50 protein-coding genes and 3 pseudogenes (2 of these 53 only partly in view) are annotated in these 57,671 nt (G+C 41.5%); 27 read left to right on the top strand and 26 right to left on the bottom strand.

The window, feature by feature from the left end; all coding sequences use genetic code 11:
• Positions 1 to 55, bottom strand: the beginning of a protein-coding gene (locus tag AC1DM9_RS04815) for a carbohydrate ABC transporter permease (protein WP_076267726.1). Its footprint begins 836 nt before the window's first position; the window shows 55 of its 891 coding nt (coding positions 1–55); the start codon lies at positions 53 to 55; its stop codon lies off the left edge, out of view.
• A gap of 37 nt (positions 56 to 92) precedes the next feature.
• Positions 93 to 1,022 carry an ABC transporter permease gene (locus AC1DM9_RS04810; RefSeq protein WP_445253854.1) on the bottom strand — a complete coding sequence of 310 codons (930 nt, stop codon included), beginning with the start codon at positions 1,020 to 1,022 and terminating at the stop codon, positions 93 to 95.
• Positions 1,023 to 1,297: 275 nt separating this feature from the next.
• On the opposite strand from AC1DM9_RS04810, the gene AC1DM9_RS04805 reads away from it, so the two are divergent.
• The 3 genes and pseudogenes from AC1DM9_RS04805 to AC1DM9_RS04795 all read left to right on the top strand — a co-directional run.
• Positions 1,298 to 2,200, top strand: coding sequence for an alkaline phosphatase family protein (locus tag AC1DM9_RS04805; RefSeq protein WP_477578825.1), 903 nt, complete (start codon positions 1,298 to 1,300; stop codon positions 2,198 to 2,200).
• Complete coding sequence (locus AC1DM9_RS04800) at positions 2,193 to 3,161, top strand: metallophosphoesterase family protein (protein ID WP_477578823.1); 969 nt, start codon at positions 2,193 to 2,195, stop codon at positions 3,159 to 3,161. Before AC1DM9_RS04805 ends, AC1DM9_RS04800 begins: the two co-directional genes overlap by 8 nt.
• A gap of 52 nt (positions 3,162 to 3,213) precedes the next feature.
• Positions 3,214 to 3,393, top strand: a pseudogene (locus AC1DM9_RS04795) (SpoVR family protein); the annotation flags it as partial.
• Between the two features lie 75 nt (positions 3,394 to 3,468).
• Here the strand turns inward: AC1DM9_RS04795 and AC1DM9_RS04790 are convergent.
• Positions 3,469 to 4,032, bottom strand: coding sequence for a Uma2 family endonuclease (locus AC1DM9_RS04790; RefSeq protein WP_477578821.1), 564 nt, complete (start codon positions 4,030 to 4,032; stop codon positions 3,469 to 3,471).
• Positions 4,033 to 4,194: 162 nt separating this feature from the next.
• On the opposite strand from AC1DM9_RS04790, the gene AC1DM9_RS04785 reads away from it, so the two are divergent.
• Complete coding sequence (locus AC1DM9_RS04785; RefSeq protein ID WP_477578819.1) at positions 4,195 to 5,625, top strand: SpoVR family protein; 1,431 nt, start codon at positions 4,195 to 4,197, stop codon at positions 5,623 to 5,625.
• Positions 5,626 to 5,699: 74 nt separating this feature from the next.
• Here AC1DM9_RS04785 and AC1DM9_RS04780 read toward each other — a convergent pair whose 3' ends face one another.
• The 6 genes from AC1DM9_RS04780 to AC1DM9_RS04755 form a co-directional block, all read right to left on the bottom strand.
• Positions 5,700 to 7,112, bottom strand: coding sequence for a restriction endonuclease subunit S (locus AC1DM9_RS04780; protein WP_477578817.1), 1,413 nt, complete (start codon positions 7,110 to 7,112; stop codon positions 5,700 to 5,702).
• Positions 7,105 to 8,592, bottom strand: coding sequence for a class I SAM-dependent DNA methyltransferase (locus AC1DM9_RS04775; protein WP_477578815.1), 1,488 nt, complete (start codon positions 8,590 to 8,592; stop codon positions 7,105 to 7,107). The genes AC1DM9_RS04780 and AC1DM9_RS04775 overlap by 8 nt, the downstream gene beginning before the upstream one ends.
• Positions 8,593 to 11,841, bottom strand: a complete 3,249-nt coding sequence (gene hsdR, locus AC1DM9_RS04770; RefSeq protein ID WP_477578898.1) for a type I restriction-modification system endonuclease — start codon at positions 11,839 to 11,841, stop codon at positions 8,593 to 8,595.
• Between the two features lie 339 nt (positions 11,842 to 12,180).
• Positions 12,181 to 13,284, bottom strand: coding sequence for a hypothetical protein (locus AC1DM9_RS04765; RefSeq protein ID WP_477578813.1), 1,104 nt, complete (start codon positions 13,282 to 13,284; stop codon positions 12,181 to 12,183).
• A 2-nt stretch (positions 13,285 to 13,286) separates the two neighbouring features.
• Positions 13,287 to 14,942 (bottom strand): DEAD/DEAH box helicase, encoded by a 1,656-nt coding sequence (locus AC1DM9_RS04760; protein WP_477578811.1) that lies wholly within the window; start codon positions 14,940 to 14,942, stop codon positions 13,287 to 13,289.
• Positions 14,943 to 15,020: 78 nt separating this feature from the next.
• Positions 15,021 to 15,713, bottom strand: coding sequence for a restriction endonuclease (locus AC1DM9_RS04755; protein ID WP_477578809.1), 693 nt, complete (start codon positions 15,711 to 15,713; stop codon positions 15,021 to 15,023).
• A 275-nt stretch (positions 15,714 to 15,988) separates the two neighbouring features.
• Here AC1DM9_RS04755 and AC1DM9_RS04750 point away from each other — a divergent pair, with 275 nt between their 5' ends.
• On the top strand, positions 15,989 to 16,897 hold the full coding sequence (locus tag AC1DM9_RS04750) for a hypothetical protein (RefSeq protein WP_477578807.1): 909 nt from the start codon (positions 15,989 to 15,991) through the stop codon (positions 16,895 to 16,897).
• Positions 16,898 to 16,981: 84 nt separating this feature from the next.
• Here the strand turns inward: AC1DM9_RS04750 and AC1DM9_RS04745 are convergent, their stop codons facing one another.
• Both AC1DM9_RS04745 and AC1DM9_RS04740 read right to left on the bottom strand, forming a co-directional pair.
• Entirely contained in the window at positions 16,982 to 18,460 is a 1,479-nt protein-coding gene (locus AC1DM9_RS04745; protein ID WP_477578805.1) for a recombinase family protein, read from the bottom strand.
• 467 nt (positions 18,461 to 18,927) lie between these two features.
• Entirely contained in the window at positions 18,928 to 19,272 is a 345-nt protein-coding gene (locus AC1DM9_RS04740) for a helix-turn-helix domain-containing protein (protein ID WP_477578803.1), read from the bottom strand.
• 30 nt (positions 19,273 to 19,302) lie between these two features.
• On the opposite strand from AC1DM9_RS04740, the gene AC1DM9_RS04735 reads away from it, so the two are divergent.
• The 4 genes from AC1DM9_RS04735 (at position 19,303) to AC1DM9_RS04720 (ending at position 23,018) form a co-directional block, all read left to right on the top strand.
• Positions 19,303 to 19,461, top strand: coding sequence for a hypothetical protein (locus AC1DM9_RS04735; protein WP_477578801.1), 159 nt, complete (start codon positions 19,303 to 19,305; stop codon positions 19,459 to 19,461).
• A 7-nt stretch (positions 19,462 to 19,468) separates the two neighbouring features.
• Positions 19,469 to 20,920 (top strand): recombinase family protein, encoded by a 1,452-nt coding sequence (locus AC1DM9_RS04730; RefSeq protein ID WP_477578799.1) that lies wholly within the window; start codon positions 19,469 to 19,471, stop codon positions 20,918 to 20,920.
• On the top strand, positions 20,904 to 22,481 hold the full coding sequence (locus tag AC1DM9_RS04725) for a recombinase family protein (protein WP_477578797.1): 1,578 nt from the start codon (positions 20,904 to 20,906) through the stop codon (positions 22,479 to 22,481). Before AC1DM9_RS04730 ends, AC1DM9_RS04725 begins: the two co-directional genes overlap by 17 nt.
• A gap of 363 nt (positions 22,482 to 22,844) precedes the next feature.
• Positions 22,845 to 23,018 (top strand): hypothetical protein, encoded by a 174-nt coding sequence (locus AC1DM9_RS04720; RefSeq protein WP_477578795.1) that lies wholly within the window; start codon positions 22,845 to 22,847, stop codon positions 23,016 to 23,018.
• 5 nt (positions 23,019 to 23,023) lie between these two features.
• Here the strand turns inward: AC1DM9_RS04720 and AC1DM9_RS04715 are convergent, their stop codons facing one another.
• From AC1DM9_RS04715 to AC1DM9_RS04705, 3 genes are all read right to left on the bottom strand, one after another.
• Complete coding sequence (locus tag AC1DM9_RS04715; protein ID WP_477578793.1) at positions 23,024 to 25,906, bottom strand: TrlF family AAA-like ATPase; 2,883 nt, start codon at positions 25,904 to 25,906, stop codon at positions 23,024 to 23,026.
• Positions 25,907 to 26,555: 649 nt separating this feature from the next.
• On the bottom strand, positions 26,556 to 27,638 hold the full coding sequence (locus AC1DM9_RS04710) for a hypothetical protein (protein ID WP_477578792.1): 1,083 nt from the start codon (positions 27,636 to 27,638) through the stop codon (positions 26,556 to 26,558).
• A gap of 435 nt (positions 27,639 to 28,073) precedes the next feature.
• Complete coding sequence (locus tag AC1DM9_RS04705) at positions 28,074 to 28,382, bottom strand: hypothetical protein (RefSeq protein ID WP_477578790.1); 309 nt, start codon at positions 28,380 to 28,382, stop codon at positions 28,074 to 28,076.
• 99 nt (positions 28,383 to 28,481) lie between these two features.
• On the opposite strand from AC1DM9_RS04705, the pseudogene AC1DM9_RS04700 reads away from it, so the two are divergent.
• A pseudogene (locus AC1DM9_RS04700) lies at positions 28,482 to 28,751 on the top strand (SpoVR family protein); the annotation flags it as partial.
• A 693-nt stretch (positions 28,752 to 29,444) separates the two neighbouring features.
• Here AC1DM9_RS04700 and AC1DM9_RS04695 read toward each other — a convergent pair.
• Positions 29,445 to 29,726, bottom strand: coding sequence for a hypothetical protein (locus AC1DM9_RS04695; RefSeq protein ID WP_477512536.1), 282 nt, complete (start codon positions 29,724 to 29,726; stop codon positions 29,445 to 29,447).
• A 192-nt stretch (positions 29,727 to 29,918) separates the two neighbouring features.
• Here AC1DM9_RS04695 and AC1DM9_RS04690 point away from each other — a divergent pair, with 192 nt between their 5' ends.
• The 5 genes from AC1DM9_RS04690 to AC1DM9_RS04670 are packed head-to-tail and all read left to right on the top strand — an operon-like array spanning position 29,919 to position 32,232.
• Positions 29,919 to 30,161 (top strand): spore gernimation protein GerQ, encoded by a 243-nt coding sequence (locus tag AC1DM9_RS04690; RefSeq protein WP_339204144.1) that lies wholly within the window; start codon positions 29,919 to 29,921, stop codon positions 30,159 to 30,161.
• 12 nt (positions 30,162 to 30,173) lie between these two features.
• A complete protein-coding gene (locus tag AC1DM9_RS04685) occupies positions 30,174 to 30,560 on the top strand; it encodes a spore coat protein (RefSeq protein ID WP_053376866.1) in 387 nt (128 codons plus the stop codon).
• Complete coding sequence (locus AC1DM9_RS04680; RefSeq protein WP_477512534.1) at positions 30,557 to 31,693, top strand: zinc-dependent alcohol dehydrogenase; 1,137 nt, start codon at positions 30,557 to 30,559, stop codon at positions 31,691 to 31,693. Before AC1DM9_RS04685 ends, AC1DM9_RS04680 begins: the two co-directional genes overlap by 4 nt.
• Positions 31,694 to 31,724: 31 nt before the next feature.
• Positions 31,725 to 31,925, top strand: a complete 201-nt coding sequence (locus AC1DM9_RS04675; RefSeq protein ID WP_339204146.1) for a hypothetical protein — start codon at positions 31,725 to 31,727, stop codon at positions 31,923 to 31,925.
• A gap of 10 nt (positions 31,926 to 31,935) precedes the next feature.
• The gene (locus AC1DM9_RS04670; RefSeq protein ID WP_477550206.1) at positions 31,936 to 32,232 is read left to right on the top strand and encodes a spore coat protein; all 297 of its coding nucleotides are present in this window, start codon (positions 31,936 to 31,938) and stop codon (positions 32,230 to 32,232) included.
• Positions 32,233 to 32,693: 461 nt separating this feature from the next.
• Here AC1DM9_RS04670 and AC1DM9_RS04665 read toward each other — a convergent pair whose 3' ends face one another.
• Positions 32,694 to 33,791: an L-dopachrome tautomerase-related protein gene (locus AC1DM9_RS04665; protein ID WP_477578788.1), complete on the bottom strand. Its 1,098-nt coding sequence runs from the start codon at positions 33,789 to 33,791 to the stop codon at positions 32,694 to 32,696.
• Positions 33,792 to 34,147: 356 nt separating this feature from the next.
• Between AC1DM9_RS04665 and AC1DM9_RS04660 the strand changes: the two genes are divergently transcribed.
• The 3 genes from AC1DM9_RS04660 to AC1DM9_RS04650 all read left to right on the top strand — a co-directional run bounded on the left by AC1DM9_RS04660 (position 34,148) and on the right by AC1DM9_RS04650 (position 36,498).
• On the top strand, positions 34,148 to 34,495 hold the full coding sequence (locus AC1DM9_RS04660) for an AMP-dependent synthetase and ligase (protein ID WP_477512531.1): 348 nt from the start codon (positions 34,148 to 34,150) through the stop codon (positions 34,493 to 34,495).
• Positions 34,496 to 34,535: 40 nt separating this feature from the next.
• Positions 34,536 to 34,679 carry a manganese catalase family protein gene (locus AC1DM9_RS04655; protein ID WP_477512555.1) on the top strand — a complete coding sequence of 48 codons (144 nt, stop codon included), beginning with the start codon at positions 34,536 to 34,538 and terminating at the stop codon, positions 34,677 to 34,679.
• Positions 34,680 to 34,818: 139 nt separating this feature from the next.
• A complete protein-coding gene (locus AC1DM9_RS04650; RefSeq protein ID WP_477578786.1) occupies positions 34,819 to 36,498 on the top strand; it encodes a ribonuclease J in 1,680 nt (559 codons plus the stop codon).
• Positions 36,499 to 36,669: 171 nt separating this feature from the next.
• Here the strand turns inward: AC1DM9_RS04650 and AC1DM9_RS04645 are convergent, their stop codons facing one another.
• On the bottom strand, positions 36,670 to 36,858 hold the full coding sequence (locus AC1DM9_RS04645; protein ID WP_477512529.1) for a hypothetical protein: 189 nt from the start codon (positions 36,856 to 36,858) through the stop codon (positions 36,670 to 36,672).
• A 148-nt stretch (positions 36,859 to 37,006) separates the two neighbouring features.
• On the opposite strand from AC1DM9_RS04645, the gene AC1DM9_RS04640 reads away from it, so the two are divergent.
• The 6 genes and pseudogenes from AC1DM9_RS04640 to AC1DM9_RS04615 form a co-directional block, all read left to right on the top strand.
• On the top strand, positions 37,007 to 37,246 hold the full coding sequence (locus tag AC1DM9_RS04640; RefSeq protein WP_477512528.1) for a glycine zipper domain-containing protein: 240 nt from the start codon (positions 37,007 to 37,009) through the stop codon (positions 37,244 to 37,246).
• Positions 37,247 to 38,295: 1,049 nt separating this feature from the next.
• On the top strand, positions 38,296 to 38,955 hold the full coding sequence (locus AC1DM9_RS04635) for a DUF2238 domain-containing protein (RefSeq protein ID WP_477578784.1): 660 nt from the start codon (positions 38,296 to 38,298) through the stop codon (positions 38,953 to 38,955).
• Between the two features lie 789 nt (positions 38,956 to 39,744).
• Positions 39,745 to 40,449, top strand: coding sequence for a L,D-transpeptidase family protein (locus tag AC1DM9_RS04630; protein WP_477550204.1), 705 nt, complete (start codon positions 39,745 to 39,747; stop codon positions 40,447 to 40,449).
• A gap of 132 nt (positions 40,450 to 40,581) precedes the next feature.
• Positions 40,582 to 40,908 carry a WGxxGxxG family protein gene (locus AC1DM9_RS04625; protein WP_339204196.1) on the top strand — a complete coding sequence of 109 codons (327 nt, stop codon included), beginning with the start codon at positions 40,582 to 40,584 and terminating at the stop codon, positions 40,906 to 40,908.
• Positions 40,909 to 41,082: 174 nt separating this feature from the next.
• Positions 41,083 to 41,280, top strand: a complete 198-nt coding sequence (locus tag AC1DM9_RS04620; protein ID WP_477508856.1) for a hypothetical protein — start codon at positions 41,083 to 41,085, stop codon at positions 41,278 to 41,280.
• Positions 41,281 to 41,312: 32 nt separating this feature from the next.
• Positions 41,313 to 41,530 (top strand): annotated as a pseudogene (locus AC1DM9_RS04615) (manganese catalase family protein); the annotation flags it as partial.
• Positions 41,531 to 41,984: 454 nt separating this feature from the next.
• Here the strand turns inward: AC1DM9_RS04615 and AC1DM9_RS04610 are convergent.
• The 8 genes from AC1DM9_RS04610 to AC1DM9_RS04575 form a co-directional block, all read right to left on the bottom strand.
• Positions 41,985 to 42,482 (bottom strand): DUF1854 domain-containing protein, encoded by a 498-nt coding sequence (locus AC1DM9_RS04610; protein WP_477578782.1) that lies wholly within the window; start codon positions 42,480 to 42,482, stop codon positions 41,985 to 41,987.
• 1 nt (position 42,483) lies between these two features.
• Positions 42,484 to 44,718 (bottom strand): ABC transporter ATP-binding protein, encoded by a 2,235-nt coding sequence (locus AC1DM9_RS04605; protein WP_477578780.1) that lies wholly within the window; start codon positions 44,716 to 44,718, stop codon positions 42,484 to 42,486.
• 37 nt (positions 44,719 to 44,755) lie between these two features.
• The gene (locus AC1DM9_RS04600) at positions 44,756 to 45,199 is read right to left on the bottom strand and encodes a S24/S26 family peptidase (protein WP_477508858.1); all 444 of its coding nucleotides are present in this window, start codon (positions 45,197 to 45,199) and stop codon (positions 44,756 to 44,758) included.
• The gene (locus tag AC1DM9_RS04595; RefSeq protein ID WP_477508859.1) at positions 45,192 to 45,470 is read right to left on the bottom strand and encodes a PqqD family protein; all 279 of its coding nucleotides are present in this window, start codon (positions 45,468 to 45,470) and stop codon (positions 45,192 to 45,194) included. Before AC1DM9_RS04595 ends, AC1DM9_RS04600 begins: the two co-directional genes overlap by 8 nt.
• Positions 45,467 to 46,261, bottom strand: coding sequence for a hypothetical protein (locus tag AC1DM9_RS04590; RefSeq protein WP_477508860.1), 795 nt, complete (start codon positions 46,259 to 46,261; stop codon positions 45,467 to 45,469). The genes AC1DM9_RS04595 and AC1DM9_RS04590 overlap by 4 nt, the downstream gene beginning before the upstream one ends.
• A 101-nt stretch (positions 46,262 to 46,362) precedes the next feature.
• Positions 46,363 to 46,509 carry a hypothetical protein gene (locus AC1DM9_RS04585; RefSeq protein ID WP_157265932.1) on the bottom strand — a complete coding sequence of 49 codons (147 nt, stop codon included), beginning with the start codon at positions 46,507 to 46,509 and terminating at the stop codon, positions 46,363 to 46,365.
• A gap of 136 nt (positions 46,510 to 46,645) precedes the next feature.
• Complete coding sequence (locus tag AC1DM9_RS04580) at positions 46,646 to 47,803, bottom strand: nucleotidyltransferase domain-containing protein (protein WP_441880537.1); 1,158 nt, start codon at positions 47,801 to 47,803, stop codon at positions 46,646 to 46,648.
• A gap of 328 nt (positions 47,804 to 48,131) precedes the next feature.
• Positions 48,132 to 48,326 carry a hypothetical protein gene (locus AC1DM9_RS04575; RefSeq protein ID WP_477578778.1) on the bottom strand — a complete coding sequence of 65 codons (195 nt, stop codon included), beginning with the start codon at positions 48,324 to 48,326 and terminating at the stop codon, positions 48,132 to 48,134.
• A 116-nt stretch (positions 48,327 to 48,442) separates the two neighbouring features.
• On the opposite strand from AC1DM9_RS04575, the gene AC1DM9_RS04570 reads away from it, so the two are divergent.
• Both AC1DM9_RS04570 and AC1DM9_RS04565 read left to right on the top strand, forming a co-directional pair.
• Entirely contained in the window at positions 48,443 to 49,036 is a 594-nt protein-coding gene (locus tag AC1DM9_RS04570; protein WP_477578776.1) for a ferritin-like domain-containing protein, read from the top strand.
• 324 nt (positions 49,037 to 49,360) lie between these two features.
• Complete coding sequence (locus AC1DM9_RS04565; RefSeq protein WP_441880531.1) at positions 49,361 to 49,627, top strand: translation initiation factor 2; 267 nt, start codon at positions 49,361 to 49,363, stop codon at positions 49,625 to 49,627.
• 690 nt (positions 49,628 to 50,317) lie between these two features.
• Here the strand turns inward: AC1DM9_RS04565 and AC1DM9_RS04560 are convergent.
• Positions 50,318 to 57,397, bottom strand: coding sequence for an S-layer homology domain-containing protein (locus AC1DM9_RS04560; protein ID WP_477578774.1), 7,080 nt, complete (start codon positions 57,395 to 57,397; stop codon positions 50,318 to 50,320).
• 265 nt (positions 57,398 to 57,662) lie between these two features.
• Here AC1DM9_RS04560 and AC1DM9_RS04555 point away from each other — a divergent pair, with 265 nt between their 5' ends.
• Positions 57,663 to 57,671: the 5' portion of an AraC family transcriptional regulator gene (locus AC1DM9_RS04555; protein WP_477508864.1), read on the top strand. The gene runs 903 nt beyond the window's last position; only the first 9 of its 912 coding nucleotides appear in the window; its start codon is at positions 57,663 to 57,665; its stop codon lies beyond the right edge, outside the window.

Here is a 57,671-nt window from a genome sequence, read left to right as displayed (position 1 = left end):
AGAGCACAAAGAACAGATGGATAAGTGGAGATCGCAAACGTGATGTAACTGGCATCTGCTTGATGCCTCCTCTCTTTATGAATTTTTATCGATTAGAATAACGCGTCATCCTTGCTGATTCGGCGAACTGCGAAGTTTGCCCCTAAGATCAAGAAGAAGCAGACAACAGATTGATAAATACCAGCGGCAGTCGACATTCCAATGTCTCCACGCTCAATCATTGCTCGGTAGACAAATGTATCGATCGTATTAGTTGTAGGCATTAACGGACCTGAGTTCATCGGTACTTGATAGAATAGACCGAAGTCTGAACGCATAATCGAACTGATCGCTAGCAGCGTCATGATGATAATCATTGGCGAGATGAGTGGAATCGTAATCCGAGTCATCTGTTTCCATTTGTTAGCGCCGTCGATGGTTGCCGCTTCGTAAAATTCCTTATCAATACCGATAATGGCCGCAAAATAAATAATTGCCAAATAGCCGACATTTTTCCACGCATTCACAATAACCAAAATATATGGCCAATAATCCGGCTCATTGTACCAAGAGATCGACTCGGCGCTAAACCATTTGTCTAACTGTCTATTGATAAGCCCGCTATCGGTATTTAAAAAACTGTATACCAGATAAGCGACAACTACCATTGAAATGATATGTGGCAGCAAAAACGTGCTCTGGTAAAAACGGGTGATGACTTTATCTTTGATCTCGTTGACCAACAGTGCGGCAAGAAGCGCAAAAGTGGTATTCACAACGATGAAAAACACGTTATACATAATCGTATTTCTCGTTATCAGAAAAGCATCGGGAGAACTGAACAAAAACTTAAAGTTGTACATTCCAGCCCAAGGACTGCCCCAAATGCCATCTACATAGTTCAGTTCCTTGAAAGCTAAGATGACTCCGTACATAGGAATATAATTGTTTAAAATCAAGTACGCTAGCCCGGGGACCATCATAATGAGTAAAGCCCTGTATTTCTTTATATTTTTTTTGAATGTTCGCATTCGGCTACTCATAGTTGTGGATGTATCGTTTGATGCAAACGCCGTCATAAGGCTCACCCTTTCATGTTGTCGTTCTCTGTCTCTCATTATAGTGGGCTGTTAATCAAGTGAACTACTATAATAATGACATATCTTTATCACGCTAATGACTAGTTGTCTCAGAGCATGAATTAGGATATTGACGGTTATAACGGGTGCTCTTATGCTAAAAGCGTGAACTGGTCGTGCCGTTTCCTATTAATGGAATACACGTCCTTCACGAGAGATTTAATATGAGGGAGTGAAAGATGATGAAGCAAACTAAGGCTGTACAGCGGGTATTTATTCTTGGAATGGATGGTGCGGGTAATTTCGTACAGCAAGCAGACACACCGAATCTAGATGCTTGGCTTCCACGTGGAGCCTACACCTTTGATGCCAAGGCGGAAATGCCGACGATCAGTGCAGAATGTTGGGGATCTGTGCTTCATGGGGTACAGCCTGACAAGCATAAATTAAATAATGAGAAGGCGGCAACACTATCCTATCCGAGTGATTCTCCCTTTCCTTCCCTCTTTCGACTAGTAAGAGAACAACAGCCAGAGGCTAAGCTTGCTTCCTTTAGCAGCTGGAGTCCGATTAACTCCGGTATTATTGAAGATAATCTCGGCGTACATAAAGTTTCTTTGCCGGATGCGGAGCTTGTCTCTTCTCTTCTCGTATACATGGAAGAGAATCAGGACGTTCGTCTGTTATTTCTACAATTGGATGAACCGGATGGCTCTGGACACCGTTACGGCTACGGAGATGATTGTCCGGAGTATTTAGCTGCGATAACTACTTGTGACGAACTAATCGGCAGTGTCTTGAAGCGATTAGAGAAGTTAGGTCTTATGGAAGACAGCTTAGTTGTACTTCTCACTGACCATGGTGGAGGCGGTGATAACAAATACAGCCATGGCAGCGCCCATCCAATGGACCGTGACGTATTCTGGGGCTGTATCGGACCTGGGATTAATAGCGGTCTTCTAAAAGGACCTGTATCCATTACAGATACAGCTGCAATTGCTGCACTTGCGCTAGGATTAACCTTGACTCAGCAATGGGATGCTCGCTTACCAGAGGGATTGCTTGATGACACATGGGCATCCAAGAGCATTACTATCGTCGATAGCAAAACAGCTTCCGCTGAGGAGTCCCACAATGGCTAAGTCGCTGCGGTTTCGAGAAGATGGGAGCTTCAAAATTGTGCAGTTCACAGATCCCGAATTTTCTTCATACGAAGCGGAAGAACAAAGGATGGAAGCTATGATGCTAGATATCCTGAAAGACGAGCAGCCTGATCTGGTCGTCTACACAGGAGATATCATCGCTTCAGCTGGTCACCCTAACCCGGTAGTCGCATTTCGACGCGCTTGCTCAGTGCCTGAGAGCTTGAATATCCCTTGGGCTGCTGTGTTCGGCAACCACGATACGGAAGGAACCGTCACGCGTGAGCAGCTTCATGCGCTGCAGCTGACCTATCCGCATAATTATGCTAAGCCTGACCCACCTGGCATTCATGGCTCCGGTAATTATGTCCTTACCGTAGAAGGTAAAGAGCGCGAAACGGCCGCAGCCCTTTTTTTTCTGGATTCAGGCAGCTACTCTCCGCTGGAATATAGCAGAATGGGCTATTATGATTGGATTCGCCGTGATCAGATTGATTGGTACACACGTGAGTCCTATCGACTTACCGGAAGCAATGGCGGAACGCCGCTGCCCTCCCTCGCCTTTTTTCACATACCGCTTCCTGAATATAACGATGTATGGGACTTCGGTGTCTGCTACGGAGAGCGTAATGCTCCTTTCTGCTGCGCACCTTGGGTGAATTCCGGTTTCTTCGCAGCTATGATCGAGATGGGCGATGTCATGGGCACCTTCGCTGGCCATGACCACGGTCACGATTTCTGGGGCGATTGGCATGGCATCCGTCTTTGCTATGGCCGCACGACCCGAAACGCATACCTGGATCGGCCCTTTTTAACAGGAGCGAGGGTCATTTCCTTGAAAGAAGGAGAACGAAGCTTCGATACTTGGCTGCACTTAGAGGATGGAACGGTCCTGTCAGAGCAGCCTAAGCATGAACCTGAGGGACGTACACCGGAGAATGTTGCTATTTACTTAACATAAGCAGCACCGATTCGATAAGAATCTATATTATGGATTCGCTCAATCGCAGGCCGCTGACGCCAAGCGTTTTCCGCCATGGCCAGAAAAAGATCTCAGCTGGTTCATTGAGGAATACTCCCCTACTCTGGAGGATTGGCAGCGCGACATTCTATCTATGCTTCGTGATGAGATGCTCTACTTCTGGCCGCAAATCATCGAAACAAAGATTATGAACGAAGGCTGGGCTTCCTATCGCCAAGGTGCTTAGATATCGGAGAACAAAAATAACCGGTCGAGAGTGTATCTCGCCGGCTGATTGTGTTTGTTATTATAGACTGAATAGCGTGTTCATAGGCACTTGTAAATCTTTAAAGACGATGGATTGGATCGTTTCCTGCTCCGTATATAAATGACGCACCTGGTAACTGCCATCCTGCAGCGCATATACATGAACCGTTCGATTTCCAGGATCGACAATCCAATATTCCTGTACCCCATGCTTTTGATATAAGTTGAACTTCTCATTAAAATCCTTCAATGCAGTCGAAGGCGACAGCACTTCAATGATTATTGTCGGCGCACCGTGACAGCCGTTCTTGGATATTTGGTCCTTAGAACAAACAACCGAGAGATCAGGTTGAGTGACTTGATCTGGTGATTGGTACTCTTCACTTTCACTGAAAAACACATCAAATGGAGCCACAAACACATAGCAACTCCGATTCTGGAAGAACGTCCGTAGGGCGAAATGAAGCTCTCCTACAATAAATTGATGCAATGAGGTCGGAGCTGGAGACATATTATAGGCTTTGCCGTTAATTAACTCCCACGTTCCGTCCCATGTCAGCCAATCTTGATAGGTATGAATTTTCTTCTCATCTGGATTTGACACAATGTTCGACCTCCTTCTGATTTTGCGTGTGAACTTTTGCTTTACTAATTGTACCATGACCAAATGGATCGTTGCTAATTTTTACACGTTCATTATCAATAGTATTACCCGATTATTAGCAGTGTTTCACCTATCTCACAAATTCTGATAGGGGGTCCAACAATGACAATCTTGGATATGAGGGCATTGGAATATGCTATTGATGAAATTACGGAGATTGCTACTGGATTTGGTCTTGATTTCTACTCTATGCGGTACGAAATTTGTCCATCCGACATCATTTACACATTCGGTGCTTATGGCATGCCTACCCGCTTCAGTCATTGGAGCTTCGGGAAGACATTTAACAAAATGAAAATGCAATATGATTTCGGGCTAAGTAAAATTTATGAGCTCGTCATCAACTCTGATCCTTGCTATGCCTTCCTACTAGATAGTAACTCCCTCGTTCAAAACAAGCTGATCGTCGCTCACGTTCTCGCCCATTGCGACTTCTTCAAAAACAACGCCCGTTTCTCCAAGACAAATCGGAATATGGTCGAGAGTATGACATCAACAGCAGAACGGATTCGTGAATATGAAATGGTTCATGGATCCTTAGCTGTGGAACAGTTCATTGATGCTGTCCTTGCGATTCAAGAGCATGTAGATCCTTCGATTGTGAAGCCTTACCAAATGCCTAAAGAAGCTTATGTGTCTTCCTTGAAGAAGCAAAAACCCTCCACATCAACAACGATACAAACGCCCTATGATGATATTTGGTCGCTGGAAATCTCAAATAATATGCCAGTTAATCAAGATCAACCTATACGCTTCCCTCCTCAACCGGAAAAAGATATTTTATGGTTCATTGAGGAGTATTCTTCTATACTAGTGCCGTGGCAGCGTGACATCTTAACGATGCTGCGAGATGAAATGCTCTATTTCTGGGCGCAGATGGAAACGAAGATTATGAATGAAGGCTGGGCAACTTTTTTCCATCAACGGATCATAAGAGAACTGGATCTAAGTGACGATGAAACGATAGAATACGCTAAGCTGAACTCCTCTGTGGTTCAGCCTTCGCGTCATACACTGAATCCGTACTACCTTGGATTGAAAATATTCGAGGATATCGAGAAGCGTTGGGATAACCCGACACCTGAGGAAAGAGAACGGTTCGATCGATTACCAGGACGCGGCAGAGAAAAGATGTTCGAGGTTCGGGAGCATGACCACGATATATCGTTCATCCGTAACTATTTAACCAAAGAATTGGTCAAGGAACTGGATTTATACGTCTTTGAGAAGAAAGGTCCGGAGTGGAAAATTACGGACAAATCATGGGAGAGCATACGTGATCAACTCGCTTATTCACGAGTGAATGGCGGCTTCCCATATCTGGTTGTGAAAGACGGGGATTATTTGAGTAATGGTGAGCTTTACTTGTTTCATCAGTTCGAAGGCGTGGAGTTAGATTTGAAGTATGTGGAGCGGACACTGCCTTATGTTTATCAGTTGTGGGGAAAGGCTGTTTATCTGGAGACGGTTGTGGAAGATAAAAGTTTATTGTTTACGTATGATGGGAAGAAAGTGAGTAGGAAGTTTATTTAGTTGGGCGATCCCTCATTGGTAAAAAAGGATTAGGATTACTAAATACAGTAATCCTAATCCCTTTTTTGTTAATATCAAATAAATTTCATAAATTCACTTAATGTCCTTAATACGCTTTCCTCTGATATGTTTGTTCCCATTTCTCCACTAAATGCTCTTGAAAGTATCGATTGCTGAAGATCAACCAAATACTTATCGACCATTCCTAATCTCTTTGACGTTTCCATCTCTGACTCCATGTATTTTTCAAGATGGACCATGATCTCATGTTGTTCAAGAATTGGCGGTAATAATACAGTCATCTCTCTGAAAGTTTTTAAGCTAATCTTTTGTTGAGCAACACCTTTAGTCTGTAATTGAATTTGCTTTTGAACAAATGGTGATTTTATTGCGTACATAATAAATTTATTATCAGCAACTTTTTCGTTAACTCTGAGTTTTATACAATCTGCTGTTATTACAGCCCGTTTTACATATGCTGGACAAATATCAACATCTCCAGGTGGATCACCCATTTTAGTTATTAAAATGTCCCCACTTTCAACAATATGAGCTTTAAGCTCATCAGACTTTTCATTAGAAACGTATTTACTATCCAATTGATAATCGGAGCTTCTTATATTTCGCACAAATATTAATTGGATTCCTTCACTTTGATAATCAGTTACTTTTAGATTGCTACCAAATGGACCAATAGCAAGAGCATATTTCTCATCTGCCGCAATGGAATCAAAACTTTTAAGGGTCCAACCTTCAGGAACGCCTTGAATATCTTCTTTTGTTGATAATTCGGTTTGATTCTCTTCACGCCATTCCCTCGTCAACTCGCCTCGAAAAGCCTTGTCCAAAATTGCCGCTCGACGAAGTTCAAAGGTTTCTTTGGCTTCTTCAATTAATTGTTTTGCTTGATTGATTTTGTCCAAGAGCCTTTCGACTTTATCAGCAATACGTTTTTGTTCGTTTAGAGGTGGGAGTGGAAATGGATAATTTTTAATTACTGTTTGAGATATATTCGGTTGAGCTCCGCCTTTTCCTAAATTAATAAATTGTTCTTTCTGAGCTTTGAAGAAATAATACATAAATAATGTTGTTGTAAGATCATTAGGAGTGCCAACAGCACAGGCTTGGTTCGTAGTAGCATCGATACCGAAAATACCCATTTTACCGATAGTTGCCCCATACATTGCGATTGCTACTGATCCTTTGGGGAATAACTTAGCACTAGAGTTTTTTACTGCATCTTCAGAAATATACTCCTCAGTTTCAAGTATAAGTTGATCTCTTAATTCACCTGTTTTTATCCATGGTATATTCCCTTGATAATATTCTAAGTTATTACGTGATGGAGTTCCGCCCGATCCCCATTTTGCAATAGCTTCACTCTTCACCCAAATCCAATTCTCTGGCACTTTATAAGGCTGCTCTTCTTCCGGCACCAAAACTTCTTTCAATAATTCTTCAACCGACTTGGCACTTTTCTTACTCATTGCCGTACACCCCTGATGCTTCTGCAACCTTTAACAAGTCTGACTCACTTACTATATAACTATCTCGTTTTGTCTCTACCGCCTTTAGTTCAGCAACGACTTCTCCGAGTAACGTTAACGCTTCTTCCAGCTTAGCCATCGCTTCTTCTGCCGAATCAATCGGGTCAGGGAGATTGTCGTAGGCAGACAACGATTCATCAGCGATCAAGCCAATATCTAAACTGTCATCTTTTTTCAAGATCTCCTCACGAGTAAACACGTTAAACCGTTCATCTTCCACTTTCGAGCGGTCCTCAGCCGTATAAGCCGTAACAAACGCCTCAAAGTGAGACTGAGTAAGCGGCGTACGCTTGCCGAAGCTAGGCATATTCGTCCGCAGATCATACACCCATACATCCTTGGTACTGTCCTTGTCTGTCTTCTCACGGGTAAAGAATAAGACGTTCGTTTTCACACCTTGCGCGTAGAAAATCCCTGTCGGTAACCGCAAAATCGTATGCAGATTGCACTTATCCATCAAGTCAGCTCGAATCTTCGCACCTACGCCGCTCTCAAATAACACGTTATCCGGCAGGACAACCGCCGCGCGAGCTATACCATTCGCCCGCAAGGCACGATAAATATGCTGAAGGAAATTCAGCTGTTTGTTCGTAGTCGTGAATGTTAAGTCATCACGCGTTGGACGTTCTCCGCCTTGCTTCGTACCGAACGGTGGATTCGTCATGATAACGTCGAAGTTTTTCAGGCTTTTCCCATCATCTGTGAGCGTATCCCCCAATATTATTTCACCGTGAATGTCGTGCAACATGGCGTTCATCATCGCCAGACGATGTGTATCCCTTACTAACTCAACACCTGTGAACGCTTGATTTTTCTGGAACTCAGCTTCTTTCTCTCCAAGGTCGAAATAATCATCAGTCTCGCTTCGCACATGGCGATCTGATGCGATCATGAAACCGAATGTCCCTGCAGCAGGGTCGTTACAACGCTCGCCTGGCTGCGGGTCTACAAGCTTTACAATGACATCAATCAATGGACGAGGGGTAAAATATTGCCCCGCTCCCGATTTCGTCTCACTAGCATTCTTCTCCAACAATCCCTCGTATAGGTCTCCGAGTCCTTCTTCCTTCGCACTGTACCAATCAAGCTGATCAATAGACGTAATGATTTTCTCTAGGTTCTTCGGTTCGTTAATGTTCGAGGATGCATTCAAGTAAATCTGCTTAATAATCTCGTTACCTTGTATGCCGAGGTCAAGGAGTAACTTACGGTAATGTTGCTGCAATACTGTTCCGTGCCGTGCAGTCAAGGAATCCCAACGATACTCCTCTGGCAGAATGGTTTCGTTGTCAGTTTCCTTCATCATTTTCAAAAATAGCAAATACGTTAGTTCCGTCACATATTGATGATACGTGATGCCATCATCACGCAGTACGTTACATAAATTCCAAAGCTTCTGTACAATATCCTGATTTCCCATTTATGCAAGATCCCTCTTTCGTGGTGTATATAGCGCTGTATTGATTGTCGTTACAATTTTCTCCATTTCTCCGTCGAAAATCTTGTTCAATTGCTTGTAGCCGCCCTTGCTCTTAAACGGCTCAACCTCGAATGCTTTCTCCGGGTTCGGACCCAGCACCGATTCCTGCAGTAACTGCTTCTCTATTCGCTTCAGCCAATCCTTCTGGACCTTCGACCAGACTTTCATATCATATATCTTTTTCATAGCATTGGATATACGCTCTTCATGGCTAATTAATGGATCGCCGAGCGCTTGCTGACGAATGAAGCTGATAATGTCCGCCGCGATATCTTCATTCTTCGCATCCCGCCATGCCGCTTGCAGCGTTTTCTCCGAGTAGCCTTGCTGATCAAGCGCTACGCGAAGCTTGCGCAGCTCATCGCGAGTCAGATCATTCGGACGCGTGCAAATAATCGTTAGGGCTGGAATTAGGTTTAAATTCTCTTTAATGAAGGAATGAAATCCTTCTAAATAATCCTCCGGTTTCTGGGCATTGCCATAACCTCGAGTGGTCGAGATCAGCTTATCCTCATGCTCAGAAATATATATTCTGTGGGACCTACCTCGATTCTCATCGATAAAACCGATGAGCGTTTTCTTTGCCTGTAAGTCAGCACCTGCTTGAAGGGCACTCATGTTCTTCAGATCAGTGATAAATTGCTCAATACTCATTCCGCTGGATAGCGCCTTAAAGTCCTCTTGATCCTTAGCCGTCCAAGTACGCTTCTTGCGTTGAATCTTGGCAATGATCTCGTCCTTGTGTTGCTTTCCCTGTTCTTCACTCTCGAGTTGAGCAAGCTCTTCTGTGAGTACATCCAGTGTTACTGTCGGTTTGGTCACGACTGGCTTCATATCCGTGTACGGCTTCAAGCTCTCGTAGATTCCCACCGCGTCGTAGATCATAAAATGATCTTTCTCAATCTCATCGCAACGTCTAGTTGCTCTTCCGAGCATCTGCTCGTACAAAATCCTTGAACGAACACGGCGCATAAAGACAAGATTCGTGATGCTCGGAATATCAATACCTGTGGTCAACAGATCAACTGTAACAACAATACTAGGCATCCGCTCATTTTTAAACAGCTTAATCGCGTGAAGCGGATCTTTGATCGAACCTGTGATTTTCAGAACTGCATTGTCGTCTACCGCGCCGTAGACCTTCTCAAGCTCCTCTTTAAAAATCCGAACAACCATATCCGCATGATCATCCGTTGCCGCGAAAATGAGTGTCTTCCCTTCCGATTCAGGATCGATATACTTTGTGAGTTCTTCAAGTATGACACGGTTAAAATTCTCCGTTATAACGGTTTTGTTGAATTGAGTGACTTCAAGGTTAATCTCGTCCTGTAGCATTTCCTTATCGATATTACCGGAAGAGACATCATACACCGCAATCTCTTCTCCTACCTGCCACTTAATCCCGTGTTTCTTCAACTGAGTTTCGAATTGCATCGGCGGTTCATGATCAATCAAATAACCATCGATAACCGCCTCTCGGTACGAATAGTTGTATACCGGGCGCCCGAATATCTCGACCGTATGTAAGGCTGGTGTAGCCGTCAATCCGATTCGTACCGCGTCGAAATAGTCCAGTACCTTGCGATACTTGCTTACATAATCCTCATGGTCACGAAACTCTAATTCAAGTTCGGACATTTCTTTATCAAGCGTATAGCCACGATGGGCTTCATCTACAATAATGCAGTCATATTGATCAACCGAAGGGATATCATTATCATCTGATTCGCTGTAAAATAACCGTTTGACCATTCCCTGTACGGTAGCGATCTGGACTTTGGTCTCTTGATTGGGCTTCTTGTCATCCAATGTGTGAAGCTCAAAAATCTCAGTAAATGAATGATAGCTCTCCAACTTGGAATCCTTGAAAGCCGCTTCAGCTTGACGACCAAGCGCTGAACGATCGACGAGGAAAAGTATACGCTTAAAGCGATTATGTTTAATTAGACGGTAAATAAGACCGATTGCCATTCTGGTTTTCCCAGTACCTGTAGCCATCGCGAGCAACATATTACGCTCTCCGGTTTCAATCGCATGTTCAACGGACAAGATGGCATCCTCTTGATACGGGCGCAACTTGAGATAATCCAATGTCTCATCCTTCAGGGCTTTGCTGGCTTCCTCCATATCCTGTTGCAACAAACTCTTCAGCCCCTGCGGCGAATACCAGGCTTGTAATGGACGCGGATGATTCGTTGACTTACGTGCGTCAAGGAACCATATACCTGACATATGCTTGAGCTGTTCCAGATATGGGCGTCCGTTCGTGGAAAACAAGAATGGAACCTGATAGTTGCCCCATGGACCATGAATGGTCTCTTCGCCGTGACGAATAACCTGCATGGCATATTTCTTGGCTTGTGCAATGTCCGCTTCCACGTTTTTACTGATCCGTTTGGCTTCAACGATTCCGACTAGCTCTAAGCCACAAAATAGCGCATAGTCCGCAAACCCGGTCTTGAGTGCCCATTCTGCTATCGCGAGATTACGCCCTTTCTCCGGACGAGCACCAAGACCAAAACGAAGAGTCTGTGAATCGGCTTCCCAGCCAGCTTGACGCAGTTTCTCGTCGATGATTAGTCTCGTCTCAGCTTCTGTTAGCGCAAAGGCGCTACCTGCCTGCTTGGATTTTGTATGACGTTTCTTCTTATCTTCATTCGTAACGTTTGTCTGCTGCTTGCGTAGCGTTGTAAGTTCCTGCTGCAGCTGCTCCATCTTCGCTTCATAGGACTGTGCAAGTTGATCCAATTGATCCTGATTGCTTGCATTATCCTGCTGAATAGGTTCTATGTAATCTGACGATATGAAGTCCCAATCGCCGTACACTTGCATAAACCACACGCTGAGACGGAACGCTAGCTGCGTCAGCGCCTGCGCTTCTCGTGTCGAACCATAACCGGCTTCATGATTTGCTTTATTTCCTATTTTACGAAGCGTATGAAGCATATCTGCAATCTCTTCGGTCAGTAGATCATCCCGCTTTAACTGAGACAGCCGTTCAACCTGCGTTAAGTCTTTCGTTTCATCCATTTCTTCCAATGCACATATATATTTAGTTAACGTTTCGCCGAACATACGGAGTTTAATCAATGATGTATTCGGATCAATAAAGAGATTACGTTCCGCCATCTCGCCAAGATCGGATAATATGTTCCAGCGGTTTTCCAGGAATGTAAAATTGCCATTCATCATATTCTGCACCTCAATATTCAATTGATAAAATGCATGTTAACATGTTCATTTGACATTTTCTTGTCACTGAACATCTAATTGATAGAAAATATTTGGACACTGAATACCACAACAATGGGATAGTTCTATAGTAGCAGGTTAACTCTTGTTATTCGACATTCAATTAATATAAACCTTCATATTTGGAAAATCTAAGCATGACCCATTGAGTCAATCCTTGAATAACCAGCATTAAAAAAAGCCAAGTAGCCAATAGGCAACCTAGCTTCAATATTGGATAACTAACTAAAGCTCTGATAGTGGAATCTACATTATCAAATCATATGTTTAGTTTTCTTAATGTTCCAATTCATATCTTATTACCTCTGGTATTGTTCGAGCATGATTATTCAAAAAATAACTTAACTTTTTTTTAGTAAATCGCCCAAATTCATTCCCCTGAAAATCAATATCATATACTAAAAAATACTCATTATCTTTTAATTTACAAAATCCAGAAAAATCTGAAATGATAAATGGATCATAATCAGAAGGGATAAATAACTCTGAATCTGCTGTTAAGATTATTTCATTCGATGACCAATAATCTGGGTATTGTCCTTTCACTAAATACCAAGATTCAGGTGTTAACTGAACAAGTGTCCTTTCATTTTGATTTATTAATCGCAATAAACCTAACTCGGATAAGTGGTCGATATCAACTGTTACAGATGGTAAGAAGTCAACATCTACCCATTCGTTAAATGATTGTTGCAAACTTCCAATCTTTTCAAGGTATCGAACATACCTTTCTTTAGAATAAAAGTTTTTTATTCTTAAATAGACATCCTCTTGTTCCAAGTTTTGAATTGCTGTTAAATTAACGAACAATTTATTTTTTTCACGAAATAAAAAATTCTGACCTATGAATCCCTTAATTAATTCCTCCACCCACTTCGATTGTGAGTTCGTCAGCATAAGTTCAGACGAAATTTGATTATTCTTTTTATGATATTTTTTTATTGGGTATGTATAAGATTGTTTCTCCTTAAAAAAACTCAGTAATAATAACGATACAGTCAGTTTACTGGCTTGTTTACGAATCGGAGGGTCTTTTATTTGATTAACAGCAAAAGAACGACCATAACATTCAATAATTTCTTTTACATCGTTGGGCATTGAACCGTTAATAAAAAAGCCTTTATCCGTCAACTTTTTAATATACTGTTTCCTAGTGATTTCTGACTTCAAGGCGAACTTAACTAGTGTATCCAACTCTTCTTTCTCCATCATTTTAAATACGCGACTTTTTAACCTTTCAATATCAGTTAACAAACCCGTAATAAGCGATATGTAATGTCCCTTTTTAAATCGCTCATGTTTATTACCCAATCCATGATAAAGTGCAATATTTCTAACTAATTCTTCATCTGCATATTGAAGCATATCGATAAGTTTCATCCTTACACTCCCCATTCAAATTGATCGGCATCTAAAATGGAGTAATGGTAGCCATACTGAATCATCTTTCTTCTCCTGCGGTTGTAATCTTTCTCTTCTATCGTGTTCGCACTAACAACAGAAATGAATACCCCTTCCTTCTTCAAACCATCTGAAGGCAACAGTTTTCCAATACGTAAATATTCCTCGCGTTCTGAACCTGCATCATAAGAAACATTAATAATAGTATCTACAGAATGAAGCCGTATCTTCTCAAGCGTTAACGATGCAGCAATAAATATCCTTGTCTGTCCATTATTGAAATGGTCGACAACTTCTCTCACCTTTTCTTTGTCAACGTCACTACTTATCACTTCTATGTTAAACATCCGTTTATAGCGTTCAGTTAGCTCTAAACGAAAAGATACAATGATAATCCTTTTTCCCTGATACTTTTTTAAAATACCTGTTAAAACTTTGTCCTTATATTGATTTAGTGCCGCAACTCTTCTTAAATGACTGTCTCTATTTAATTTTTTTGAATATTCAACATCATCAAATTCAGATAACGGTGTTCTCACTTCTATACACTGAACTGGGACATGAAATTCCTTCTTAATTAAAGTTCTAGGTAGAACCTCAAACCATTTAGGACCGACAAGCGATAACACCTCTCCACCGCGCTGATCTGAACGCGCTAGAGTTGAAGCTATTGCTAACTTAAATTGTGATGGGATATTTACTGTTACTTCATGTGTATCAGTTGGTAACTTATGCGCATCGTCAAAGATAATGATTCCAAATGAATAGTCAGAAAACTTATCCATATTGCTTGATATATAATCATAAGTTCCAATTGTTATAGATTTGATCTCTTCATTACTTTTATCGACAAGGGAAATGTTTGTTTTCGTAACGTCGGTTTTGTCAAGTATTTCATTAACCCAGCCTTCTAAGCTGGCATCATTTTCAACAATAATTAGCGTTGTTTTCATAAGCTTTTCCATGATACTGAGCGCAATTAATGTTTTTCCTGAATTAGGTGGTAATACAAGCGTTCCACCTCCACCCGTATGATGATTGTTTTTCATGAATGCTTCAACAGCCTCAATTTGAAAATCATATAGAGAAAATGGATTCCCATCGGCTGTTTTATGCATCAATCGCAGTGTAAAAGGTTTATCGACTTCATACGTTTCATCCTTCCAATAAATTTCATTTTGAAATAGCAATTTCTTAATTTCCAACTTATCCCGAAGTAAAAAGAGTAATTTACTGTTAGATGCTTCAACGATCTTTGTTTTCACAAAATCAATACCACATATTTTCGCAATCATATGATCAATCGAGTGAATACAAAAATGATATTCATCAAAGAATGAAAATCGAAGCATATCAAATTCATGAATCATATTACGTATATATTCTTTAAATCGTTCGGAGAGTGCATGGACTGCATTCCTCTCAAGAAACTCTATTATTTCGTCAGAGCGCATTCCTTTAGCAGCAGCTGTCCATAACGCATAAGGGGATAGATGAAAGGTTTGCACTTCTTCAGGTGCTTGTATTAGATCAGAAAACCCACTTAAATACTGACTAATTTCACCTGTTTGATCTAACCAATCGAAGAGATATATTTTCTTACTCTTTTCATGAATAGTTAAAGGCATATTAGGCATATTGCTTCCCCCTTTCATAATAAAATATATGACAGGCAGAGCAAGTCCAATGTCTATAATTTAATATCCTTTAGGTTTTCACCCAAGGACTTCAGTTTCTAATTCCATATATTCACCAATTAAGTCCATCAATTTTTCTCCATTTATCGTGTGTATGGGTTTGTCTTTGGCACATTCCCGAGCTTGTTTAGTAAATTCCCCTGTCGTTATAAAGAAACCCTCTTTTGCATTAGTTTCGATAATTGCGCTGTGAAACTTTTGGATATCGGGACGTCTCACCTTAGTAGTAGTGTATCTTTTACACTCAACGAGTCGTACCCCATCTTCAGCATGTAAAATAATATCTTTTCCCCCATCCCCAGTTTGCTTAGTAACTTCGCAACGAAAACCAGCATACTTAAATACGCGTGCAATATAGTGTTCGAATTCATATGGGTCCATCTGTTTTAAGATGTCTAAGCTTTTGCTTTGTAATAACTTCCTTTTCTCTTCGAGTTGTTGTTCTTCAAGGATTCGTCTTTTGTATTCCTGTTTCTTTTTTCTTTTGTAAGCTGAAATTTTAATAACTAAAAACCATATAACGATTATTACAAAAACAAGTAATATTTTATTGAGTAGGCTAAGACTTCTAACATACGAAATCGAATTATCGATTGCTTCTGCGATCATCATTAATATTGTATAAGCAATTACTAACGCAGTTACTAAAACCGCAAGAATGGTTACTCCACCTTTGGAACCAATTTTCCGCCGACGCCTTCGTCTAGCCATAATTAATCACCTCTAAGTGAGGTTTATTTTCCCACCTAGGACTAATTTAATGCACCATCATCAAAATATTTGTAATTAAATCACAATTGAAATTCAGCAATTTATAGTGCAGGCGAAGAAAACTTATACGTCATCATAAAATACTTCTTAACTGGAGAATTCAAACGTAAATATAAGACGAGGACCAATGACTGCCAAGTTAACTTCAACAACCGGTTAACCTCAATCAAATCAACGGTTACTCAGTTAACCATTCAAGGAGCTGTGCGATATCTATGGCGGATAAAACATTCGGAGTAAAGGTCGTTCCAGAACTGAAAGAAAAGATCGACCAACTATTCAAAGATTCGGACTTCATTACACAAAAAGAATGGTTTCAACATCTGCTCTCTATTTATGATTTACACCAACTGAAACATCAGGAGGGTACGAAACGATACGCCAGCGATTTGGACTATATCGGGCAGAACCTAACACGCGTCCAAGAAACCATCGTACAGATGATGAAGAAAGCAGCCGATGAAGCAGCACATCAAGAAGCCGAATCGATGAAAGCATCTGATGAGCTAAAGGAGCAACTTCAACAAAGCAATCAATTGCGTAAAAGTTTAGAATCCCAATTAATTGAAACAGAAGAGCTGGCAAATCAGCACAAGAACAATCTGACGGATCTACAGAAGCAAAGCGGTGTACTCGACGAGCTGTGTACAACATTAAAGAAATCCCTGCTTGATAGAGACGCTGAAATAGTAGCTATGAAAAATGAACGCACTCAGTGGGTGTCCTCGGATTATCCTGCTACAATCCAGAGCCTAACGACAGCTAATCAAGCCCTCAAGCAGCAATGCCAGATGCAGCAGCATCAGATCGATCTGCTGCGCATGGAATATGAGAAAAAGCTGGAAATGGAACAATTAAAATTGGAGTTTGCTAGGAAAGAAGCTGAGTTACTCCTATTGTCTCAGCGCAAACCTAACAAAGAAGATCCTAGTGCCCCACCCCGTAAAAGAGGACGTCCGAGAAACGAAGAAGCTGTACTCTCTATCAGTGGTCAGCAACAGTTATCTACTGATGATTTTGATGAAGCAGATATTGAGCTGGATCAAGAATACGATCTGCCTGAAGATGCCAAGGATTTATATGAATTGCTCGGTGATGAGCCTCCGATATCGCAAGAAGAATGAAAATAACCCCCGTCCGAATCCGGCGGGGGCATCTTAGTGATATTGTATGAATAAACGATCATGATACCAGTGCTTTTTCATCGTCTATAACGGCTGAAGCCGAATTTCAATATCTTCATCTCCATGAACGATCACATATTGTATCAACGTTTGAATCATTCCTTTCGCTTGCTCGACCGGCAGCAAATTCATTGCTTTAATGATATTGTTCACTTTATCGTTCAATTCTTTTTGTACCTGTGCCATATCCACCGCTTCAACTTCCCCATGTTCCATTTTCTCCAACCCGGATAAAATATGATCCAATCTTAACTTCTCCTCGTTTAAATCGTCTAACTCAATTAAACCAGAAGTATAAGCCTCTACTTTTCTCTTATAGCGTGCTTTCGCAGTGTTTCCCTTTTGCTCAAGTTGCTCCCTCTCTGACTTTACGACCGCTTCCTTCGCCATAATCAACAGGATACCGGAATTATCTTCAACGAGTTGCATTAAACCTTCTTTGAACCATTCCTCGACAGAATCGGCACGGTACTGCTTACTGGTACAAGTCCCTTTATTCTTATTCGCAGAACAACGATAGACGCGGTATCGTTTGTTAGGAGAACCTGAGAATCCGATGCTCATACCGGAACCGCAATTTCCGCACCTCAGCATGCCACCCAGAAGATGAGGGCTTGTCTGGGCTCTTGGAGCAACAGTTGCCTGTCCCATCCGCTTGTGTACACCATCCCATATTGGCTTCTCAATAATGATTGGGATACAATCTTCCACGTTTACCCATTCCGATTCATCTTTGTCCTTGCGCTTAGATTTGCTCGAATCTTTCCTATTCCAGACCAATGTGCCTTTATAAGCTGGATTCGATAACATCAGCTTAATTGCTCGAATTGACCACTCTTTCCGCTGTCTGGATGGAATGCCTTCTTCATTTAATCTCTTCGCAATGGAATAAAAACCGAGCCCCTCATTCAGGTACAAACCGTACACCCTCCTTACTATATCTGCTTCCTTTTCATTAATAACTAAGGACTTCTCCACCAGGTCATATCCATACGGACTTTGTGTTAACCATTTCCCGGTAGTCGCGGCGTGAAACATATTTTCAAAAACGCGTTCGCGAATACGCTCCCTCTCAAACTCAGCAACTGCTCCTAGAACCTGCAGCGTAAGACGACCTGATGGAGTGTTGGTATCAAATGATTCGCTAATGGATACAAAAGAAACCTCGAAATTTTGGAACATGTCGATTAGATTCAGTAAATCTAGCAATCGCCTACTCATCCGATCGAGCTTGGTGACCATGATACGAGATACGTTTCCGCTCTTTACCGCATACAGCAACCGCTTTAACTCCGGTCGATCTAAGTTTTTAGCTGAATAACCGTCATCGACGAAAAGCTGAACCTGATCCGTCCAGCCCATTGCCCGGCAATAAGCTTTTAACCGTTCCTGCTGTTCATCCAACGAGACGCCTTCTCTTGCTTGCTCATCGGTAGAAACCCGGCAGTATAAAGCCACAGAACGGATATTATATGCCTCATCTTCCCTTTGTTTTCCGCTCATGACTTCCCCCCCCTTGTCCATACCTATGCCTGTCCTCTTATTTATATGATAATTCATAGGGTTGTCCCTTCTATCTAGCCGCATAGATTAGATCGAGGTGATGTTATGGGACAACTCAAAGTCCGTTTTACTATTGAACATCATGACGAACAGAGTAGCTTTACATCATTGTCCGACTTGCAACGGCACTCATTCTCAGAACTTCTATTGAATCGCCTCAATGATTTTGAAGTTCGTCTGAAACGTACAGCTGCAGACATATGGCTACAGCAGAGGCTCGGTAGAGATAACCATTCAGGCTACCAAATAACGATGCTGCAGAATCATCTCACCTCAGAAAAAACGGACTAAACGCCAAAAGCCCAACTCCTTATACAGGGGTTAGGCTTTCCTTATCGTCTTCCGTTTATTCACCATAATAAACAGTTATTTACAATGATGAATACTTTTTCAATGTTATGGACAGCTTAATGGATGTCGGATGATTCAGCCGTGAACAGCTCCACTCCTTGCTCCACCATAGTCATCAAGTAATCAGCAGCAGTCGGATTGGTACGTTGCAAGTCCAACAACAATTCGCCTATTCGCTCAGCACGCCACACTGTATGATTGCTCTCATGAACATCCTCGTCAATGATCATATGTAGTTCTTGCTGCAGCTTGCTCAATATTTCCAGCTGGATGGTCTGTGTTTTTCCCGTTTCCAGATTGCTTAAGTACGCGGGTGACACCCCTATTTCTTTGGCAAACTCATTCAGTCCGAACCCTTTCTGCTGTCTAATCTGCCTTAGCTGTTGACCAAAATTGCTCATCTTCATCACCACCTTAGGAGGAATAACATCTTGAACCGCAAAAGAACACGTACCACTGAGTTGCAAATTTCATCCATTAGTCACATTCACGACCCACTTGCCGCACGCAAATGGATGGAACTATACGTCACTCTGCTGAAGAAGCAGCTTATCGCCAAACATGTTGAGCAAAGCCCTGGAGAGGAGTGAATAGCCAATGAAAACAGTATTGTATGCTCGATCTTCCATTAAAACGCAGGAGCATTCTATTGATATGCAAAAAGCTCTTGCTCTAGAGAAAGTCAAAGCGAAGGGCTTCTTATTCGATGATCTATATCTGGATGAAGCTGTATCGGCAAGAAAGACCGAAATTCACGAACGACCACATTTAAGTCGTTTAATTCACGACATAAAAAGTGGTCTAGTCTCAACAGTTTACGTTTATAAGCGTGATCGTTTAGCCAGAAATGTTGTACAGTCGATGGAGGTATTTGAACTGTTCCGTTCCAAGCAAATCACAGTTGTATTCACCGCCGATAATGAAATACCGATCCAATACTCTCCAGCCGGAGAATTCTTCGAGCTGATCATCGCAGGTTTCAATCAGCGTGAAGCCAATCAAATCGTCCAACGCATCAAAGAAACAAAATATACGATGACGAAACAAGGGAAACATGCACAAGGTCGGGTCGCCTATGGCTATGTAATCGATAAGGACAAGAATTACGATCAACATCCGGAGCAAGCCAAGACGATCTACAAACTGTATGATGCGATTATTAAGACCAAATGTGCTACGTTCTCAGATTTTATTCGAGATATACAGCGACATGATGGGTTTCCAGCCAAATGGGATTACAATCGAATCCAAAGTTTGATTGGAAACACCATTTATAAAGGCATTCGAAAAATCGAGGAATTTGGTGAGCATTTAGAGATTGAGAATGAAAGACTCCGTATCGTTGACGAAATAAGTTGGAGTAAGGCACAGGAACGGATGAAAAGTCTCATCCAATCTCGCTCTCGAAAAACTAGTAAAGTCCCTATGATTCTTGACGATCTGATATTTTGCGGCAAGTGCGACAATGCCATGTTTGGCAAAGAAAAAACGGATCTAAGCACAAGAAGATATTACACCTGTAAAAGCCATAGTTACATCCGTCTCGCTCCTGAGTTGCTGGAAAAAACGATTTTGGAGGAGTGTGCAAAATTCGTCACGGCGCAGTTTCAGACCTACTTTCCTGAACTGTACCAGCTGACACACGGGAACCTGATTCAGTTTTACCAAGACTCCATTACTGAAAGCAAAAAGGCGATTCAGTTATATAAACAGAATCTTTTTGAAGATACCGCATCATGGCTTCAATCCCCAACACCAGAATTACAGGATAAGCTATTCTACCTTCACAATTGCATTCGTCGTGAAGAGGAAATGCAACATTATTATCCCTTGGAGCTTGATCAATTGCAGAAACAGTTCCATCTAATAAAGGAGCTTCAACAATCAGATGATTTAATAACCGAGGTTCTCTCCTATAGCGACTGTGAAAGAGAAGAGTTCATTCGGGACATTGTCTATCGCATCGAGATTGACGCTCCCTCACTTTGTATTCAATTTCGAGATCCGTTTAAAGGAAAGGCTGTGATTCTACATGTTGGCGTTAGCTGATCTCATACAGCCTGGGATGAGGGGCGCTTTCTATGGGCGCCATTCTACGGATAAACAAACGATGGAAACCCAGCGGTCCATGGCTTATGAATTTGCAAAGAAATATGGATGCACCATTACACGTGAGTACGAAGATGCTGGCGTATCCGCTAGAAAAAAGAAGCTAGATGACCGGGAAGGAATCTCCCTTCTTCTTAAAGAAGCGATTGACGGTAAATTTGATTTCGTCTTAATTAATCATCATGACCGTATCGCACGAAACCCAATGGAACATCAGAAGATCCGAATGATTTTAGCCGGTTGCAATATTCCTGTTGTTATCAGCAGTTCCGAGAGCTTGTATGACTCTGGGGATTTTATTGTTGATCTTATCAAGGATGGAACTTCCAAAATGGAAGTCGATAATACTCGAATTCGTACCCGTGATACCGCCAAGAGTATTTTGATTAAAGGAAAATGGACTGGCGGTAAAGCCCCTTTTGGTTACCGCTATGACAAAGTAAACAAAACCTTTTCTCAATTCGGAGAAGAATTGACAATTGTAAAACGTGTGTATGAGTTATACCGCAATCGAGAAGGTTTCCAATCCATCGCACATTTAATCAGCCATGAATTCGGTAAATCCATTAGTAAAGCAACTGTACGATGGATTATAACGAACCCATTTTACGCTAGTTACATGTCTCACCATCGTAAATCCGAACGCTCAAGAAATTCAATTACTCCAATCGAAAACTGGATGATGATTAAAAGTGACTTAATCGAACCCATTATGAGCTTGGATGAATGGAAAGAAACCTGGGCGATCTTCGAGCAGAGAAAGACCGGAAATCTCAACCCAAAAATGTACAAAACGAGCTTCTTTCTAAGCAATCTGCTGAATTGTTCAGTCTGTAATAGTATTTTGATTGGTAAAGACCAAACCACATTTGATAAGAAACGAAACAAACATTACGGAGAAAAGTGGTATTGTTGCCCGACTTGCAAATATAAGATCGAGTCATATCGGATGCATGCCGTCATTGATGCTGTTCTGAATGACTTGAAGTCTCAAAATCTAGAAACCGTTAGTTTGGATCTATATAACGAGTTATTGAAGGAGCGTCAACTCGTTAATGATCGATTGAGTAGGACCAAGGTCGAGTTAAATGGAGCAGAACATCTACTACAAATGGCAGAAGATCAATCCAAACGCCTCGCGTCAATAGTGAAAGATCTTGAAACCATCGACGATAACACCAAGATGGTTCAAATCCTTACTTTGCAGAAACAACACCTCTCCATCCAGATCAAAGAACTGAAAACAGAAATTAATCAGTTAGACAAGAGCACTCACTACCTCGAACTGATTGAGGGAAATGAAGATGAAATCACGCGCAATATTAAATCAATGAGTATCATGACAAGTGAAGATAATAAAAACGATATCCGAAAAATGATTACCTATCTAGTTGTGCAAGCTACATTTACTCCAAAAACCATTGATAGCAAGAAAGTAGTGACTCTTGGAGATATAGCCATCCAAACCAGAAGTAGCCTTGTAAGAACAACTATCAGTTAACCGACTGTCTTAACTAAGACGGTCGGTTTTTTAGTTGTCACGGTTAACATTTCCGGTAGTGGACAAGTTCTCGGTTATTGGGTTAGCTCGTCCTTCGCGGGTGCCAAAATCTCGGTAAGAGATTAGGCACCCGATCGGTAGCCTAACCGGCTACCGAGACAAAGCGCCCAGAAAGTGCTTGTACACTGGGGTTTGTCCACTTTCTACATTCACCATTATGGACAGGTTTTTAGGATGGTAAACGTTTCTCGGTAATTTGGGTAAGAATATACTACGCGGATCATGAATATCGGAATTTAGGGAGCATATTCAGGGGAATAACTTCATAATCTTGTACAAATTACATAAAGGAGGTTAATAATTATGGCTTATTGCGATTATTGTCATGAAGGGATCGGTCCAAAAAATACCTACGAGTTTATATTTCACAAAAGAGGTGTATTTGGAACTCATGAAAGCTGCAAAGAAAAAATGTTAAAACGATTAGATAGAATTGAAAAAGAAAATCCCCCTGATGATCATCACCAAGGGAATTAATATAATTAAAATCCATATTTTCTTTCACGTTTTTCAAAAGCTTCTTGTCCACCTTCAAGAATTTCGCAGACATGTTCCTTAATTCCTTTTTTCAACAATACACCAGTAGCATCTTCATTATTAAAAGAACATTCTAAAGCACCTGAAACATACTCAAACCTATACTTCTCGTTTTCTCTCTCAACATGCTGACCCGATTGATTTGCTACTATAACTTGTTCCGCGTCAGTCAGAACAACTAAATTAGCATTGTGAGTTACTAATATTATCTGGCGCACTACTTTTTTACTTTTAATAAACTCATTTAGTTCTGTGTATATTGTTCGATTATCAAGATTATCTTCCGGTTGGTCAATTAATATAGGATGCGTAGAGTTACTTAAGTGTAAAAATAACTGTAATAAAACTAGCCCTCTTTTACCTGGTGACATATGCATTAGAGAATCATTTTTTTGAATGAGATTAAAGTCAATATAACAATAATCCGCCAATAAGGCTAAAATGACTGTTTTAAGCTCATATGCACTTTTTAATTTAAAATCCTTATTTTCGAGAACACTTGAAAATATATTCTTGACTTTTAAAATATGGTCATCTAATGAATTGAAAATGAACTCATCATTTTCATCAAAACATTTCGGTAATATTTTGCACATCTTCTTTTGCCTATTGAAGAGATCTGTAAATTGTTTAAAGAATCTGTCCTTATCAAAAAGTATCTTGGTATTTAATTTCATATCTTCTGAGATAGTATTATATTCTTGCTTATTTAATTCTAAGTTAATAAAATTGTATTCATTCATCATTGAAGCATAATTAGTAATTATATTATCTTTTTGCTTGTTATATTTTTCCTTCTCTAATTTCAACATTTTATCTAGTTCATTGATATCGTTCAGTAATTTTTTTTGCGTATCCAGACTTCTTTGTAACTCATCTAGTCTGTTTCTATTTTCAAACTTCTCGTTAAATGGTATCAATTCATGCATTATTGTTACATTTGTTTCATTAAGTGATTCTATTATTGAGTTTATTGCATCATATTTCACATAATCAATTGTTTCTTGTAATACCGGAATTAATATTTTTTCTAATCCTCTAGTAATTTCATTAACATAGAAACTGCTTTTTTCATCAGTTTCAAATTGCTTCTTGATATTATTAAAAGAATTATTAATACTAGTCGCAAAGGACTTTACTGAATTCTTTGTCTCTTTTTCAAATTCCTCTAATGCTTTTTTTACAATTCCCATTCTATTCAGTTCATTTTCATTTTCATCTTTCTTTGATCTTAACTGAGTAAATTTTAGTGCCTCATCATTAGAAAATCCAGAGCTAGCACGTAATTCATTTATTTCACTTTCGATTTTCAGAATTTCTGCAACAACTGAATTTTTATCACCATGTTTGTCTAATTGTTCAGAATAACTTTGAATTTCAGTTATTGTATTAAATAAGGTTATAATCTCTTTATCAATCTCTGTCGAATAACTTGCTACTTCATTCATGTGTTCTTGATAATACTTATTAAACTCAGTATTCTGAAGTAAAATAGTTAAAATAATCTGTCTCAAATTTTCCTGACCTTTATCATCAGCCAAATGATGAATATACAATTGAGGAATATAGGTTATTTGATGTTTTGATTTTTTTTCCATCTCCTCTTCCAGATAGTTAGTAGCTCCATCAAGCCAGCGTACCTCAAAATTAAAATCTGCATTATTTTCAAAATCATAAATTTTATTAGGTGTTTTTTCTTTAACTTGCTTTGGATCAATTGTCATTGCTATGCAATGAAGAAGTAATGATTTTCCAGATGATTTGCCGCCAATAATGACATTTAATCCATCGTTCAATTCAATCCATTTATTCCCAAATTCATTTTTTTCTCGCTTATCTACAAATCTTATTTTCTCTATGACCAAATATGATGTCTTTGGGTTAGGCTTATTCTGTGAAATACTTACTCGTGATTCTGGCTCATGGATGATTTGATTTAAACCGTAAAAATTTGGATCTGCCTTAATCCAAGTTACTTTGTTGCTTGGATATACTCCATAATCAGCATATGCATGAGCATCACTTCCCGCAATCGCAGGTTTATGTACTCCACCTATAGCAGAACAAAATTCATCAATAAAGCTTTCATTCTTTTCTGTTCTCTTTCCAATAAACAAATCAATGGTGTCTTGTTTTCTAGATTCAAAAATATCTGCAAGTCTTAAGTAGAAAGTATCAGTTATAGGGAAACTTCTCCAGTCAAGCTTACTTAATCCATCACTAGTATCATAAGGGAGTAGCACGAAACCTTTATTACTTGGTATGCCCTTTATTGCATTTACAAAAGAATCTTTTGTGACTTCTGCAACCATCGAACCAAATTTTAAACGTGCATGTGAATCCATATTATCTGGATCAAATCCCAATTCGCGCTTCTTATCATTTCCTAAAATATCTGCTTGAGAAGCAATTGCTTCGTCCGAGAGTATTCTATCAACTAATCTTAGTTTTAAATTTGATTTAAAATCAATCAGTTGTTGTTCCGTTAGTTCATTGGACAGTATAACATGAATATTTAACCTATAATTAGTTGGTGATTCAATCCTTAACTCCATCCCTGGTAGGACCGTTTTATTTAGAAACCATCCTTGAGATTGGACTGTTCTCATAAATTCCAAATAACCATCAAATGTCCAATAATCCATTATTCCAAACACCGAAACATCAGAATTATTAATTGTATCTAACATCACTTTGAATGATTCAACTTTTTCCTCTTGCGTCATTAATGCAAGTCTTTGACCTCTCCAATGAAAAGAAGCAGGAGTGTGTACATGTAAATCCCATTTTCTCCACTCTGATCCTTTAGGGTACATAAATCCTGTCATTTTATCCCTACTATCTTCCAAATATTTTTAATTTAAAATTCGACCTTTGGAGTCAAATTCCTTCTTTTCTCTACATATATTCACACTCTTTATACGTATCTAAAGAAAAGCATCTTTGCGATACGAAGGCTTGTCTTCGATTTGCTCAGGTGCTTACAACAAATGATTCATGACTACTAATCACAGTATTCATTCAAGCGAATGAACTAAGATACTTACAGAGGATAAAAGCTCTCATTGAAATCGAACTTAGTGGGATCAACTCATTAAACAATTAATTATCTTTTTCATGGAAAAGCGAAGATGCTTGAGCGCTATTAAAACATATACCTCTAATCCCCAGCCATCCACAAATTCTACAACCAGTTCTACATTTGTTGTACCTTATTTATGACCTTGTTAATGTGATGTTAAATTGATACCATTCAGAACAAACTCGTCAACTCTGACTTCAATCGAGATTTCTCTACCCAGGACGTACATAAACTTATGTCTATAGGAGTTCGTCCAATTTTAAAGCTGAAAACAAAAAACACCTCTCAGCGAATCTTCCGCGTAACTGCTGTTATCTCATTAATTAATTGATTATGAGAAACATTGGAATCAAATGACTAAATTTAGGTTATTTAAAATAGCCTTAATTAATCCTTTATTTCTCTTCAACAGTTCTTTTGTAAAAGTCGACTTCACGCTCTGAAATATCATCACTCATTCCTATGTATCTTGCGACAGATAAGATAATAAGTACGATACTTAAGTAAACCTGAATAAAATGAAGACCTTCCCAAAATGCAGAAGGGAAATCTGCAGTGTATGACTCGTTGAATACTGATACAAGCCCACTGTATACGAATAGCTGATAAAAATTGATATCACCAATATAGTTTAGAATTTCTTCTTGAGTACCAGGGGATGAAACAAAATAATAAAGGTAATATAATGAAGAAAACGTAACAATGATTTCAATTAATGAATGTACAGCAAGTGAAATTCTAGAAGACTTTAATAAAAAAGATCCTTTCCAGTTGTTCACATAAACTGTAGTGTTACCATAAGAAAAAGTTTTTGATTTCACTCTAACTACATCAGTATAAAAAGCATAACTTATTTCTATTCCTCTGGAGCCTACCCTTGCTACAAATACATAAAACATTATTAACAATACGTCGTATGCCCATGAATTTGAGTATACAAAAAGAACTAAGACTAATGAGAATATCAAGTTCAACCAGTTAGAATTTTGGATAAAATACTTATTATATATCTTAATTTCATCCCATTTACACAATGGAATGTCCTGCTTAATGCTTCTTGGGCAGTAGCAGGTGCAATTTTCATTACCTATTTGTCCAACAATAATTTCCTTAAAACGTTTTGCAAAAAAATAATCTGGAGAGATAACAAACCAAAAAAATTCTTTTAGTGAACTAATTTTTAATTTATACAATTGACTGAGCTTTTGAATTATTAATTTCTTATTTGAAATCGATATGTAAGCCAATAAATGTATTAAGAAAGCAAAAAATATATTTATGACTGCAGAAATACCGCACAATAATAAATAATATTTTTCAAAAACAATTTTATTGTCCATAGCTGAATATAACAATGTGCCAATTAATATTATGAAAAAGAAGAATTTGATTCCTTCCACTTTACCAGACCTTTTCTCCATCTGATTATACAAATCTACATTTTCATCTAAAATTCGCTTATTCATGAAGTCTTTCATCTAAATTCCTTCTTTCCCCTTTCGTCATTATAAAATTTGAAAACAAAATATTACCTTGCAAATGTCTCCTTGTCTCCAATAAAAAGTGCCTGAATTAGCGGAGAAGAAAGCTTCTTCAGAAAAATTCAAAACCATCCTACTAGGTTCTTTTCAAATCGTGATCTTCATACTTGATGTCGGATTATTGCACGTAAAGCTTAAAATTATTTGTATGAAGGGTTAGATTTCCTGAAGATGTTATTATTAAGTTTTTTAATTGGTTTATCCCATTATTCTGACGCTAAAAAAGTGGCATTGGTTAAAACCAATCCCACACTTAAGAATTATCACATTACCCTACCGAATACCCCTTCATTTTACAATAAAACTTAAGGTTCATTATTTAAAATAAAGTCTCTTTGCTTTTGCGTAATTTTTATTCATTAAATTCCTCGTTTAATACAACTTACTACAAGTTGCTTTAAGTTTCTCTGGATTTATACTATTAATAATTATATCAATAGTCTTTTGCGAATAGATATTGATACCCCTTGGAATTTCACCGCCACTTACGAGCTCAAGTAACATAATTTCTGAAGTAATAGATGTGGTTTGATTATTAATCATTCTTCTAATATACAAATGCACCTGTCCATTATGATTTCCATGAAGCACTTTTTCCACTAGTAAAGTTGAATCGCCCGTTAAATCCTGAATATATTTACTTAACTGCTCTCTTTCGCGGTTGTATTCATTTAATTTCATTTCCTTTCCTCTCCTCCTTATGATTACAAACAAAGTTTTCTCATTTGTAATTTCCCATAATTAGTGGAAAATTGCAACAGTAATTAAGCACCTTAGAATAACGAAGGCTGGGCATCCTACTGGCATCAGCGAATTATTCGCGAGCTTGATCTAACGAGCGATGAAACGATTACGTTCGCTAAGCTAAACTCCTCTGTCGTGCAGCCATCCCGGCACACCTTGAATCCCTATTATTTGGGCTTGAAAATATTCGAGGATATCGAGCGCCGATTCGATAATCCAACGAAGGAAGAACAAGCACGCTTCGGACGCGTCCCTGGCAAGGGCAGGGACAAAATGTTCGAGGTACGCGAGCTCGATTCAGATATAGATTGTGTTCATCTGTGATGGGAAGAAGACGAGTCGGAAGTTTGTTTGAGTTAATAGAATAGTGCTTCTTAATTCTGCATTGAAAGTATAATACTGAGACAAAAAACCCGATCTATTTTGATCGGGTTTTCTATTTTTCGGACAGAGGAGGTGAAGTGGGTCGATAACTCTTATATACAGAATATTTCCTCCATCATTTTCAAGCACAAATAAGAGTTATTGATTAGTGCATCATACGTCGCAGGTTTCCACTTTGCCGCCCGTAATGAGTTCGCGGTGCTCCGACACGTAGATGTTAATGCCCTTTGTCGATATTCAATTTGTAAAGTGAAGCAGGCTGTCTTCAGGGAGAGATCAAAGTCCAGCTAATTGTATAAATGGGGCTTCACTGCTTAATAATACCCGGATTCGAATAAATTTTTTGAAAATGTCCGAGACATCTCAAAAAACAAAAAGCTTCGGCACAAGCCGAAGCCTTCTGACGGTGACTCTCTGTTCCTGTGGCAAATACGTTCCTCCGAGCGTCAACGTAGATTCTTTGCCCATACGGAGAGTATCGGCTAAGGGTAAACATCATCGCAGCGTCTTCTCGACATCGATAGACGATCATACCTCGACATTAGTAAGCCTGACTCCACATGTATCCGAAAAAGAAGGAGACTCTCTACCAAGCCTATCTGCGCCAAGACCATTTTATTGTTGGTCCGGTAGACGTAATGCGTTTTCTGAGGTTTGTGCTTGATCTAAAAATTCCTCTGCTTGGGTCAATTGCTGCCGGGCCGTCTCCAAAGCTTGTGAATTTGTTGCCGCATTAGGTTCACTTATCGAGTTTATCGCCTGATTTAAAGCCGATTGCGCCTCAGAAACTGCGTTAAATGCATGCTGCTCCAGCGTATTGCCGCTCGAGTTAAGTGTACCTTCTGCCGGTTTTCTTGCATTTTCGGTGGCTAGATCAATTTTGTTTTCATTGGGCAAAGCGAGTCATCCTCCCTTGAGCAAAGATCATTAATTTAAACAGAAATAAGTATGCGGATGAGATTTTGTTTATATTCCTGCGACTGCATGGGAATATCCGGATCTCACTTTTCCGGCAAACAATTTTAGTATAAGATCCGGTGCCTCGGAAAATCTAACGTTGATGAAAAAACAGGAGGTGATAATTACTCAATGAATACGCCAACGCTAGCGCCGCACGAATCGATGGAACTACATGAAGCGTTAAACTTTAAAACGCTCTGCATCGCTAAGTCAAAACTTATGCAAGGCTTGGTCTTTGACCAAGAACTAAAAGCGTTAATGCAGAAAGACGTCATTCAATCCACACAACAAATCACCGAGCTGCAAGCAATCTACGCAAGAGTTCCTTTCCAAGCGCCTGTTCCGAATAGCCCGACACCTATAACACATTAAAGGGGAACGCAAATGAATACCGATTATTTAGACCCGATTAATTCATTAAATATGCCAGAAATGGCAGATATGACTTTTGCAATGGACTTCCTTCTTCGTGCCAAGGAGGGTGTACGAAATTTATCCATCGCCCTGACGGAAACGGCTTCTCCGGATGTAAGAGCGCTGCTGCGCAATCATCTTAAGCAGGGGATTGCAATGCACCAAGAAATCACGGAGCTCATGATTCGTAAAAAATGGTTCCATCCTTACGAGCTGAACGAACAGTACCAACTCGACCAGCTTTCGGCGAAAAATACGGTGATGATCGGGCAGATGAATTTGTTCCCGGGTGATACGTCGCGTAAAGGGATGTTTGATCGGACCCCAGATGAACATATTGGAGGACATAAAGCATGAAGGCGGTAACGTATCAAGGGATTAAAAATGTCGTAGTCAAAGAGGTGCCGGATCCGAAGATTGAGAAACCGGACGATATGATCGTAAAGATCACCAGTACCGCCATATGCGGTTCCGACCTTCACCTTATTCACGGGATGATCCCTAACCTTCAGGAGAACTATGTCATCGGGCATGAACCGATGGGGATCGTAGAAGAGGTAGGCCCAGGCGTGACAAAGGTAAAGAAAGGCGACCGTGTAATCATCCCATTCAACATCGCATGCGGAGAATGCTTTTTTTGCAAAAATCAGCTGGAAAGCCAATGTGACAATTCAAACGAACACGGGGACATGGGCGCATATTTCGGCTACTCCGGAACGACCGGCGGATACCCTGGCGGGCAAGCCGAGTATTTACGAGTCCCGTTCGCAAATTTTACCCACTTCAAGATTCCCGAAAACTGCGAACAACCGGACGAAAAGCTAAGCTTGATCGCCGATGCCATGACGACGGCATTCTGGAGCGTAGATAACGCCGGCGTAAAGAATGGTGATACGGTCATCGTGCTCGGCTGCGGTCCAGTCGGACTACTGGCCCAGAAATTCTGCTGGCTAAAAGGAGCAAAGCGGGTCATAGCCGTCGACTATGTCGATTACCGCTTACAGCATGCGAAGCGAACGAACAATGTGGAAATCGTAAACTTCGAACAGGATAAGAATATCGGTAACAATCTCAAGGAAATGACCAAAGGCGGCGCCGATGTCGTGATTGATGCGGTAGGAATGGACGGCAAGATGAGCGATCTCGAATTTCTAGCAAGCGGTTTGAAACTGCAAGGCGGCACGATGAGCGCATTTATCATTGCGTCTCAGGCTGTCCGCAAAGGCGGGACTATCCAAGTCACTGGGGTATACGGCGGACGCTATAACGGATTCCCGCTCGGCGACATCATGCAGCGCAACGTGAATATCCGTTCCGGACAAGCTCCGGTCGTTCACTACATGCCGTATATGTACGAGTTGGTTACGTCGGGCAAAGTGGACCCTGGAGATATTGTTACGCACGTCATTCCGCTCAGCGAGGCCAAGCGCGGTTATGAAGTGTTCGATACGAAAACGGACGATTGCATCAAAGTCATCTTAAAGCCTTGAATATGGATAGATACATGGGAGGACAATCCGAATGAATTCCAATTACGCTTTGCATGAGATGCTGGAGGTTCATGAAATAGCTGCGTTCAAGACGGTTTGCATGACCAAATCCAAAACCATGCAAGCTCTGGTAACCGACCCGGAGCTCATGCAAATTTTGCAGCAAGATGTGCAATTATCACAGCAGCAGCTTCAGGAGCTCGGTGGAGTGCTGTCTAAAATGATCCTATAGGAGATAAAACATGAACACAATATTAGAACACATGGCAGGGCTTCATACGCTGACCGATGACGTGATCGCAATGGATTATTTGATGAACGCCAAGAGCGGAGTCAGAAACTACGCCATGGCCGTGACCGAATGTGCCACCCCTGAAATCAAGCAAATTTTGATGAAACAGCTCGACGAAGCCATAGACACCCATGAAAAGATAACAATCTACATGATGCAGCGGGGCCTATATCATCCCTACCATATTCCAGAGCAAATTCAGCTCGATCTGAAAAACATTCAGACCGCTATGAACATTCCGTCCTGACACCGAATTTCGTCCCAGCAAAATGTGCAAAACCACAATGGTTCAAGCGCGTTTTTGATTTTAACCGGAGACTTCAGAGAATAAAATGTTCTCCGTGTCAAAAATCCAACAATACAATAAGGGCGGATACTGTCTAGGCAGATCACAAAGAAGTGCTCCCGATCGTCATCCTCAAGAATGTGCCGTAGGATTTGGCTACATATACTGAGGTAAAGAGGATGGATGAGGATGGATCTGTCGGGGTACAGGATGGTGGACTCGCGGACCAACTTGAGGCTGATAATACTAACACGCTTCGCGGGAACTTACTTTTCGTAGTGGTTTGCCGAGAAGAACTCAAGTTGTTGATTAGCTTGTGTCATACGTTGTTCGCTCCTGGTTAGAATTGAAGATCCCCTACTCCGTAAGCGGAATAGGGGATTTAGTTTGGGATCAGGGATAGCTACATTCGTTTAAAATTATTATGAAAAGGTAGGAGCAGGGAATTCATCAATTCTCATACGAAGTAAACTATATGGTTTTTCCCGCAGGTCTCTTCCATAATGAAATCTCGCCTGCCGATGTAATTGATTCACAATGACATATAAGTATTGATCGGGGCCAATCGAAAAAGTATCCGGCCATAAAATTCTCGGGTCATGTGCGATGGTTTCCATTGCACCATTCGGCAATATCTTCCGGATACTGTTGTTTTCATAGTCTCCCGCATAAACGGTGCCGTTTGCGCCGGTGATCATTCCATCAGACGCACCTTTTTCCCCCCAATAGTGCACATATTGGGATAAATTCATGTCCTGTATCCTTCTATCTCTTAGGGCTTCTGTTGAGATTGAGAACAGTTGACGGCTGGTTAGCGGAGCATAAAATAAAACCTTTCCATCAGGAGAAATCGCTAAACTATCGGAAGCCAATCTAAATGGGGAAGTCGAGCCGTCCGGGTTTCGATTCATCAAAATTTTACCTTCTACTTTCGGTAAAAAATAGGGATCAGGTGAAGTTGATATTGCCCCATTTAACCGTCTAAACGCGTTCCCATTTTCTAAATCTACGACGATAATAGCTCCTGGCCCTCTGGAAGAAGAATCCGTTATATATGCATAACCTGCTCTTCCAACACGAAAATCCAGACGGACATCATTCAGATAAGTTGTTGGCAAGACAACATCTTCTGTAAAGGTATATACTCTTCTTATTGTATTCGTGCTTAAATCAACAGCAACTAATTTTGCTCCCCCTTGAATAGGTTCAGAAAAATTTGGTGCCCCTGTATCTAGTACCCAAAGTATTCCTCTTCCATCAGCAACGATACTTTGGACACTGACGAAAGACATTACAATGTTGCTAGTATTAATCAAATTTATTTTTAAACTGGGATAAGGCTGCATTTCACCCTCAACAATTTCCGCCACAGTAAATTGAACGTCGTCTCCCCATTTCGGAAAGCAAACAAAAATACGGCCAGTTTCAGAAACGCTGACACCTGTAGGCATAGCCCCATAAAAAGCATGCACCAGTTCAAACTGCCCAAAATATTTTTCCATAGGTAACATAGGTTGCATGATATCCTCCTCATCAAATCCGAACGGATATCAACTATATATGATGAATTTTTTTTGTAGTGCCTGGTTCTTGATAAATTTTTCTATCGTGATGAATGCTACCGCTACTTCGACCGTACTAATGCCGGTATCGGTTGTTCTCTCGTTAATAACAAAACGTTAATACGCCTAAAAGGGCTGAACGACCTCGTACGTCCTTCGTTCATTTCGCCAATTTCGGTATTAATGCCTTTTGACTATGAATCGGCAGCTCATGGATATGAAAATTAAATTTAGAGGAAATTGAATATTCCATCTTAGTTTGAGTCATTCTAATCAGGTCAGAAAATCCAAAATATCCAACAGGAGGAATTCATTTGTACCAGTTTCAGTCCAACAATCAGATTTCGCAACAACTAGCTCATGCCGAACAACTTATCCAACAATTGGTGAACCAAACTCAGCAAGCATCAGGGCAATATCAACAATTGTTAAACCAAGAACTCAATAATGCAAAAGCACTGGAACAAATAGCACAACGTGAACAGCAAGCCGCTCAAATTATACAAACCGCTCTGCAAGGCCATCAAACAGCACTTCAGCAATTGCAACAAATCTCAACCATCTGCAACCAAGTGGCTCAGTCATCACAAACACAAATGACTGCATATTCAACTATGAACAACCATCAACAACCACAAGGCTTTAACAACTATTCTCATTAATGAATTAGGAATAAGGGATAAATTTTATTTCTAAAAGAGAATTTACGCTGTAGTTAGACCATATCCAGCCGTTGCTAAAGTTCTTCAGAATACGCTCGGCGGTCTGTTTGGTGAAATGCGCAGCATGATGCGATATTTTCTTCCAAAGCAACAATACTCACGGAAAAACTATACTTCCGAGTGAACATAGTCTAGGTTTTACGATTTGAATGCTAGGATTTTAAAATATAAGCTGCTTCCTAATAGGAAAAACCCTGTTGAAAAGCAGGGTTTTTTCCTGTTTTCGTTTAACCATTTACCAATGATGCGGAGGTTTGTTGGAGATGAATAATAAAGAGTTGAATAAACTATCTATTTTTGCCCTTGGCGGTGTTTTTGAAATTGGAAAGAATATGTATGTCATCCAATATGCTGACGACATCATTGTCATTGACTGTGGCTCTAAATTTCCGGACGAGAGTCTGCCCGGCATAGATCTAATCGTCCCTGACATTTCCTATTTGATTGAGAATCAAGAAAAAGTACGCGCATTAGTGATTACGCACGGACATGAAGATCATATCGGCGGAATTCCTTATATATTAAAACAGCTGAATATTCCCTTATATGGAACTCGTCTTACACTTGGTTTAATCAAGGGAAAGCTAAAAGAACATCGTCTCAAAGGAACCTTATTTCATGAAATTAAAACAGACTCATTTATTGAGCTAGGAAAAAGCTTTCAGCTTTCTTTTTTCCGTACAAACCATAGCATACCAGACTGTGTTGGCATCGTATTACAGACGCCAGAAGGTACGGTCGTTCATACGGGAGACTTCAAATTTGATCTATCCCCTTCCAATAAACAATTCCCAGACATTCATAGGATGGCGAAAATTGGTGAAGCAGGCGTGCTTGCTTTATTATCCGAGAGCACGAACGCTGAGCGACCAGGCTTCACTCCATCTGAACGATTGGTAGGCGAAAAAATTGCAGATGCTTTTCAGAAAGCAACAAATAAAATATTTCTGTCCACCTTTGCTTCCAACATTAATCGCTTGCAGCAAGTTGTGGATGCTTCTATTCTAACAAACCGCAAGCTCCTGCTGCTTGGTCGCAGCATGATCAACGTCGTAACGATTGCTCAGGAGCTCGGTTATATCCATATTCCCGAAGGTATGATCATTGAAGCAAAAGAGGCCAATCAGCTCCCGAGAGAAAAAGTCGCGGTATTGTGTACGGGAAGTCAGGGTGAACCGATGGCTGCACTCTCGCGTCTTGCTAGCTCCACCTATCCACATACAGAAATTTCTTCTGGTGATACCGTCATCCTCGCGTCATCACCCATTCCAGGGAATGAAAAGAACGTTGCAAGCATGTTAGATCATCTGTATATGCTTGGGGCTCATGTTATTCATGGATCAGGTGTTGCGACAGGTATGCATGTGTCAGGTCACGGCAGCCAAGAAGAGCTTAAACTTATGCTTACGCTAATGAAACCAACCTATTTCATCCCTATCCACGGAGAATATCGCATGTTATACCAGCATCGCTTACTTGCTGAGTCTGTTGGACTAGAGAAGGATAATATATATATAATGAATATCGGAGATGTTCTTGACCTATCTGGAAATCATGTACAACAAACACGGAAAGTTACCGCCGGTAATACGCTTGTCGATGGTTTGGGCATAGGCGACATCGGAAACATTGTATTACGCGATCGAAAACTTCTTGCCGAGGATGGCATCCTTGTTGTTGTTGTCACACTTAGTCGTATAGAAGGCTCCGTACTATCCGGGCCTGATATTATTAGCAGAGGTTTCGTATACGTTAGAGAATCCGAAGCTTTATTAGGCGAAGTAGGTCGACTTGTGATGAAAACCATTGCTGACTTACAAGAGAATGGAAACGACGGTAAGTGGTCTATATTAAAACATCGTATTAAAGAATCTACAAGTAAGCTGCTTTATGCAAAAACAAAAAGACGGCCAATGGTTCTACCAATCATCATTGAAGTGTAATGAATCCACATAATTACAAATCCCCTTGCTTCAATTTAAGGTATGGTATTATCCCCTTTAAGTAGACACTCAAAAAACTTCGTGTTGTTACATGAAGATTGAGTGAACCTTGGTGGGGATATTTTTATTGCAAAAAAGAGACGTGTTTTTGTATCCATACTAAAAATCGTTTCATAATTCGTGAGCCATGCTTCCAGTAAACGTCTCTGAATCTGTTGGGGCATCATATTTCATTTTTGTATCAAATCTTCCCCATATTACAGAATCCAATTCTGCATCCAAAATGGTTGCAGCATGTAATATACTCTCCGATTTTAATTCATCCAAGCATTGAAGCAGTGAATTCACCATGCGAGACATCCTTACACATCCCTTTGTCCGGATCGATTACCGCGCAATAGCTTCAAGCTCATCAAGGAATGAATCCTTTCATACTATTTAGGACATGATATCCATTGTGACTACGGTAAATGTAGCAGCTGTCATTAAAACGAAGGAGTGAAATTAAATGACTAAAAATGAAGAACTCAATCGAAATCTTGATTCTGACCAAAATAGTAACAATACGGATGGAGCTGACATCGGAAAAGCTGTAGGAACGGCGGGTGGTATTGCTGCAGGTGCAGTCGTAGGCTCTGCTTTGGGTCCTGTTGGAACTGTTGTTGGCGGTATCGTAGGCGCAGCATTGGGAAATAAGGTTGGAGAGGCTGCTGACGATAACAACGACGAAGCACAACGAAAGGATTAAAATGGTTAGTCACAAGCTTCAGTTGGGTATTAGATGTGTGAATGCAATTAAAATTGTTTTGAGATGGTTAAAATAAATAATTCTTCACTTCCTAATGCTGCATTTCGAATAAAATCGAATATGCAGCATTATTTGTTTTTAAATTAGGTGAAAATCTAATTATCAATGGCAAAATAAGCTATGCAATTAGTTATCATCAGCAAGCATCAGGTCAATATCAACAGTTAAACCAAGAACTCAATAATGCAAAAATACTTGAACAAACGTGAAAAAAAGCTGCACAAATTAATCAAGAGGTGTAAAAACAATTGACTCACGTTTTTTTATTCATAGCATAAGATATATGACTACCATATCTAAGTCCGTCTAGCCCTCCCAAACATCCGGAGGGTATTTTTTATGTAAGGTAGGACAGTTAGCTTCATACATTCGGCTGCTCGGGTACTTCTTCCGTTATGCATCCCATTAAGTCCTTCCATGTAGTTCTGTATTCAACGAATTTTGTTGCTCGATCGCACTCACAGCAAGTCATCTATATAACCCTTTAGATACAACACTTTTGGCGAATGCACAGGCGATCTGCCTTCCTTAGACATAAAATAAGCCATTATCATAAATTTCAGGAGGTCTTAGTGATTAGCATGAAGAAGAAATCAAAAAAACTAAAACCGTACATTCGATTAAAAGGCCGCCACATTGTAAGTACATTTAATGAGCTTGATCTTCTGGAACCTCGTCCAAATAAGCAATTAAAGTCTTTACTCCACCAGATCTATAATTACTTACCGTCTGGATCATCATCTAAATGACTTCTATTCCAATTGGGTTGTCTGGGATTAATACTATCCCAGCATCCCGTTTAGAAAGCACTACGTTACTTCTCTTGCATCTAGCACCTCCCACGGTCTTCGGTATTCACTCTTTTTTTGCTGCGATAATTTTGGCTTCCACTAAAATTTGATTTGCTGATTCATTACTTGCCAGCGATCTGTATTTATTTTTCTAAAACCGGGAATCATACGATCACCAATGTAAGGAGTGAAATTCCCATGACTAAAGAACGAATGGATTGGACAAGTACAAGCATTCCTTTTGCTCGAAATAAACCTTTAAAATTCATGATCTTCATCTTCATCCTATTTTTTGGTCTTATGGCCATATCACCCACTGAGCGATCTCAATGGCTAGCTGATAGCTTACCGCTAATCTTGGTTATCCTTATCCTTACTTTCACTTATAAATGGTTTCGTTTTTCAAATCTGTCCTATCTTCTGATGCTTGTTTTCTTTTGTCTTCATACTTATGCGGCACATTATACATATGAAGGCACACCATTTGACCATTGGCTAAAAACATTGTTTCATACAAGAAGAAGCTATTACGATCGAGTCGTTCATTTCTTCTTTGGATTGTTCTTTGCTTTTCCATTCTATGAGATTTTAAAATCCAAAGTTAAGTTACGCGGAATTTGGTCAATAGCTCTGCCAGTTGCCGTTGTGCTCAGTTTTAGCGCACTATTCGAGATCTTAGAAATGTCTGCCGCCTTAATAGCCGGACCAGGTGGCGAAGCCAAATTTGTTGGAATGCAAGGTGATATCTTTGATACGCAAAAAGATATGGCATTAGGATTACTTGGTGGAGTCGTATCGATGGGTATTCTCGTATGGATAATCTGGAAAGGTGATAATGCTGCTTCAGTTTCAGACTAATCTATATTTCGCCCAAATTCTAGGCAATGGCGTACATCTATGCATTATCCACTAATGGATATAATATCTCAGGAGGAGATATTAAAGACTTAAAAAAATACTGGATGCTCTCATTGATCAAGCAAAGATGGAGATTGAAGAATGTGATACATTGCTTACTGATAACGGAATTGCTTCCGTACCTGCAAAGAGAAAGGTTGGCAATTTCTTGCTCGGAATCAATACTAATTTTTATATCAATGAAATGCAATTGCTGAAACAGTCGAAATTCCTATAATTAGAAGTTTTTTGTTTTGATTCTGCATATGATTTATATATTTTTGTATTAAAACTTCTCAGAAGGATACAATAAATGATGCTTCACCATTCTCTATGCTGCATTTCGAATGAATTCGAAATGCAGCATTCTTTGTTTCTGTATCTCAGTCAAATGATTCTATTGATAATATATAAATCTGCCATTTGCCTTTCATTAGAGATGTTAAAGCATGGCAAAGCTCAGGGCCAATTAAACTACACCCCATTTGTTAGACACAAACTAACAATTGAAAGTGAATTACTAATGACCAGAATAAAAAATCATTCGGGTAGAAAGCCTTTAAACGGTTGTTACAATTGATCGAGTTTTTATAAATCACTACAATAAATTGGGGCTTCCTAAAATTGAGGTCGATATATTACCAAACAAAAAAATGTGCAATGATTAAATGTCATTATTCAGAATGAAAAATTAGATCAGAGGATAAGCTACAGCAATAGCTAAGAAAATAAATTTTATGGTGACTACAGATGAATCGAAAAATAACTTTCCTCTTTCTTCGAGTTTTTGCAATAGCTTTGCTTATTTTGAGCGCGATTGAGGTAATCAATTTTCAAACAACTAATGCCGAACCTTCGCTACCGATCGTAACTGATCAAAGAGGGTTTTCTATCGAAGTTTATCCTCAACAACACAGATTAATAGTACGGGCACAGGGAAAGGAAATTAAAACTTATATCGTCGCCGTCGGTAATCCGTCCACTCCAACCCCTGTTGGGGAATACAAAGTCGTATATAAGGGAGAAAACTGGGGTCCCTCTTTTGGTCCACGATGGCTAGGATTAAACGTCCCTTGGGGGAATTATGGCATTCACGGCACGAACAAACCGTTTTCTATCGGGCAGCATTTGAGTCACGGTTGTATACGTATGCGCAACAATGATGTCATTGAATTATTCGAAATGACTCCACTCGGGGCTAAAGTAACGATATATGGACACATATTGGGGGATCCGAATCATGAACCGAGGGATTTGGCGGAAGGTGACGTCGGAGGAGATGTACAACTAATTCAGTCTCGTTTAAAGAGCTCCGGATACTTTAATGGAATATGTAATGGAAAATTTCGCTCGAATACAACTACGGCTGTGAAAAATTTTCAACGTGATCATCATTTGGCGCAGAACGGTGTTGTATCAAATAAGGTATATGAGGAATTGGGATTGTTGGAATAAAAGAAACGTGATAGCCAAAGACGCAAAACATTTTCCGCCACGCCTTTAATAACAATTAATTTTTTGTATAAATTTAAGCTTTACTACAAAACATATCATTGTATTAAAATCAAAACAGAGCGAGGTAATCAAATGAAAAATATTTTATTAATTGGCTTTATCAGCTGTTTAATGATGTTCAACTCAATTTCTGTATCAGCGGAAAGTAACGCTAATACACCGGGACAAGAGCTTCGTTACGATGTCAATCGCGTCACTAATGACACTAATCGTGCATTAAATACAGATGACTATCAAAATTATCGAACCAATAATTACAATACATCTTTGAACGCTAACAACTATAGAACAAATGCAACATCAGATAATCGTGGTTCAAATTGGGGTTGGCTTGGTCTTTTAGGTTTACTTGGATTAGCGGGTGCTAGAAATCGTGCTCGAGATCGTGATCGTGCTTAAATGTTGAATTAGATTACTTAAATACCCTCAGTTACACTGGGGGTATTTGTTGGCGATTATTAATGCATTGTTTATCTACTCTCGAACACATTAATCAAGTCGTCAATGGAAATAATTGTGCTTGTGCTTGTATTCAAGTTATAAGTCAACCCATAAAAGAGGATAAAACAGCTAGTGTCAAAGCAAACTCAACAAGCTGCACAAATTATTCAAACAGCTTTACAAGAACATCAAATGGCACTACAACAACTACAACAAATTCCCAATATCTGTAATCAAATTTCACTTACACAAATAACAAACTCACAGGTATATGCCTATTCAAACATGAATAGCCAGCAACCATTAGGAGTAAATCACTATTCACATTAAATATATGTTCTTTGTAATCTCATGCGAAGAATGTGTGGAATGAGGAAAATAGGTACTTCTACAAAGAAGATTTAATTAACAACATCGTAATAGACAAGCCTGATCCACAGCAGCTAAGGTTATACAAGAAACCTAAGGACAATCTGGAGAAATGAGAACAATGATGCAATACTTTTTTCAGAGCAGCACCTGTGGATGCAGCGGAAACTTCCGTTTGTACCCGAAACGAATCGAAGAAGTATTCAGCGGACAAACTAGCTAAAACAATGGTAATTTGGAAGAGTCCAGGGGTCTACGATATGAACGCATGAATCCTTCCAGCCGTGAAATTATCATATTAATATCTATTTTTCTTCAACAAAAAAACCGCGATTTAGGCGGTCATTAATCGGCTCATATTCTTGTCATCCGACAGATGTTGTCAATGTATGATGATTTCTATTTGAGACATAAAAATAACTTCTCTTCCTATCATCTGATTAGTCTTAATTGTATTCTCAACATTTATTTCATTGATTCTTTGTCTTGTTATTCACGGGCAGATTTACGTATTTCAAGCGAGCGGGTGCATTCATTTAATAGGTATTGACAGAGTCTGCGCGGTTTCTTCTCGATAAGTAGTTAACAAAAAAAATCAGTGTTTTCATATGAGGATGACCCTTTGTTTTCCAAACGAATACCTCCTGACTTTTACAAACCGTTAATCAGATCAGCTTCTTCCAATATTCACGGCTTCGGGCATCCATCTGCTCCGGATCGGACAGCTCGAAGCGGCGTCCTTCATTGTCCGTTACCATCCAGCGACTTTCCGTTACGGGTTGGATATTTTCATGAAGGTTATCCATGACCAATGCTGCCGGGCCATAATTCGTATCGACCTGCAAATACCACTCGCTGCCTCTTTTTCTAACAGTCAGGATTTGTTTAATGACAGGAATCATATAATTTCGGTCAAGCTCTTCTCGTACCGCCTGTAAGCTATCTTCCGCGAGAAGCTTCACATCCTGTATCATTGCAATTTCACGCCCTTCCGCCGAGCGAACCGAGATGAACCTGTCGGGCATTGTATACGGAAAACTGCGAATAAGTGTTACGCGGGCAAAACCCTTACCTTCCTGCTCCAAATGCAAAATACCTTCAGAAGATCGGAACAAACGGATTTGACTCAGCTCCGAACGGCTTAAAAAGAATAACGGGTTCATCTTATCCGACCTCCGATGGTATTTTCGCTGTTTGTTTTTGCGATTCGACCAAACGATAATAATGCGTTTGTTTCGCGTAAAGCTCTTCATGCGTCCCCATTTCAACAATGCGGCCTTGGTCGAGGACTACAAGCCTGTCTGCATGACGTAAAGTGGATAGGCGATGGGCAATCGCGATAGTGGTTCTTCCCCGGATTAAGCGGCTTAACGCTTCTTGAATGAGCCGCTCCGTCTCCGTATCAACAGATGCTGTCGCTTCATCTAAGATCAAAATCTCCGGATCAAGCAGCAGCGCTCTCGCAATTGCGATACGCTGTTTCTCCCCGCCCGATAAACGGTGTCCGCGTTCCCCGACGCGCGTATCGTAGCCTTCCGGCAGACGACAAATAAAATCGTGGGCATTCGCGGCGTGGGCAGCTGCGATAATGGTCTCCGGCGGACTATCCGGACGGCCGTAGGCTATGTTCTCGGCAATCGTACCATCGAACAAAAACGTTTCCTGAAGCACGACGCCAATATGCTTCCGGAGACTCTCCTGCCCAATATCTCTCAAGTCGTGCCCGTCAAGCGCAACGCTTCCAGCATTCGGGTCATAAAATCGGCAAATCATGTTTATGAGAGTCGTTTTCCCTGCACCGGAGCGGCCAACCAGCCCGATCATTTCACCGGGACGTATAGTGAGGTTAATATCTTTTAGCACCGGTCGTTCCACTTCATACCCGTAACGTACACCATGAAAGCGGATCTCGCCAGAAACGGAAGAAAGCTCTACCGCGTCCCGCTTATCAGGGACATCAACCTTGGCATCGATGATTTCGAGAATCCGTTCGGCCGAGCCAAGCGAGCGGTTTAGCCAGCTTAATAGCTGTCCGGAGGCTTGAACAGGCCCGAAGAACATGAGCAAATAGGTCGTAAAGGCGGTCAATGTTCCGATAGACATGGTGCCGGACATGACCGATCGTCCTCCCAAATACCAAACAGCGATGCCGAACACAGCCGTCAGTACCGTAAAAATCGGAGATACGCCAAGCCAAAGATTACCGAAGGAAATCGTGCGATTGATCCAATGATTATTCACCTTGTCAAAACGGTTTTTCTCGGCATTTTCCTGCGCAAAGGCTTTAATGACTCGAATGCCTTGTAGCGCTTCGCCAATCACATTGTTGACATGCAAAGCAGATTGCCATTGCGAATACCAAAGTGAGCTCAGCCTCTTCCACAGCCAATAGAATCCAGCAAACAAGAATGGGGTCGGGATCAGAATCATCGCTGCCAGCTGCCAATTCAGATGGAATAGCATAAACAGGATGCCTACGGCGAGCAGCATCTGCGTGACTAGATACACCATGCCGTTTGTCAAAAATTCTTTTAATTCATCGGTATCATCCTGGATACGGCCGATAAATTGAGAGACCTGGCGGTGATCGAAGAAGCGCATCGAAAGCTTCATCAAAGCGCCGAACATATCCCGGCGGATCGCCCCTACCAGTTTCCCGCCTATACGAACGCCAAGGTAGCTTCGAATGACTTGCATCGCAGCAGATAACACCTGTACAAGGGCCAAACCGCTTGCCAAAGAAAAAAGCACGTTCAAGCTTCCAAACGGTTTGGCCACTTCATCCACAATCATTTTGATCAAATAGGGTGGGATCACTTCAATAAATACGGATAAAACAAGCAGCAGCGCGCTTACCAGCATGGGGCTTCGGTACGGGGTACAATAAGCCGCCAACCTGCGCAGCATGGACCATTTGCTGCTGCAGTTTAAACACTTGCTTGTACCGGGAGAGACGGTTTTGTCGCATTTTGAGCATCTATACGTTTCCGTACTTTCTTCTAGAGCTGGGAGGGTAAGACCTCCAGTTTCGTCCCTTTCCGCCAGCCAGTTCCTTATCGCGGGAACAGCCTGTCGGAAAGGTTCAATGTACGGAAGCGAGAATCTCGCAGCTTCTATCTCGCCATCACCGGTTATAATAAAAAACGATGCTCCGCCGAAAGCCTCGCGAACGGATACATCGATCATGTTATTCTTATGGAAGGTCATGATGGTTTTCCCTTGCCCGTCCACCATTTCCATGGTTAAGGTCTTGAAAACAACCTCGTAATGCCAAAATCGTCGTAGGTTGAAATCCACATCCGCCCTTATACGGAGCCATGGATTCTCCGTATCCTGTTGTTCTACTGCGACGCCGTTAACAGGTTTACCAGCTTCCCGCTTCGCATTCTCCGTTTTCAATTTAAAATACTCCTTTTTCAATGCCACTCTCCGGCAGTTACATATAACGCTCGTTTCTTACTGCGCACCATCGAATCACTTTGTGCCATTTTGGTACACGCAAAGCCAGTACAGCAAGCAGCCTGGATCTCCAATGATTCGCAGCTTGAAAATGATTGTTACGGCGAACGCCGGACCATCGACCCAGAATGCTTGTGAACGTTACGGGATCATCCGGCTCATAGCATGTATCTCCCTTGAAGATAAATAATTCCTTTGAGCCGTCCTGCTTTACGGCGTACAGCCGGTGTCCGATCAACGCACCTTGGTCCGTAACAAATAAACAGATATCGCCAATTTTCAATTTTTCCCGTTGCACGGACAAGAAAGTGCTTACGTTTCCTTCCTTGATCAAGGGATACATGCTGATACCCGCAGAGGGCAGCTCGATCTTTCCGGTTCGCTGGATTACTGCTGACATAATTGGCGTCAAATCATGCATTTATTAGCAGTCCGGCCTCAATCAGCATTTCAACAAACGCCTGAACGTCATCGAGGACAACTTCCATCTCAACGCCGTATTCGGTATGTACTTTTTCGGCCAGCTCTGCGACAGTTGGAAATTCGGGAAGAATCGACCAAATATAACCTCCAAGCTCGTTCACTTTCGTGATGGCGTGGGTGTCGATGTTCAGCAGCAGCCACTCGCCATCCAGCTCAGCCGTCTCGATATTTTCCCGTCTCAGCAGTGTTTTGTTTACCATTATCGTCATGATATCACTCCCCAAAAGGTATCGTTTTTCTGAAAATATAGCTCATAAGCCGGTACACCTTCTGCTGCCTGCTTGCAAAGTGCAATCATCTTTGCCGTTTCCAGCTTGTTATGCTCCCAATAAAAAACCTTATCCAGCAAAGAAATCAGCGCGTCGCCTTTGCGGATACCTACCCGCCTTACATCCTGCGATTGAATCAGAAAATGAATGCCTGCCAAGGGACTGCTTGGAAGCTCGCATGCTTCTTCCATTTCGCTCCGAAATGGGGAATCGTGGATTGTAATCGAACCATCCGGCTCAAACAATAGGAGCGTAGCCTCATCGGAAAGAATAGGACGGGGAACGGAAAGATCAGCTACCGTCGACTTGCCTGCTCCCGATGGCCCGGCGAACATCCAAGCGCGGTCATCCTCCACCACGCATGACGAATGGATGAGCAGCCCTGCGCGCCGATAGATCAGCCAGGCGCTGTAGAGATTGATTAAGGCGTGCTTGAGTGCAAGGTCATCGTGAACATAAATTTTTGCCTGGCTGTAATCAGGTGTTGTCACCAGCTTATAGTCCGCACGGATATAGACATATTCGCCGCCGTTCTCTTGAATCTCGACAGGACCGTCGTCGAAAGGTTTCCCGTAAAAGTCGTAGACCTCCACCTGAATGTCAGGCGCTTCAAGATTTCCACTTGCTTTAAAGGAACGAAAACGCGCGGTCAATTCATCATATAAAAAGGTAGTTTGAATTTGAAAATCGATCGAACTCCTGCCGACCTGTGTATGCAGTGTGTACGTCATTATGCACCGCCCGTTCTTCAGAAGTTATTCCTGAGAATAAAAAGGGAGCAAACTCGATCGTTAGCTCCGCTTCTCAGATAAAATCTATCATTGCTTTCTAGTTAGCCTCCAATATAATGCCTGCAAAACATAGGTTTAAAATTACGTTTTTGGCACCATTCGTAGCCACCGACTTTATCGCTTGGTCTCGCTGTTCCAAATTCGACAGTATGCTGCGTAAGTACTTTAGGAGCTTCATATTTTTTCATTTCATTCACCTCCTTTCAAGGAATTTATGTCATATTATAGTGATAGTCAATGATATTTATGAAATTTAGTAAAATAATACTATGATAAAATGTATTAATACCTGCTTTTTGTATATATAAAACAAGAATATTCGATTTAATTCTTCTTTTGTTTGGCACGAATGGTTCGAATCCAAAATTGTAGTCTTCTCTTATAGATTTTGGCATAGATTTTGCTCATCGGCTCATTCGAATCCGGGACATCTGATCTATTGGCATACTTTAATAGGTCCAAGGCATAATCTCTTGGCGGCAGCAGTAAATAACGCAGATGCGCCCACTGTTGTTTAACCGAATCGTAGGCGACGAAGGCAGAAAACAGATGGAAGCCATAAAATCGCCAGTTTCTGATCCCGAATTGGGCATTTCGCATCAGTTCGATATTCCAAAGCGGCCAGCGTCTCCGTACGTTTAGCGGCTTGGTTTCATGCAGCTCGGGAAACAAGTCATAGACAATTGTCAGCGCAATAAGTACTTTGGCATAGTTCCCATCGCTCTTTGCCTGTGCAAAGAGCTGGCCATAGTCTATTTCTGCGCTGCAGCATCTCAGGACGTGCAAAATATCGATAACGTACTTCAGTGATAACATATTATGGTTATAGCCATGAAGGCATAGGTAGTAAAAGGTGTCCTTGGCCGAAAGCTCCTTCACCAATTGATAGGGAGAAATCGGTTCTGCATCCATCCAAAAGCAGCTCATATCCGTATCCGAGACATGTTCGCGCAAAATATTCCAATGCAGCTCCACTCCGAGCAGCGGGAAATCCTCATTCGCATAAAATTTATTCAACAGCATATGGAAATGATCCGCATCGTCTTCTATATACCGGATAAACTCATGGCGCTCCAATAGGGCAACCGCCTTATCCAAATCTTCTGGACGTACAAGCAGATCGATATCGGATGTTCCCCTGCCCGAAAAATGTCCAAAAAAACGTTCAGACAACCGAATGCCTTTCAGCACGATCACTTGAATTCCTGAACGCTCAAACGCATCAAGAAGCTTGTACATCTCGGAGCGGATCAGCATGTTTTGAAACAAAACAGCATCCACGCCCGATTTAATCCTGCTTCGGTGCTCGGAAGGCACGGCCTCCAATAAGCCGCTGCTCTTCAATAAATAATAAACTTGGGGAGCGACTTGGAAAATATCGATATCGTCAATTGCTGCTTTAGCTGTCTCCTCGGAATCAAATAACGGATGTTGGTTTTGGTAGATCCGGCTTATAAGCGTTACCGCTTTCGATTGTTTCATGAGCCGCTCCCTTCACTTTCGTTAATAAACTAGTTTCGGATTTATAATGTCGTTTGTGGGGGTATGCGTACGAAGCCAATTGAGAAAATTTTCTAATCTTCGAAGATAAATCGATTATTCGTTGCAAAGATAAAGCGCTTGTCTTCACCGCGCAGTAATAGCATTTCACCACCTATAACACGAAAAGACCCTCCAAAAAAGGCAATCAGACTTTCTAGACAATCTTCTAATTCCGATCACCGGATTGAAGGAAAGAAATAGTATTTTCGTCATGAAACAATATCTTTTTCATCCATAGTCTTAGAAGACAAAATTTCAATTCAGGTAATTAAATAGCAATATAGAGATAATTCACTCGACTATCATTGCAAAAATTGTAATACTTCAGCTTTAGAAATGTCATATAATCGACACGTTCTTTTCCATACCGACCGATCTTTACTTCTAAACAACCGAAAACCTCACTTTTTCGTCGCCGTTTGAATCCATCATTCCAACTGGATTGTTTCATCTGTCTTTGCAAATACTTCCCCTCCTACGTTCCTCAATATTCAGTGATGTTCCTATAGAGAAAGCCCACTCCCACTAATAGGTAATTGCATATGATGGGTTTGTGCCTAATTTTAAGGAGTGAATCTTTTGAATAGAATAAGTAATAGATTAGCATGGCAATATCATTTGAAACTGGCTTCAACTTACAAAATGCTTGCTGATAAATATGAATATATGGACCATCCATTGCATCTCTTCTATGGCGGCGAATACCGCAAACACTTAAATGAAGTTGAAAAACATTTTCTTGCGTTAAATCAGACACAAAATCCTTCTGAAGATATGATGTTTATTGGTATTGGAGAATTATCAAAATCTTTAAATGGAGAATATTCTGCCATTTACTGCTATGAACAACTAGCAAATCAAGCTCCAACCGCTGATATTAAAAATAAAATACTCGAAATAAGAAATGATGAAATTAGACATTTTAACATGTTTTCGCAAATATACACATGGTTAACTGGAAAACAACCAATTCCAGAAAGAACAGAAGAATGCCAAACAGATTTTCAAAAAGGAGTATCCGTAGCATTTAATGCTGAGCAAGAAACTGTTGATTTTTATCATGAGATAGCAAGAAAAACTGATAATCCTGTTATTAAAGATTTGTTTACACAAGCTGCAGCAGATGAACAAAATCATGCAGTTTGGTTTTTGTATTTTATGAATCACGACTAATTAATTTATCAGAAGCCGATTCCTATTTCGGCTTTTCTTTTTACATGGTTTGGTATCTAACATACAATCCCATATTCCACTTGCTCCTTGTCAAGTTTCTCCTTAATTACGCTGATAGTTGAATCAAAGTAGTAACTCCTTACCTCTTTAAGGCAATAAATTGAGTGATTACATTGCCAGGGTAACAAGCTAATCTAGTCAGCCCATGTACATCAACTATTCATCGAGTTAAATCAAACTAGGTACCTCTTCCCACATTAATTGCATATGTTGTGAGTATTAAGGAATCCTTTAACTTTTGATCTACGCAGGGAGAGAATGACTATGAACAACAATAAAAGCGAATTAAATGGAACATCTGATACAACAGATATTCAGGTTGCTAAACTTGCATTTATTGGAGCATCCATCACGACATTAGGAGATAGTATAACAGCAATCGCTGCTGGTCTTGCCCTAGAAGCATTAGTGAAATCCAGTAACAAGAGTTCTCAAAGCCAAAATAAACATTTAAAACAGTTAGAAACATCGCAAAAACAGTTAGACCATTTATTAACTGAATTAAAACAATTCAAAAAAAACATTAAATAATGTTTGATGACCTCATTGAATATTTTTTGTTTAATAGCACCTAAAAAATCAAAAAGTAAACCATTTGATATTGTTTATACAAAAATAGCGAGTAAACCTAATAATCAATATTCGGAACAAATCTATATCCGTTTACTATTTTTCTCCAACCATTGCGATAGATTACCTAGGCTCATCTTCTTCTGAGCCACTGATATAGCTTTCTAAAACAGTTCCATCCTCTCTGCCTTCAGCTCATAACCATTGAGCTGCAGCTATACCTTCAAAATAAACAGCTGCCTTATAAAATAAACCAGGATACTGCACTTCTCCAAAATACTTGTAAATATTCATCTTGATTCCGAGCACTAAACAAATTAAATACTGGCGTAAGTAATAAAATAATCAATACCTATTTCATGGCCTTTCCTCAATGTATTCGCTCATAATTGTAATGGGAACGTGTACCGATTGGCGTTCGCTTCAATCTTAGTTGTCCCTAAGTCAACTATGACTTTTGAGACAGCCCCTTCCTTATTTTTTAAATATATGACTTATGCAGTTTGAGTAATTAACTGGTAATAAGCAACGCTGCGACAACTCCTTTCTCAGTTTAGTGAATGTCTCTCTCGGAAACCATCCGGTGCTGTTATAAAATTCAGGCCCCCGGTTCATTTACCGGGGGCCTGGCTTTAAAGAGAGGATAAAGCTTTAATTGCTGGATATCTCGAGCGCTCTAAGCAGGATGACTGCTGCTTGTGCTCTCGTTGCGGTTTGGTTCGGCGCAAATTTATTGGCACCGATGCCCTGAACGATACCTTTCTCAACTGTTGCTGATACTGCGGCTTTCGCCCATGCCGGAATGTCGGCATGATCCGCGAACGCAGTTGCCGCATTGGCTTTTGCGGTCAGACCCTGCGCATTAGCAATCATCGTCACCATCTCGGCGCGGCTGATCTTCGCGTTCGGCCTGAAGCTACCATCGCTATACCCGTTCACGATGCCAGCTTTCACGGCCTGTGCGATACCTTGCTTCGCCCAGTCGCCGATGCGTTCCTTATCGGTAAACGCCAGTACTGCTCCGTTGCCTTCCAGCTTCAGAGCACGGGCCAGCATCACCACGAATTGGGCGCGCGTTATCTCGCCGTTCGGCCTGAATGTTCCGTCAGCATAACCGTCGACGATGCCCTTCGCAGCCGCTTTCTTGATGCTTGCTTCCGCCCAGTGGCCTGTTACGTCGCTGAACGTTGCGCCTGCACCTGTGTTTTCTTCAGGCTCTTTCTTCGCTACGGCGAATACCGCGAACTTCGTGAAGTGATCGACTTCCGCCGTAATCCGGTTACCGCTCACCATCCCTCCGATTTCCACCCAAACCTTCTTCACCTCATCGTAATAGAAGAGAGAAGCGATCTGATTCGCTCCGACTGTTGCCGAATCGAACGTTAACGTGATCGTGATCGGTTTCAAGAATTTCTCTGTAAAGTTTTTCAGAATCTCATAGACCGGGCTAAGTAGAATGTCCTTGTTCGTTACGAGCTGCGAGGTTTGGATCACCTTCTCCACCGTAATCGTCAATTGCTTCTCCGATGCTCCGGCAGGAACCACGATGGTGACGGCATTTTTTTCGAACTGGGCCGTCCCCCCTGTGCCCGCAGGCAGTGTTTGTTTGCTGTCAGTTGCAGGTGCGGTCGTTCCTCCTCCGCCTGTCGAGGCGGCGGCGCGTTGCACGGTAATCGTGTATACTTTCTTCGTCGCTCCGTCTTCTGCCGTTACAGTTACCGTTACGGCGTTGTCACCGACAACCAGGCTGTTGCCGCCTGCGACAGCGACAGTTGCCTTCGAGTCGGACCCAGTTGCCGCTACCGTCACAGAGGTTTGACCGTTCGGCACATTCAACGTGTAGTTCAACGTATTGGCGTTAAATCCGTTTATTGTCGTGCCGTCCACTTTCAAATCGCTCAGTTCGGCATTGGAAGACAGATCCGCTGCCCCGCGCTTTGCGATAACCGTATAGACCTTCGTTGTTTCTCCGTCTTCTGCTGTAACGGTCACCGTTATAATATTGTCTCCAACAACCAGGTTATTGCCGCCTGCGACAGCGACAGTTGCCTTCGTGTCAGATGCATATACCGCTACCGTCACGGAAGTTTTTACGTTTGGCACATTCAACGTGTAGTTCAACGTATTGGCGTTAAATCCGTTTATTGTCGTGCCGTCCACTTTCAAATCGCTCAGTTCGGCATTGGAAGATAGCCCCGCTGTCCCGCGCTTTACAATTATCGTATAGACCTTCGTTGTTTCTCCGTCTTCCGCCGTAACAGTAACCATTATCGTGTTGTCTCCAACAACCAGGTTGCTGCCTCCTGCGACAGCGACGGTTGCCTTCGATTCGGACCCGGTTGCCGCTACCGTCACGGAGGTTTTTACGTTTGGCACATTCAGCGTGTAACTCAGCGTATTCGCGTTAAATCCACTTATTGTCGTACCGTCCACCCTAAGATCACTCAAATCCGCGTTCGACATCGGTACATTTTCGAATTCAGCCGTCAATGAAACCGGGTTTGCCGGCATCGTAAATGTCAGTGGATTTGTTGTGTTGCTTCCATATGCAAGCCCTGCCGCACTCCATTTTACAAAGCGTTGTCCGTTTGGAACAGCCGCAGTTACTTTAACCGTCGAGCCTTCCTCAACCTGTGCAGAACTTCCTGCGGCAGCACCGTCTACTTCAACCGTTCCACCGGCAACAGTTAGAGCAGAGATTGTTCCTTCTTCTTCCTCACCAAGATTAAGCACTCGAGGCACGGGAATGCTGTTCGTTGCATCCCAATACCATACGTTCGTAAAGTCCCATCCCAAGGCTTCGAAGGTTGCTTGCTGTGCAAAATCAGCAGCCGACTTTGAAGCAAATGCTGGGATAATCACTGAAGGCAACCCACTAGTGCTTAAACGCGCTCCGTCATAGTAATTGACTTTATTGGAGTCCACAATTGGCCTGCTGCTGGACCAATACCCTGCGATTGGACCAGGGGCAGGTCCATTAATTGCATTGGCTACCACATTGCCATTTAAGGTTTGGAGCAGATTTCCAGCAGAACCGCCCATATCACCAACCATTGCACCGGAATATGTGCCAAGCTTATTAAACGTTCCACCCACATAGTTATTCAGAATGACGGTTGGCGAAGTCTCATATCGAACGGGAATAGGCGAACCTGCACTGTTCCAACCTGTACCGCCAATCAAGCCTCCAACTGTTGTTCCACTCACATCTGCAGATACGAAGGAATTTAGCAAAGTGGCTGCATGGAGCGTACCTACAATACCGCCAGTAATGCTTCCACCGGTGACTTTACCACTCACATAGCTGTTTTCAATCGTGCCCATGGAAGTTCCTGCAATGGCACCTGTGCTATTGCCACCGGTAATATCGACATTCACCAATTTCAGATTTACGACTTTGCCTCCATTGCCGATGTAGGCAAAGAAACCTGTACTGCTGTTTGTCGTTGAAATTTTGAGATTACTTATCGTATATCTTTTTCCGTTGAACGTGCCTATAAATGGCTTTGATGTGTCTTTTCCGCCGATCGCGGCAAACTCTACATCCTTCATATCAATATCCGCCGACAACTCGTAATTCCCATCATACGGATATTCAGGCGTACCGAAATTCTGCGACAATGCAACCAAATCGCTTGAAGTTTTGATTGTTATTTTATCCGAGCCCCCGCCAAGTTCAAGAACGCGAGGCACGGGTGCGTTATTCGTGGCATCCCATTTCCAAATGCTCGTAAAGTCCCATCCCAAAGCCACGTAAGTTGCTTGCTGTGCAAAATCAGCTGCCGACTTCGCTACAAAAGCAGAGACGGTTCCCGAAGGTATGCCGCTTGTGTTTAACTTTGCGCTGTCATAGTAGTTCACTTGATTGGATTCAACGATCGGCCTGCTGCCTGACCAATAGCCTGCGAGCAGCTTCGTAGGATTTCCAATAATTTCAGATGAGAATGTATTGCCATTAAGGGTCTGAAGCACGCTGCCCGAACCGCCGCCCATATCACCGACGATACCACCGGTATATTGAGTTGCACCGATTCTTGTAACCGTACCTCTCACATCGTTATTTAAAATTACATTTCCAACTGTTTGTTGAATAAGCGACCAACCAGAACCGTTATAATTGGTGCCTCCTATTAAGCCGCCTACTGTGGTCCCGCTAACATTTGCGTTCATGACCGTGTTTTGCAATGTACCCGCATAGAGCAGCCCTGCTATACCGCCTGTATAACCGGTGCCGGTTACTTTGCCGTCCACATAGCTGTTTTCAATCGTACCGCTGGATACCCCTGCAATAATTCCAGTTCTATTCATACCGGTTATGTCTACATTCGCCAAATTTAGATTTACTACTCTTCCACCAGTTCCGATATAAGCGAAGAAGCCCGTGCTAGTGTCAGTGGACGAAATTTTGAGATTTCGAATGATATAACCTTTTCCGTTAAATGTCCCAATAAATTGTTTTGGAACCGTGTCTCTGCCGATCGATGTAAACGTAACATCTGTCATATCAATATCCGCCGACAGTTCGTAATTCCCGTCAAATGGATATTCAGGCGTGCCAAATTTCTGTGACAGTGCAACCAGATCGTTTGCTGTTTTGATTTTTATTTTTGCTGAGCCGCTGCTGGCAAGCGGAGTGACCTTGCCTGTGGCTATGCTGGTAACAACTCCGTTATAAAAACCTGTTCCCGTTGCAACAGCTCGCAAATATGAACCTACGTCCGCCGCTTTGATCGCGTAATTAGCAGCTGTTGCTCCAGCGATAGTCGTCCAAGACGTACCGTCCTTCGAGATTTCCCATTTGAAGGATGCAGTAGCGCTCGCCGGCGTAATCGAGGCATTCAATGTTTGCCCTTCTTTGGCAAACCCGTTGACGGCAATATTCGTGATCGTAAATTCATCGACTTCCTGCGGAACCGCTGGATAATTCCAGGCATTCAAATCATAAGTACGTGGTTTATTGGTAACCAGCACGTCAACATCCCCGGTTTGCAGTTCATCGTTTTTATCGAAACCTTTGCTTGTCACTCTAATTTGATCAGGCGAAATCGAAATATTGGCAAATCCCCGTCCGACTTCTCTAATATCGACGTACGCAATGGCAGGATTTTCTTTGTATAACGATCCACGGTTGTCATTATTTGCAGAGTAATTCGTTAGATAGGTTGTCCCGTCGCCGTACTCTGCAACGACTTTGCCGCTTGCGAGAAGCTTGGTGCGGGCATAAATATGGTCATGTCCCATCAGCACCACATCAATTCCCGCTTCATCAAAAGCGTTCGTCCAGGAGGCTACAGGAGAGGCCATCCGATATCCGAACAACGTTTTGTGAAACATTCCAACGCGCCATTTGGTCGGATTTTGTTTCACGACAGCTTTCATCCAGTCTTGCTGTGCTTTGATCTGCGCGGCGGTGCTCTGATCCTGATAATCCATCACCAAGAACAGCGTGTCGCCATGTACAAAATAATAGTTGCTGGATTCGAGTTGTAATTTCGTCATACCCGAAACCATTCGTTCCGTGCCTTCGCCGCCACCGTAAAAGGATGCGCCATTTTTAGGCGGATTGTGGCGGCCCAAAAAGTTCTGCAGCGTAGGGTCCACAGGAGTCCAGCTGTTGTTGGCCCAGCTGTTGCCCGCTCCATCGAACTCATGATTGCCCGTCGCCATGTAAAGCGGCACTTTCGAGAACAAATCCTGATTGGCCTCAAAGAATGCATCCCATTCCCATGTGTCGAAACCAAAGTTGACCTGGTCGCCCGAGCTCAGGACAAACGCAGCATCCGGAAAATCTGTAAAGGCTTGCGTCAGCGCCTTTTTACTCATTTTATTATAACTATCGAGCGTTGCTGCATAACCTCTGGTATCGTTTGCTTGGGCATCGGAAATCCAGTTGAAGTTAAAAGTATCGATGTTGCTGGCAGGTGTAATGAAGCTGGCAGGCGCTGTAACGCTCGTCACATTTTGAACGCCGTCACCTACGCTGTACACATACTCCGTCCCCGGATCGAGGACAGCCGTTTGTGCTTTATGGCTTTGGACCGGGTCGACTGAGTATTGCGTCCCTGCGCCTGTATACTTCAAATTCTCAATATTGCTCCTCAAATCTACTGTGAAATTGGTTCCCAAAACAAAATCCGTGAACTTGCCGCCGTTGCTGTCAAAGTCGGATTTTTTCGCATAAAAGAGCTGCGTCGACTTTGTTGTTACTGGAGTTACCCAGTTAAAGCGGGCAATGTACTTGTCTTTCACCGTCTTGCGTGTATCCTCATTGAAGTTGTCGAACATAAATGTCACCGAGGCAGGCACTTTGCCGCCGCCTGTTGGCTGGGTGATCTCGTTCCCCGATTTGGTAATGGTGAATTCATCGATGACTCGGAAAGGCTTGTCAGAGCCTGTCGCTTTATAATACGTTTTATAAATGATTGCATTGCTTGTAACCTCAGCTCTGCTATATACACCTGGTGAATAGATGGATCCGCCACCTGTACCCGTCTTGTTGATACGAAGGTCATAGAAATAGTCGTTCCAAGACGTGTCATTGCTGCCGTGCAGGCTGTACGCATAGTTGTATACCGATCCTCCAATGACATAAGTCGGCGCTTCGCCGAACTTCGCTTTTTGAATGCTTCCTGTGCCTGCCGCAGTTGAATTTGTCTTTAATGTTGTTCTGGCATAGGCATGCTCGTGACCAGCGAGAACCAGATCGATGCCGGCATCGGTAAACTTTTTACCGATCACATTGTCGACTGCATAATGGCTTGAACCCGGGTCATAAGGGGAAGCATGAAGATTTACAACCTTCCACTTCTTAGTCGTTGTTGCCGTCTCATCAGCCAGAAATTTCCATTGTACGGCATCATCACTGGAATTCAGACCAAACGAATTAAGAGAGATGAACAAAGCGTCTCCATATTCAAAGGAATACACAGTTCCAGCAGCAGCCTCAGACAGACCGCTTGGTCTCTTCAGAGTTGTATAATTAAATCTGTTTGTATACTGAATGGAATCTTTGTCATAGATTGAATTGTCATGATTACCAGGGGTAGCCATGATCGGCATCGTACTAGAAAGGTTTTGAGCGGCATCAAAGAAATACTGCCAGTGGTCTGAAAAACTCGCATCCTCTACTACATCGCCATTATGGACGAGAAATGCGGCATCCGGATGGTTCGCCTTGATATAATCGTACAAGTCGGCGGTGTTTTGATACGTGCTTGGGGATGTTCCCTGCGTATCAGGAGTGATCAAAAAAGAAAACGGTTTCCTAGCCGCAGGATCTGCAGGCGCAGTAAAGCTGGAGACCGCGGAATAACCGTTGGTTGTGTTTCCTACTTTGTAATAGTATTTGGCTTCTGGTGTCAGATCCTGAACAACTACACGATATGTACGTACCTCTTTAACGTTAACCAGCTTGTTGTCCGGAACGCTGCCAGTCACAGTTGAAGCATTGACTGTGGCAACTTCGGCGCTTTTTGTTGTACCGCCGGCCAAGTCAGGAGAAGTGCCGTAAACAATTTCTGATGTGTTTACCGTCGCGTCCGCAACCCAGTTGAAAGCCATAGCCGTTTTACCATCGGCTGCGCCTCCGCCTATAGCCAATGTGATTTGCGACGGAATGGCCGCGGGTGGAGCTGCTTGAGCCGGCATAGGCTTTACAATTCCAGTGGCAGCTACCAGCAATACCAGCATTGCCGTCATCCACCTTGACATTTTTTTTCGTACTCTACTCATTTAAAACAAATCCCCTTTCGACAAAGTATGTTTACTTTAACTGAGATTTGTTATATCTAATCGCATGCAACTATAAACATTTGTAAAGTTAAAACATGACCTATGCAGTTCTAATCATTAACTGGTGCAAAAGGACAGCGAATATTCATTTCCTTCGTATACTGAATTCGAATCCTCTGCATTACCACGAAATTGATATTATAAATTAACTTATAACTCTATTTTGTTTATAATTAACTCAATATTGATAGGGTGGTGAATATCTTTGCTGGAA

The sequence above is a fragment of the Paenibacillus sp. 01T431 genome, assembly GCF_056398625.1.
The sequence above is the reverse complement of the archived record's forward strand: the minus strand, read 5'-3'. Positions and strand labels throughout refer to the sequence as shown.

What these genes read in the sequence shown, in the direction of transcription:
- AC1DM9_RS04760 (WP_477578811.1), bottom strand. Translation starts at nt 14,942, where the DNA reads ATGCCTAATATGCCTTTAACTATTCATGAAAAGAGTAAGAAAATATAT.
- AC1DM9_RS04810 (WP_445253854.1), bottom strand. Translation starts at nt 1,022, where the DNA reads ATGAGTAGCCGAATGCGAACATTCAAAAAAAATATAAAGAAATACAGG.
- AC1DM9_RS04780 (WP_477578817.1), bottom strand. Translation starts at nt 7,112, where the DNA reads ATGAGTAAGAAAAGTGCCAAGTCGGTTGAAGAATTATTGAAAGAAGTT.
- AC1DM9_RS04685 (WP_053376866.1), top strand. Translation starts at nt 30,174, where the DNA reads ATGAATACCGATTATTTAGACCCGATTAATTCATTAAATATGCCAGAA.
- AC1DM9_RS04675 (WP_339204146.1), top strand. Translation starts at nt 31,725, where the DNA reads ATGAATTCCAATTACGCTTTGCATGAGATGCTGGAGGTTCATGAAATA.
- AC1DM9_RS04680 (WP_477512534.1), top strand. Translation starts at nt 30,557, where the DNA reads ATGAAGGCGGTAACGTATCAAGGGATTAAAAATGTCGTAGTCAAAGAG.
- AC1DM9_RS04585 (WP_157265932.1), bottom strand. Translation starts at nt 46,509, where the DNA reads ATGAAAAAATATGAAGCTCCTAAAGTACTTACGCAGCATACTGTCGAA.
- AC1DM9_RS04740 (WP_477578803.1), bottom strand. Translation starts at nt 19,272, where the DNA reads ATGAGCAATTTTGGTCAACAGCTAAGGCAGATTAGACAGCAGAAAGGG.
- AC1DM9_RS04705 (WP_477578790.1), bottom strand. Translation starts at nt 28,382, where the DNA reads ATGAAATTAAATGAATACAACCGCGAAAGAGAGCAGTTAAGTAAATAT.
- AC1DM9_RS04665 (WP_477578788.1), bottom strand. Translation starts at nt 33,791, where the DNA reads ATGCAACCTATGTTACCTATGGAAAAATATTTTGGGCAGTTTGAACTG.
- AC1DM9_RS04800 (WP_477578823.1), top strand. Translation starts at nt 2,193, where the DNA reads ATGGCTAAGTCGCTGCGGTTTCGAGAAGATGGGAGCTTCAAAATTGTG.
- AC1DM9_RS04560 (WP_477578774.1), bottom strand. Translation starts at nt 57,397, where the DNA reads ATGAGTAGAGTACGAAAAAAAATGTCAAGGTGGATGACGGCAATGCTG.
- AC1DM9_RS04715 (WP_477578793.1), bottom strand. Translation starts at nt 25,906, where the DNA reads ATGACAGGATTTATGTACCCTAAAGGATCAGAGTGGAGAAAATGGGAT.
- AC1DM9_RS04765 (WP_477578813.1), bottom strand. Translation starts at nt 13,284, where the DNA reads ATGAAACTTATCGATATGCTTCAATATGCAGATGAAGAATTAGTTAGA.
- AC1DM9_RS04670 (WP_477550206.1), top strand. Translation starts at nt 31,936, where the DNA reads ATGAACACAATATTAGAACACATGGCAGGGCTTCATACGCTGACCGAT.
- AC1DM9_RS04635 (WP_477578784.1), top strand. Translation starts at nt 38,296, where the DNA reads ATGACTAAAGAACGAATGGATTGGACAAGTACAAGCATTCCTTTTGCT.
- AC1DM9_RS04725 (WP_477578797.1), top strand. Translation starts at nt 20,904, where the DNA reads ATGTTGGCGTTAGCTGATCTCATACAGCCTGGGATGAGGGGCGCTTTC.
- AC1DM9_RS04625 (WP_339204196.1), top strand. Translation starts at nt 40,582, where the DNA reads ATGAAAAATATTTTATTAATTGGCTTTATCAGCTGTTTAATGATGTTC.
- AC1DM9_RS04755 (WP_477578809.1), bottom strand. Translation starts at nt 15,713, where the DNA reads ATGGCTAGACGAAGGCGTCGGCGGAAAATTGGTTCCAAAGGTGGAGTA.
- AC1DM9_RS04720 (WP_477578795.1), top strand. Translation starts at nt 22,845, where the DNA reads ATGGCTTATTGCGATTATTGTCATGAAGGGATCGGTCCAAAAAATACC.
- AC1DM9_RS04645 (WP_477512529.1), bottom strand. Translation starts at nt 36,858, where the DNA reads ATGTCTCGCATGGTGAATTCACTGCTTCAATGCTTGGATGAATTAAAA.
- AC1DM9_RS04785 (WP_477578819.1), top strand. Translation starts at nt 4,195, where the DNA reads ATGACAATCTTGGATATGAGGGCATTGGAATATGCTATTGATGAAATT.
- AC1DM9_RS04710 (WP_477578792.1), bottom strand. Translation starts at nt 27,638, where the DNA reads ATGAAAGACTTCATGAATAAGCGAATTTTAGATGAAAATGTAGATTTG.
- AC1DM9_RS04580 (WP_441880537.1), bottom strand. Translation starts at nt 47,803, where the DNA reads ATGAAACAATCGAAAGCGGTAACGCTTATAAGCCGGATCTACCAAAAC.
- AC1DM9_RS04775 (WP_477578815.1), bottom strand. Translation starts at nt 8,592, where the DNA reads ATGGGAAATCAGGATATTGTACAGAAGCTTTGGAATTTATGTAACGTA.
- AC1DM9_RS04650 (WP_477578786.1), top strand. Translation starts at nt 34,819, where the DNA reads ATGAATAATAAAGAGTTGAATAAACTATCTATTTTTGCCCTTGGCGGT.
- AC1DM9_RS04590 (WP_477508860.1), bottom strand. Translation starts at nt 46,261, where the DNA reads ATGACGTACACACTGCATACACAGGTCGGCAGGAGTTCGATCGATTTT.
- AC1DM9_RS04805 (WP_477578825.1), top strand. Translation starts at nt 1,298, where the DNA reads ATGATGAAGCAAACTAAGGCTGTACAGCGGGTATTTATTCTTGGAATG.
- AC1DM9_RS04640 (WP_477512528.1), top strand. Translation starts at nt 37,007, where the DNA reads ATGACTAAAAATGAAGAACTCAATCGAAATCTTGATTCTGACCAAAAT.
- AC1DM9_RS04565 (WP_441880531.1), top strand. Translation starts at nt 49,361, where the DNA reads ATGAACAACAATAAAAGCGAATTAAATGGAACATCTGATACAACAGAT.
- AC1DM9_RS04600 (WP_477508858.1), bottom strand. Translation starts at nt 45,199, where the DNA reads ATGCATGATTTGACGCCAATTATGTCAGCAGTAATCCAGCGAACCGGA.
- AC1DM9_RS04610 (WP_477578782.1), bottom strand. Translation starts at nt 42,482, where the DNA reads ATGAACCCGTTATTCTTTTTAAGCCGTTCGGAGCTGAGTCAAATCCGT.
- hsdR (WP_477578898.1), bottom strand. Translation starts at nt 11,841, where the DNA reads ATGAATGGCAATTTTACATTCCTGGAAAACCGCTGGAACATATTATCC.
- AC1DM9_RS04630 (WP_477550204.1), top strand. Translation starts at nt 39,745, where the DNA reads ATGAATCGAAAAATAACTTTCCTCTTTCTTCGAGTTTTTGCAATAGCT.
- AC1DM9_RS04690 (WP_339204144.1), top strand. Translation starts at nt 29,919, where the DNA reads ATGAATACGCCAACGCTAGCGCCGCACGAATCGATGGAACTACATGAA.
- AC1DM9_RS04595 (WP_477508859.1), bottom strand. Translation starts at nt 45,470, where the DNA reads ATGACGATAATGGTAAACAAAACACTGCTGAGACGGGAAAATATCGAG.
- AC1DM9_RS04745 (WP_477578805.1), bottom strand. Translation starts at nt 18,460, where the DNA reads ATGAGCGGAAAACAAAGGGAAGATGAGGCATATAATATCCGTTCTGTG.
- AC1DM9_RS04730 (WP_477578799.1), top strand. Translation starts at nt 19,469, where the DNA reads ATGAAAACAGTATTGTATGCTCGATCTTCCATTAAAACGCAGGAGCAT.
- AC1DM9_RS04750 (WP_477578807.1), top strand. Translation starts at nt 15,989, where the DNA reads ATGGCGGATAAAACATTCGGAGTAAAGGTCGTTCCAGAACTGAAAGAA.